Genomic DNA, 57,360 nt, shown 5'->3' on the forward strand with positions numbered 1-57,360 from the left:
GGGGATAACTCGCTGTCTCCGCTGGAGGAGGCCGCGCCCCAGGTGGCGTCCGTTCGCTGAGTAGACACGGGGGAGGGAAGGGCCTTCCGGGGGCTGGCGTGCCGTGGCATGACCTGTCCCCGGAGGTCTTACCCATGAGTGACACGCTGCCCGCGCTGCGGGCCACCCTGACGGAGTTGGTGGCGATGGACACCACGTCCTTCCGCCCCAACGTTCCGCTCATCGACTACGCGCAGGCGCGCCTGGAGGCCGCGGGCTTCAGCGCGGAGCGCCAGAAGTTCCTGGACGACGCGGGCGTGGAGAAGGTGAACCTCGTCGCGGTGAAGGGCGGTTCCGGCTCCGGCCGCGCCGCGCTGGCCCTGGTGGGGCACTCCGACTGCGTGCCGTACGACGCGGCCTGGACGGACGCGCTGCGGCTGACGGAGAAGGACGGGCGGCTCTACGCGCGCGGCGCGTGTGACACGAAGGGCTTCATCGCCTGCGCGCTGCACGCGGCGTTGAACGCCGAGCAGTTGACGGCCCCGCTGATGGTGGTCCTCACCGCGGACGAGGAAGTCGGCCTGACGGGCGCGAAGAAGCTGGTGGAGGCGGGACTGGGCCGCGCGCGGCACGCGATTGTCGGCGAGCCCACGCGCCTCATTCCGGTGCGCGCCAACAAGGGCTACTGCCTGGCGGAGGTGGAGGTGCGGGGGAAGGAAGGGCACAGCGCGTACCCGGACTCGGGCGCGTCGGCCATCTTCCGCGCGGGCCGCTTCCTCCAGCGCCTGGAGCACCTGGCGCTGACGGTGCTGCGCGAGGACCTCGACGAGGGCTTCCAGCCGCCCTTCACCACCGTGAACGTGGGCGTCATCCAGGGCGGCAAGGCGAAGAACGTCATCCCCGGCGCCTGCCGCTTCGTCGTGGAGTGGCGGCCCATTCCCGGGCAGCCGCCGGAGCGCGTGTCTCAGCTGCTGGAGACCATCCGCCAAGAGTTGGTGCGGGATGAGCCCGCCTTCGAGGCGCAGATTCGCGTGGTGCGCACGGACCGGGGTGTGAATACGCGGGCGGACGCGGAGGTGGTGCGCTTCCTCGCGGAGGCCAGCGGCAACGCGCCGGAGACGGTGTCCTTCGGAACGGAGGCGCCGCAGATGACGGAGCTGGGCGCGGAGGCGGTGGTGTTCGGCCCCGGCGACATCCGCGTGGCGCACCAGACGGGCGAATACGTGCCCGTGGAAGACCTGGTGCGCTGCGAGGCCGTCCTGGCTCGCGCCGTGGCCCACTTCTGCGGCGGGCGCTGAGTCTGAGTGACTGCGCTTGGGCGGAAGCACACGCCTCAGCGCACGGCCTCGGCGGCGGAACGGCCGCCGAGGTCCGCGCCTACGCCTGCGGCAGCGCGCAGTGGCTCAAATCCCTCAGCACCTTCTTGGCCTCGGCGATGAGGTCATGGCCACTGGCGCCCTGTGGCGCGCGGGCGATGAGCTTCATGTCCGGGGTGAGGCGGTAGACGCCCTTGGAGCGCTGCACCAGCCCCGCCACCTTGGGGCCATCCAGCAGCGCGTCCGCGCCCAGCGTCACCACCAGCCGGGTGGTGCCCACCTCCAGCCCGCGCAGGCGCAGGTCGCGCATGTCGATTTTCAGCAGCGTCAGCTCGGACAGGTGGTCCACCTCGTCCGGGGCTTCGCCGTACCGGTCCACCAGCTCGGCGCGCAAGTCAGTGACTTCGTCCGGGTGGCTGGCCTGGCTGAAGCGCTTGTAGAAGACGAGCCGCTGGTGGACGTCGCTGACGTAGTCGTCCGGGATGAGCGCCGGCATGGGCAGCGTGACGTCCGGCTCGATTTGCACCTTGGGCGGCTGGCCCTGCATCTCCGCGACGGCTTCCTCCAGGAGCTGCGCGTACATGTCGAAACCAATCTCGGCGATGGCGCCCGACTGCTTGTCGCCCAGCAGGTTGCCCGCGCCACGAATCTCCAGGTCATGACTGGCGATGGAGAAGCCCGCGCCCAGCTCGGTGAAGTTCTGGAGCACCTCCAGGCGCCGCTGCGCGTCCTTCGTCACCGCGCGCCGCGACGGCACCAGCAGGTACGCATACGCGCGCTCCTTGGACCGGCCCACGCGGCCACGGAGCTGGTAGAGCTGCGCCAGGCCGAACTGGTCCGCCCGGTTCACAATCATCGTGTTGGCGCTGGAGATGTCGATGCCACTCTCGATGATGCTGGTGCAAAGCAGCACCTGGTACTTCTTCTCCGTGAAGGCGAGCATCACCTTCTCCAGCTGCCCTTCGCCCATCTGCCCGTGCGCCACGCCGATGCTGACCTGGGGAACCAGCGCGCGCAGCTGCGTCTCGATGGAGGGCAGCGACTCCACGCGGTTGTGGACGAAGAACACCTGTCCGCCGCGCGCCACCTCGCGCTCAATCGCCTCCTTCACCAACGTGTCCTCGTACTTCATCACGAAGGTGCGGATGGCCCGGCGGTCCTGCGGCGGCGTGGCGATGATGCTCATGTCGCGCACGCCCGACATGCTCATGTGCAGCGTGCGGGGAATGGGCGTGGCCGTCAGCGTGAGCACGTCAATCTGGGAGCGCCACTTCTTCAGCGACTCCTTCTGCTTCACGCCGAAGCGCTGCTCCTCGTCGACAATCATCAGGCCCAGTTCCTTGAAGGCCACCTCGCCGCCCAGCAGCTTGTGCGTGCCGATGAGGATGTCGACCTTGCCCTCCTTGGCGCGCTTGAGGATTTCCCGCACCTCCGGCGCCTTCTTCATCCCGGAGATGACCTCCACCGTGACGGGGTAGTCCGCGAAGCGCTTCTTGAAGGACAGGAAGTGCTGCTGCGCCAGCACCGTGGTGGGCACCAGCACCGCCACCTGCTTGCGGTCCAGCGCGGCCTTGAAGGCGGCCCGCATGGCCACCTCCGTCTTGCCGTAGCCGACGTCGCCGCAGACGAGCCGGTCCATGGGCTCCGGCTTCTGCATGTCCGCCAGCACGTCCTCAATCGCCTTGGCCTGGTCCGGCGTCTCCTCGAACTCGAAGTCCGCTTCGAACTGGGCGAAGTACCGGTCCGGCGCGCTGAAGGCATGGCCGGGGTGCGCCTTGCGCGCGGCGGCAATCTGGAGGAGCTCCGCCGCCATCTTGAGCAGCTGCTCCTTGACGCGCTTCTTCGTCTTCTCCCAACTCGTGGTGCCCAGCTTGTCCAGCTGCACCTGCGTGGGGTCGCCGCCGGAGAACTTCTGGATGAGCCGCATGCGGCCCACCGGCAGGTAGATTTTGTCCCGGCCCGCGTACTCCAGGACGAGGAAGTCTCCGGGCACGCCGTTGACCTCCATCTTCGTCAGGCCCGAATAACGGCCGATACCGAAGTCGGTATGGACGATGAGGTCGCCTTCCTTCAGGTCTCCGAAGCCGGAGCCGAACGCGTCCAGCTTCTTGCTGCGCTTGGGACGCCGGCGCGCGCGCGCGCCGAAAATCTCCTCGTCCGCCAGCACCGCGAGCCCGCCCGGCCCATCCACGAAGCCGTGGCTCACCTCGCCCGTGAAGAGGTGCGCGCGGATGGACGGCTCGTACAGCGCCACAGCGTCTTCCAGTGGCTCCGTGTGGACCTTCACCATCACGTTGCGGTCCATCAGCAGCCGCTTCAGCCGGTCCGCCTGGCTCAGCGTGCCGCACGCCACCACGCAGGCCACGCGCAGCTCGCGCCAGCGCTCCAGCCGCTCCACCAGCGGGGACAGCGCGCCCTCTTCACCGTGGTGCGCCAGGATGGCCTCGCGCAGGTCCTGGGTGCCGCCGAAGCTGAAGTGCACCGGCGGGCGCTCTGTCTGCACCAGCGACAGACCACCGCCCTCCAGCACGCGGAAGGACTGCATCCGCTGGTTCACGTCCTCACGGGAGAGGAAGTGCTCCAGCGGCGGACAGATGAGCTCCTGCCGGGCCTCGGCCGCGCTGTGCGAACGCTCCAGTTCCTCCCACAGCGTGTCCGCCGCGCGGTCCTGGCCCACCGGGTCGTCCAGGTAGATGACGGGCGCCTCGGGGCTCCAGTCGCGCAGGAAGTCGAACACCGTGGACAGCCCGCCCTCGAAGAAGCCGGGCAGCAGGCCCTCCATCCCGAAGCCGGGCAGGCCTTCGCGCAGGGCGTCCAACTGCTCGCGCAGCTTGATGGTGGGCAGGTTGATGCGGTCGGCCACCGCGCGGGCGGCGGACTCGGCGCGCGGGCGCGTCTCGTCGGTGAGCAGCACCTCGCGCGCGGGGACCAGGTCCACTTCCTTCATCGCGTCCACCGTGCGCTGGGACTGCGGGTCGAAGGCGCGGATGGACTCGATGGTGTCGCCGAAGAACTCCAGGCGGACGGGCTTGTCGTAGAGGGGGCTGAAGACGTCCAGCAGGTCGCCGCGCACGCTGAACGTGCCCACGTCCTCCACCAAGGGGCTGTTCTGGTAGCCCATGCGCACCAGCCGGCGCGCCAGCGAGTCCCGGTCGAAGTCCTGCCCCACGGCCACCCGCGCGGCCAGCGCGCGCATCACCGACAGCGGCAGCACCTTGCGGTGCAGGGCGCGCACCGACAACACGAGTGCGGGGAAGCGCGTGCCCTGCCCCAGGTGGAAGAGGGCGCCCAGCCGCTCCGTGACGGCCGCCGCGTCGGGAGACACCTCGTCGTAGGGCAGCACCTCGTCCGCGGGCATCCGCAGCACGCGCGGCGCCAGCAGGCTGCCCTGGCCGCCCAGGAAGAAGGACAGGTCGGCGGCGAGCGCGTCGGCGGCTTCTTCGTCGACCGCCACGCAGACCAGCGGCGCGCTCAGCGCGCCATGCAGGCGGGCGAGCACATGCCCGCGCGCGGCCCCCTTGAGTCCTTGCGTCCGGACGCGCTGCCCCGTCCGAAGTCCGTCAACCGCCTGGGCGAAGGGGTCGCCCGCCGTGCCGCCGTCCTGCGTCTGTGTGAAGGAAGTGTCCATGAGTGGACCCTGAGGGCCCCAGGGTAATTAGGAGTCTCACCCTGTCAGGTCAACGACGGAGCGCCTCGGCTGTCGAGCGAAACAGGAGAAATCGGAAGCTCTGGTTAGCTCGGGCACTGTTCAGCCACCCCGGGGACCGGTTGGCCCCACCCCCAGCTGCGGGGTTAGGGTGGCTCACAACGGCAGCATCGGGGGCCACGCCGACATGTCATCTGGCCGTGGAATCAACAGGTGCCTGGGCACCGAAGGGGACGAACCTCTTTCCGAGGCGGTGGTCGTCTTGCGGAGCGTGCGCTCCGCGGTCGGCGGCATCGTCGACTTCGAGTGTGTCTCCGCCAACGTGCAGGCGGAGCGCTGGCTCGGCGGAGAAGAGGGCAGCCTGGTGCACAACGGGCTGCTGGAGGAAGCGCCGTGGGCGTGGGACGGCGGCCTCTTCAGTGCGTGTGTCCGCGCGGTGACACGCCGCGCGCCAGAAATCGCGCGGGTGTCCCGGCAGTCGCCCATGGGCACCGTGTGGCTCCAGGCGCGCGTCTCACCGCATGACGACGGCGTGGTGCTCTTCCTGGAGGACCTCACCGAGCGCATGGCCGCGGAAGAAGCCCTGCGGCGCGACCATGACCTGCTGCACGCCGTCATCGAGAGCGCCACTGACGCCATCTACGTGAAGGACGTGTCGGGCCGGTACATCCTCATCAATCCCGCCACCGCGAGCGCCTTCCACCGGGCTCCGCGCGACATCCTCGGCCGCACGGACGCTGAGTTGCTGGGCGCCGACCGGGCCGCGCCGACGCTGGCGCACGACCGCGAGGTGATGAGCTCCGGACAGACGGCCACGTACGAAGGGGCGGAAGGTGGCCCGGGGACGGACCGAATCTGGCACACGACGAAGGGCGTGCTTCGCCGCGGAGACGGCACCGTGTACGGCCTGTTCGCCATCTGCCGGGACGTCACCGCGCGGCGCCGCCAGGAGCTGGAGCGCGAAGAGGAGGCGCGCTTCCAGGAGCGCTTCATCGGCGTGCTGGGCCACGACCTGGGCAATCCACTGGCCGCGGTGCGGCTGTCCTCCGCGGCCCTCCTGGTCCGGGACACGCTGCCCCCAGATGTCCGGCGCGTGGTGGCCCGCATCGACGGGAGCGCCGAGCGGATGGCGCGGCTGGTGAAACAGTTGCTCGACTTCACGCGCGCCCGCATGGCCGGCGGCATCCCGCTGCGTCCCCACGAGGTGTCCATGGAGGACGTGTGCCGGCGCATCATCTCCGAGCTGGAGCCCGCGCATCCGGAGTGCGGTGTCTGCCTGGAGGTGGACGGCGAATCACGCGGCGTCTGGGACGAGGAGCGCCTGGGGCAGGTGCTGTCGAACCTGCTGGGCAACGCGCTTCAACACAGTCCGGAGGGGAGCTCGGTGCGGGTGCGGCTGGCGGCGAAGGACTCGCTCTTCCAGCGCGTGGAGGTCCACAACGGTGGGCCGCCCATCCCCGAGTCGTTGCGCCCGCGGCTCTTCTCGCCGTTCCACGGGGTGCCCCCCGAGCCGGGTCAGCCGAAGCCGAAGCACCAGGGCCTGGGGTTGGGGCTCTACATCGTGTCGCAAATCGTGACGGCGCACGGAGGCTGGCTGGACGTGGCGTCGTCGGCGGACACGGGGACCTGCTTCTCGGTGACGCTGCCTCGCGTCACCCGGCCGCTGGGTGGGCCGCCAGGCAAGACTGCCTGAGGCCCGGCCCGTGGCCTGCTGCTAGCGCTGGCCGAACTTCACGGCGGCCTGCAGGCGGATGACGTCCGTCAGCGCGCCCGGGTCCACCAGCTCCATCGCGGCCTGCTGGGACAGGCCGGCGTAGCGGCGCTTGCGGTACTCCTCCTCGTCCTCCTCACCGCCCTTGCCACCCTTGTCGCCCTTGTCGTCACCGCCGCCCTTGCCGTCATCCGGGCGGAGGGACAGCGACTGCGCCGGGGACAACCCCTTCTCGATGTGCACCGACGAGAGCGCGTCTGCGCGCAGGGAGGTGAACAGGCTGGCCATGGAGAGGCAGAAGACGACGGCGACGGCGAGGTTCTTCATGGGGGGGCTCCGTTTCGCTTGAGGGGATGACGCGCGGCTTCGAACGGAAATTCAAGGGGCCGTCGGCGCCTTCATGGTGCGGATGTATCCCACCAGTGCGTCAATCTGCGCTGGGGTGAGCTTTTCCTTGAAGGGCTTCATCTTGCTGTTCCGCGGATCTCCGTCGGCAATCACCTTGCGGATGTCAGCGTCCGTCCGGGACTGCTGCCAAGCGGGCTGGCTCATGTCGCCGATGGACTCCTTCTGGCCCATCTTCGTCTGCGCCTTGCCGTCACCGCCGTGACACACGGTGCACTTCGCCTTCCACACGTCGGCCACGGCGTCCGCGTGGGCGCCGGTGGCTCCACCCAGGCTCAGGACCAGGACCAGTCGCTTCATCATCGTCGGGGGGCTCCTCGCGGACGGCACGCCGGGCCTTGTGCCCGGGCCCCCGAGCATACGCCGAAGCGGCCCGTTCGCACGCGCGACGGCGGCGGTGCGGATGCCGCCTACTGGCAGCCTGGCGTGGAGGCGTGCTTGTCACAATCCACGGGGCGTACGGCCGCCGTCAGGCCATCCGCCTGGAAGACCAGCTCCGGTTTCCAGTCCGGCGATTCGAGCGTTCCCCCGTTGCGCAGGAGGACGAGCCGCTCCGTCGTGGGCAGCAGGGCGTTCTGTTCGCACACCCTTCCGCCGGGCGCCGGCGGGGCCACGACGGGCGCGCCGGCGCCGGGGTTGCCCAGCCAGCACAGGCCCACCAGCAGGTCCACGTCGAGCTTCGGCGGGATGACCAGTTCCGGCCCCAGCTCCGGGCATTCGCAGCCGCCCACGCCGCAGGCGTTCTCCTGGCACGCGGGCATGGGACACACCGTGCCCCAGGCATCACTGCATGCCAGTGCCTCCCAGCGCATGCGTGTCACCTGGATGCCCTGCTCATCCGTGACGCGCGTGCCCAGCCGCACGGGCTGGTGGGTCGCGCGTGCTTTCTGACGGGCCTCCTGCATCATCAGTACCAACTCGCGCTGCGCGGCGCTGAGGCGCTGGCGCTCCGTCATGCCCTGGAAGCTGGACACGGAGAGGGTGGTGAAGATGCCAACCAGGGCCACCACGACCATCACCTCCAGCAGCGTCATGCCTCGGTTGCGTGGCCGCATGTCAGCCCCCCGTTCCCACGAACGCGAAGTTGCGAGGCGCCAGGCGGATGACGCTGTGCCGGCGCTTGTAGCCATCCCGGAGGTTGCCGTCGTCGTCTCGCGCTCCGGGCGCTTCGTTCCCCGTCAGCTCGGCGCGCTGCGAGCGCGCGGTGATGGACAGCTCCACCACGCGCATGTGGCGCATCAGCTCGTCACCCGCGCTGCCCGGGCCGCGGTCCGGTGGAACGGGCACGCCCGGGTCCCAGGCCCAGGAGATGTGCGCGGCGCAGGTGGCCTGGGTGCAGGTGGCCAGCGAGGGGCGCCCGGTCTCCGCGTCCGGGAAGAAGCGCACGGGGGCGCCGGGGAGCGCGTTGGGTGCATTCACGCCCAGCCGGACCTGCAACTGCTCGATGTCCTGGGACACCGCGGTGTAGCCCGCGGGCCCCGTGGGCCCATCCGCGTCCATCTCCAGCACGGGCGTGCCGCCGGGCCAGTTCACCCGGTAGCTGCGGCTGGTGAGCGGGAGCAGGTACATGCCCCCTTCGCGCGGTTCCCGTGTGCCAAGCCAGGGCGACTCGGGAAGCGTCACGGCATCGGGATGACAGTTGCCGTCGGCGGGCGCGGGCCGGCCTGGGATGGCGGGCGTCCACTCCACGCCTTCCGCCACGAGGTTCGTCACCTGTCCCACGCAGGCCCAGCCCCGCTCGTCTTCCGTGCCCGGGAACACGACGGCAATGACCGCATTGTCCAGGAAGGCGGGCGGCAGGCCTCCCACGCACAGCGTGTCCTCGAACCAGGCCGCGGTCGCCGGCAAGGGACACTGGTCCAGCAGCACCATTCGCGCCGGGTCCGTCTCCCAGACCTCCAGGGCATCCGACAGCAGCGCGGCGTTGGCGGGTGGGACGAAGGTGGCGTCATCCGGGAAGGTGGCCTGGGGCCGGGCCCACACGGCGTAGAACAGGTCCGCTTCGCCGGCGGGAATCCGGCCGCCGGTGAGGGAGACGCTGCCAATGCCCGCGCCCGCCCGTTGCACGCCGAACGCCATCAAGTCACGCGCGGCCCGGCCCTTGTTCTGCGTCTCCATGATGCGCTCTTCCAGCAGGCCCCGGCGCTGGAGATGGACGCTCACGCCAATGGCGGTGGCGATCACCACCATGGACATCGATGCGGCCACCATCAGCTCGATGAGCGTGAAGCCGTGCGGCGTCGTCGAACGAAGTCGCTTCATGGCGCCATCCGGGTCTGCAGGGCCACCGCGCGGCGGGGCGCACCGGGCTCTTCCATCCAGCTCACGGTGACGCGGACGTTGACGACCTGGTGCAGGGCCAGGTTGCTGGCGTGGGGAAGCGGGATGGCGCGGTTCAGCGCGGGCTCGCCTGTCTCAGCGCCCTCGAAGGGTGGGTCCACGTCCAGCGTCAGCGTGTAGGCCATTTGCGGCGTCGCGCCCGGAAGGGGCGGCGTCTCCGTCATGCGGCCATTGGCGGACCACCACACGTCGCGCCCCGTGTTGTCGAGCTGCTTGATGTTGACGCAGGGGTCGTTCAGCGGCTCGCCCACGCAGCGGAGGTTGACCACGCGCTCCAGTTCCTGTTCGGCGATGAGGTTCGCCTGGCTCAGGTTGTTGTTGCGGCGGTTGTGGCGGGACGCGGTGCCCAGCGTGAGCATGATGCCCAGGATGCCGAGCATGAGCACCGCGGCGGTGGCGATGGTCTCCAGGATGCTGAGGCCGCGCGGATGGGCGTGGAACCTGCGCCGGTTCATGGCACCACCTCCTGGACGCGTGAGCCGGACTGCACGTCCCAGATGAGGACCCGGGAGCTGCTTCGCGGCGACTCCGCTGTGGGGTTGTTGTACGTCCCGCTCCCCAGCGCGCGTACCTGTCCGTTCTTCACGATGAGCAGGTGATTGTCATAGAGCACGGGCGCGTGCGTGCCGTGGCCGTCGATGGGGGTGTCGTTGCCCGCGAGCGCATTGCCCGCGGTGCTGTAGGCGTAGACCCTGCCGCTGGTGGTGCTGTCCAGGTCGCACGCGCTGGCGGCGCGGCCCACGGCGCTGGTGGTGAAGACGCCATCCCGGGTGGTGGAGACGCCGCCCCAGACGACCTGGCCCTCGCCCAGCTCGCGTGTCCATTCGAGGTGCGCGGGGCAGTTGGCGCCTGGACGCGTGGCGGGCACCGGGTCGCGGTCCTCGAAGGCCATCAGGTGATAGCGGGGCCGTGGGTCGGCGGTGTCGTCCGGCTCGTTGGCGATGTCCGGGTTGTTGGCGGTGCCGAAGTACAGCCGCACCCGGCGGGAGCCGCTGTCAGGCACCACCGACGCGGAGATGGTGGAGTAGATGCGCTGGCTGGTGGGGTTGCGGATGCCGGGCACGGCCTGCGCGTTCGCGACGACACAGGAGGCCAGCACCTTGCCCAGCGGCGTGTTCGCCCCGGTGTTCGAGTAGGTGGGGTTGATGCGGTAGATCTTCCCCGAGGTGGACGGGACGTAGATGACGTCGACGTTGCCGTCGCCATTCACGTCCAGCGGGATGGGCTCTCCGCCGATGCCTTCATTCGCGTCCGCGGTGGTGCCCAGCGTGACGACGCCCGCCAGCCGCGCCTTCGCGCTGTTGCCCGTCACCTGCGCGGGCTGGCCCGTCTTGAGGTCCATCAGGTAGACGGTGCCCACCGTGCCGGGCTCAGGCGAGTAGTCCGTGCCGAACATGGACACCCACTTCTTGCCGCCAGTCAGGCCGAAGTCCATGCGCACCAGGGAGGGCGCATGGCGCGAACCGCGTGTGTCGGGCTTGGGCGTGGCGCCGGTGAAGAGCGCCGGCAGCGGGTTGCAGCCGTTGCCGTTGCCCGTGCACGGAGCGCCCGCTGACGTGAAGCGGTCCCGCTTCATGTCGAACTCCCACAGGGGCGTGGGGTAGCTCGAGTCCGTGGGGTTGGTGACGTCGAGCGCGAAGAAGACGCTCTGGTTGGGGCCCGTGGCGCTGGCCAGCACCGTTTTCGCGCCCTCGTTCCGGGCGGGGCGGGGACGCCAGGCCTCGTCGGTCTCCCGAGGGTCGTGGCCGGTGTCCGGGCGGTAGTCGTCGCTCCGCAGGTCCACGTCCGCCACGGAGGGCGTGGCGTCCATCGTGGCACGCTCGGTGGAGTACGCGTCGTTGGCGCGGCGGTAGTTCTCCACGTAGTAGGGCAGCATCTTGAAGGGCAGGTAGGCGAACAGCTCGCTGCCCGCGCCGTAGTCCTGGCCACTGGCACAGCTGCCGGCCCGGCCGAAGTAGCCCTGGTACTCCACGCGGCCTGGCGTGCAGGGGTCATCCCCCGTGCGGAAGGAGCCCGTGCCCAGCGCGTGGAGGTAGCCCTGCGTGGTGCCCACGTACGTCACCGTGGGGCGGCCCGTGTTGGCCGCGCTGAAGTTCTCCGTGAACTTCCGGCGCTCCGTGTCCAGGTTGCGGCCTTCGAGCAGCCACGCGGGCACGTTGGGCGGCCCGATGACGGCCGCCGTGGACAGGTTGACGCCGCCCAGCGGCCAGGTCCGCATCCGGTTGCGGACGAGCGAGGACTGGCGGTCCTCCCAGCCGTAGAGCCAGTCGCGCAGCGCCACGCGGTCATCCGCGGTGCAGCCGTTGCGGCCGTCCAAATCATACAGGTACACGCTGCCGTTGCGACGGGTGCAGTAGGTGTCTGGGAAGACGGGGCTGGTGGTGTTGGCGCGCGCCATCAGGTCCTTCACGTCGATGGCCTGCTGGTTCGCCGGATTGAGCGTGACGAGCCTGCGCGTGTCGAGCGGCTCGCCGGGACGGGTCTCCAGCGTGCGCATCAGGTCGCGCATCCACTTGCCGGAGTCCCAGACCTCCTGGGTGGGCTCATAGGGCGCCAGCGTGGCGGGCTCATAGAGCTTCTTCAGGTAGATGTGGCCCCGGTCGATGGTGTCCGGGCGGTTGTCGTAGGTGCGGATGGAGACCTGGTCCACGCCTCCGTCGGCGACCCAGGCGCGCCCGGGCGTTTCATAGACGCCGTGGATGACGGCGTTGGCCATGGGGATGAGCGACGCGCGGCCGTATTCGCCGCTGCGCTGCGCTTTGTAGGAGACGTTGATGTTGTGGATGGTGGGCTGGCAGGACTCACCCGGGCTCTCCATCACCGCGCGCCAGCACAGTTGTGTTCCCACGCGGCCCTGCTCCAGGAAGTCCTGCAGGACGGCCGTCTCATTGCGCACGCCGCCGTCGCTGTCCGGGATGGGGACCCGGAGCCAGTTCGGATTGTCGTTGAGGATGTACGTGGGATTGGAGGTGTTGCAGGGCTCCTGGCAGACCTTGCAGTCCAGCGCCACCTCATAGCGGATGTCCGGCCTGCGCTGGCCCGTGCCGCCGTCCGGCAGCTTGACGGAGAGCGAGCAGGGCGCGACGCCGCCGCCGTCCGCCGCGTAGTAGGGCTGGTCCTCCACGGTGAACGTCACCTCGGTGATGGTGAAGTCCAGGGAGATGTCCGGCGAGATGTCCGACACCACGTCGGAGCGGTAGGAGCCGTTGTTCTGCTTGTTGATGAGGATGACGATGTCGCTGTACGTGCGGTCACCGCCCGCGTTCTGGTCTTCCCAGCCCAGAATCCAGACCAGGGGGTTGTCACGCGGCGCGCCCACAATCGTGTGTGCCGCGCGGCGGTTCACGGAGGGGACGTCCTGCGTCTGGTCGTTCGGGAAGACGACGCCGCCATAAGCCGGGTCGCTCTCCAGCCGGGGGTACACCATGGGATTCAGCCAGTTGGTGCGGAGGTTCTTCTGCCTCACCACGAGCGGGTCACTGCCTTGGTGCAGGTCCATGTTGAGCGGCGTCTTGGTGAAGAAGACGTTGATGTCGCCGTGCATCCACAGGTCGCACTGCACCTCGCGCCCATCCGTCGTTGGACGGGTGATGAAGCACGAGTCCGTGGCCGGGCCGTACACCTGCTCCACATAGGTCACGAGGAAGAAGACGATTTCACGCCGGCCCGCGAGCCGTCCCATGGGGACGACCTGGTCCTCTGCCTTGGTGATGGCGGCGGTCGTGCTCTTGCCGGTGATGAGGCGGCCCGCGCTGTCGAATGCGCTGGCCTTGTAGTCAGGGATGCCGTCCGCCTCATCGGATTTGTCCCAGGCCGTGCCGGTGCGCATGAACTGACCGTTGCCGTCGAGCGTCCAGCCCTGACGTGGCGCGAAGCACTCCGCTGATTCCGATTCGTGGCACGACGTCTCGTCGTCGTCCGTGGAAAGGAAGACGAGGTTGCCGATGCCTCTGTTCCCGTTGAGGGGATGCCGGGGCTCCAGCAGGTTGGGGATGTGTGGGAACAGGCCCTGGTCGCTGAAGTAGGTGTCGATGATGCCGGAGGCGACAGCGCTCTGCCTCAGGTTGTCGCGTCCGTGGTAGGGGTCATACGCGAACAAGGCGTCGGTGAAATCGCGCACCGGGCGGCCCACCACGCCGCCAGTCGAGGGCCGGGCAGGGTAGTCAGCGCGCCCCTGCCACCTTCGGGGCCCCGTATTGGCGGCGTAGTTGCTGCCGGAGTTGCACGGGCCCATCAACAGGTCGGGCTCGCGCAGCGTCACCGTCCCCGCGTCGCCCCAGCGCCGGTGGGTGAACGTCCGGTTGGGACAGCGGGGCGCCACGCCGATGTAGCGCGAGGGGTTGATGTTGTAGAGGTCCTCGTGGAAGTCGGGCACGCCGTTGTTGTTCTTGTCCAGCAGCCGGTCGTCATCGGAGTTCTCGCGTGTGCCGTTGTCGTCGATGTATTCGGCGTCGATGAGCTCGTCGTAATAGAACCAGCCCAGCGTGCTGGAGGCGCCGCTTCCCGCGCGGTCATCGACGATGAGCGCGGTGAGCTCCTGCTCGAAGGGCAGGATGATTTTCTCCGGGTCCAGGACGTTGAGGTTGGTGTTGAGCCGCAGCTTGGGCGGGTTGTCATCCGTGACGATGATGGCGCTGGGGATGCCCGCGTCCCTGCTGAAGTCGGGTTGCTTGTCCTGGTCCGTGGTGTCGATGCACAGCGCGAGGCTGCTGGCGCCGCCATCCGTGCCGCCACTGCCCGTGTCGCCGCCGGGACTTTGGGCGAGCACGGCTCCCGCGGCGGCCACGGCCACCGCGGCCATCCAGGTTCGAGTCCAGCGCATGATGTCCCCCCTGGCGGCCGGTGCTGCAGGGCCGCCCGATTCAGGTGCAACGGATTGCGGTTGAAGGCTTGGAAATCAGAATGTGGGAAGGCCGCTGCTGGAGGTGCCGGTGCCCCGGCAGCCCATCTTCGTGCCGTAGCTGCACGCGAGCCCTCCCTGGGTGCTGCTGTGCTCCAGGAGTGAGCGGACGATGGTGCGGTAGGGGAGGCCCGGGCCCGGGGGTTGGACCTCGCCCACCGACACCAGCCAGATGCGGCCGTTGGCGTCGGCGTTGCGGTCGGCGTCGTCGTCGTCCTCCACGACGAAGACGCGGAAGGAGACGCTGCGCGCCTCCGGATAGGCGCGGATGGGCTCGCCCTCCATGTCGTTGATTTCGACGGAGGCGCCCGTCACGGTGTCGTCGATGGCCGTGCCACGCGCCAGCGTGTACGGCGTCTGGGGAATGAGCTCTCGCCAGGGCACGCCGCCCGCGGCGACGTCGGGCAGGCCCTGCTCGGCCACGACCTGCAGGCGCTGCAGGACGTCCTGGCTGTAGCTGCCAATGCCTCCCGCGACGGGGTTGTTCATCATCGCCAGGACGACGGCGCGCCCTTCGGCCATTCCCGCCTCGGCGGCGAAGAGGGCTTCACGCGAGCGGCGCTCATGGGATTGGAGCGTGCTCTCCGTGGTCACCGCGCGGAGGGACACGAGCACGCCCGCGGTGACGAGCGCGATGAGGCCCAGCGCCAGCAGCAGGGTGAACCCTCTCCGCGCGCCAGAGGCGTGTGCGGGCTTGCGGGTCGGATGACAGCGCACCGGGGACTCCTTGCCCTGAAGGGCAGCAGGGAAGCGCAGGTGTCTGTCTCAGCAATCCTCAGGCCCGCTCACGCGGTGCATCCATGTCAATGCATCCAGCCGCTTGGCCAGGGCCCTGGGTAAAGCCTGACACGCATTCATGCGACACGAATTGCGGACCTCGCAAAACTTGCGAGTCAGCGGAAAAGTGGGACGGACCGTGAGGGTCGTCCTAGAGGGCGAGACGCGTGGTTGACCTGTGACAGTCTCACGGAGCGTCGTGTTTCAGCCGCGCCCGCGAGGCCAGAACGTCACGTCGCGTTCCGGGGCGTTCAACCAGACGGACTTGAGGAAACGCACGGCGTTGCGGTCCGCGGTGTCATGCCGGCTGGTGAAGACATGCGCCGTGCCCAGCAGCAGCAGCACCGCCAGGGATGCCCCCAGCGCGGGCGCCGCGGGCCACGTCTGGCCGGGCTTCCGCGCCAGGCTGACGAAGACCCAGGCGGCGGTGCCCAGCAGCAGCCCCGCCAGCACCCCACCCGCCAGTCCCGCCGGCAGCCCCAGGAAGGTCAGCACGCCGGGCGGGAAGTAGCCCGCACGCAGCAGCGGCAGCGCCAGGGCGCCCACGGCGTTGGAGACGTCATCGGGGATGTAGTTGATGAAGGTGGCCACGCCGGTGGCGACGATGGACACCGCGCACAGGAGCGCGGCCACACCCAGGGCCCACGCGCCCTGGCCGGTTGCGCGCAGGCGCTCCAGGAAGAGGCCGGCGGGCAGCAGGAGGAAGGGCACCAGGCCGGTGAGGTGACGCGGCCCCGTCGTCCAGCCCCACGAGTCGTAGGAGAACGACGAGGTGAAGTATGTGTAGCCCAGGAGCAGGGCCAGGCTCAGCCACGCCAGCGCACGGGCTTCCGGCGACTGGTCCCGGCGGCGCCACACGAGCACCATCCCCGGCAGCGCCAGCAGGAGGAAGGGCGCCAGGGTGAACAGGCCCCGCAGCGGGGAGAAGAAGGACAGGGCGAAGGCGCGCGGGTCCGGCGTGCGGATGCCCAGGAATCCGCCCAGGTGCCAGGGTTGGTAGCCCGCGTCGTTGAGGTACTTGTAGCCGCTCGTCAGCGGGTGGCCGAATGCCACCTGGTGGTAGGCCATCAGCGCCACCAGGAAGGGCAGGGCGCCCAGCGTGGCCAGCCCCGCGGCCCGGCCCAGGCGTGCCCAGCGAACACGCGCGGGCGCGTCCTGGAAGGCGAAGGTGAGCACCGCGTACAGCACCAGGCCGAGCACGCCCAGCGCGCCGGTGTACTCGGCGGCCACGGTGGCGCCCGCGAAGGCACCCGCCAGGACGTAGCCCCGCTCGCGCCATTCGCCACGCGCGCAGCGCCACAGCGCGTAGAAGCTGGCGAAGAGCAGCACCGCCGTCGTCTGGTGGCTCATGAAGAGCAGCGAGTAGCTGAAGGCCAGCGAGCCCAGCCCATACGTCACCGTGAGCGCGTCCGCGACGAGCGGCTCCAGGGACGCGCGCAGGTAGCGGCGCACCAGCCACAGCAGGCCCAGCGTGGGCAGTACGGTGAGCAACAGGCGCGAGAAGAAGACCAGGGGGACTTCCGGCACGGCATGCCGGTGGCCGCCGCCCACCGCGCGCAGCGCGGCGTAGAGGGGCACGGCGGCGAACGACAGCAGCGGCGCCTTGCTGGGGTAGTACTTCCCGTCCTTCACGGACAGGTCTCCGACCTTGCCGTAATCGTGCAGCGCCTGGTTGATGTGCAGGGTGCCGTACTCCACCAGCGCGCGCGTCTGCCACAGCCGGCACAGCTCGTTGGGCGAGCGCAGGCCCGGGTGGTACGGGAACAGCAACACGTACAGTGCCGCCAGGGCGGCCCATACGGCGCGCGGTGCGCCTCGGGATGGCAGGGGCTGGCGCTCGGGAGTGGGGGCCGTGGTGGGCTCCGGGGGCGCGTCGGCGGGCAAGGGCGTGGAGTTCATGGCAGCGGGGCCCTGCTCTCGGGCGAGGCCGCCTCGGAAGGCGGCTGCGATTCAATGGACAGCCGGGGTGTCACGCGTGGCGGCGGCGCCTCACGCGTCGCCCCCGGTGGCGCGGGCCACGGCGAAGAGGCTCATGCCCACCGGCAGCTTCACGTGCGACTCCGCCCGCGCAATCAGGGGCGCCAGCGTGTCGTAGAGCTTGAGCTGGAGCTTGGGCACCGAGCGGCGGCGCAGCAGGCGGCTGTTGACGAACCATCCCGGCAGGCCGGCCAGGTTCATCCACTCCAGGGTCTCCACCTGGAAGCCATTCTCCTCCAGCACCGCGCGCAGCGTGGAAGGCGTGTAGCGGCGGTAGTGGCCCACGGCCTCGTCGATGGCGCCGAAGAGCTGCTGGAGCGCGGGCACCAGGATGACCACCCGGCCTCCGGGCGCCAGAATCTGCTTGAAGCGCCGGACGGCGGACGCGTCATCCGGGATGTGCTCCAGCACGTTGGAGAGGACGATGGTGTCCAGCCGCTCCGTCTTGAGCGACTCCCAGTCCGCCAGGGCCACGTCGGACAGGTACGGCCGGATGTGCGGCTTGCCGCGGAAGAGGTTCTTCAGGCGGTCCACGTAGAAGCGGTCCACCTCCAGCGCGATGAGCAGCTCCAGGCCTGACTCCAGCTCACGCGTAATCGTGCCGATGCCGGCGCCAATTTCCAGCACCCGGCGGCCCAGGTGCTCGCGGAAGCGGCGGCCCAGCCACTGGTTGTAGTGGACGGCGCCGTCCATGCGCTCCAGCGTGGTGTAGCCCTCGTGCTGGTTGTCCGCGTCGTCGCGCACCGTGGCGTAGCGGACCAGCGTCTTGAGCCGGGACAGGTGCGCCGAGGGCGTCCGGCGAGGCACCGCGCCAGGCGGTAGCGTCACCTCGGTGAGGCGGAACAACTGCGCGGCCAGCTTCACCACCAGCTCCGCGTCCACCGCGTCGTCGTCGCTGGTGAGCGTGACGGAGCGCAGCGCCTCAGTGCGGAAGGCGCGCAGACCGGTGAGCGGGTCCGTCAGCGGCACGTCGGTGACGAAGCGGGTGACGTGGCCCAGGGCCCGGTCCGCCAGCAGCTCCGGCGCCAGCCCCTGCGCCGTGCGCAGGCCGAAGACGGCGTCCGCGGTGTCCGCCTGGATGGGGCGCACCAGCGCGTCATAGACGTCCTGCGAATACGAGGTGTCCGGATCCTGCAGCACCGTCACCGCTCCCGACACCTTCTCCAGCGCGGCGCGGATGGCTGCGCCCTTGCCACCCGGCACCGTGAGGACGTGCACGTTGGGCGAGGGGGCGGCGTCGACGGAGCCCTCTCCAGCGAGGACGACCTCCGCGCCAGGAGGCAACGCGTGGGCGAAGCGGGAAGCTGCCGCCGCGGTGTCGGGCGAGAAGGGGAGGACGAAGGAAAGCGGTGGCGTCACGCCGGGCTGACTAGCACAGGCGGCTCGGCCATGCGCGTCAGTGCCCGCGAAGAAGCGTGGAGGGAGGGCATCCAGGCGACCGCGGAACGATGGACAACCCCGCGGGGACACGGCACGCTCGTCGCGGTCCCCAAGCGTGTGGGTGAAGGTCGGCGGAGTGCCGCCAGGCCGTGGAATCGCTCTGGAGACGGCAGGGAGACGTGACGTGGATGGAACCGGTTTCGACCCGGCCGGCGGCGCCGGTGGCCTGACGCCCGCGGGCCTCATGCAGCATGTGCGCGCGGTGTGGCGCCGCAAGTGGGTCGTCCTTGGCGTGGCGGTGGTGGTGGCGGCGCTCACGGCCGCCCACACGTTGCGCGAGCCCAAGGTGTACTCGGCCAGTGCCTCGCTCATCATCGACGTGATGGCGCCTCGCTTCCTGGATGGGGAAGTGAAGGAGGTGATGGGCGAGGAGCGCAGCAACTACTGGTTCAACAAGGAGTACTACGCCACCCAGAGTCAAATCATCACCTCGCGCGCGGTGGCGGGCCGGGTGGTGGACAAGCTGGGCCTGTCCACGGACGCGGACTTCCTGGGCATGGCGCACGTCACCGACGAGAAGACGCGCCTGCAGGCGATGCAGGGCGCGGACGCGGTGGCGCTGGTCCAGTCGCGCATCCGGGTGATTCCCGCGAGGGACTCGCGGGTGATCAACATCGCGGTGGATGACTTCGACGCCAGGCGCGCGGCGCTGCTGGCCAACGAGGTGGCCGCCGCGTACATGGCGGAGAACCTGGCCCTCAAGCTCCGGACGACGGAGGACGCGCGCGACTGGTTGGAGATTCGTCTGGCCGAGCTGGAGTCGCAGTCCAAGACGAGCGAGCTGGCCGTCTACGACTTCAAGAAGGACGCGGACATGCTGTCCACGTCGCTCGAGTCGAGGATGAGCATCGTCAGTGAGCGCATCAACAGCTTCAACCTGAAGCTGACCGAGGTGCGCATCCAGATTGCCGCTCAGCAGGCGCGGGTGGAGGCCATCCACCGGCTGCGCAAGGCATCTCCGGAGGATGAGACGTGGGCGGAGGCGCTGTCGGGCGCCACGGACGGACCCATCCAGGACCTGCGGCGCAGCTACACCGAGCTGCGCATGACGTGCGCGGAGCTGGGTGAGCGCTACCTGGCCGAGCACCCGAAACTCCTGGAGTGCAACCGCAAGCTGTCGGTGGTGCGCGAGGACTTCCTCAAGAGCCTGAGCAACGTGGTGCGCGGCGCGGAGACGTCGCTGGCGGAGTCGGTGGCGCAGGAGAAGAACCTGGTGCGCCTGCTGGACGCGGAGAAGTCAGAGGCCTTCTTGGTGAACAAGAAGGCCATCGAGTTCGACCGGCTCAAGCGCGACTCGGACAACAACCAGCGCCTCTACGAACTGGTGGCCAGGCGCCTGAAGGACATCGAGCTGTCAGGCATGCTGCGCACCAGCAACGTGCGCGTGCTGGACCCTGCGCGGCCCATCCTGGCGCCGGTGAAGCCCCACGTGCGCCGCAACCTGGCGGTGGGGTTGGTGATGGGACTGCTGGCGGGCCTGGGCGTGGTGCTGCTGCTGGAACTCCTGGAGAACAGCGTGGCCACGCAGGCGGACGTGGAGGAGCGGCTGGGGCTGGCCTTCCTGGGCGTGATGCCTCGGCTGGATGGCAGCAAGGCGCCGCGCGAGCGGGACCTGCACGTCCACCGCGAACCCAAGTCGACAGCGGCGGAGTGCTGCCGCGCCATCCGCACCAACCTGCTGTTCATGTCGCCGGACAACCCGTTCAAGACGCTGGTGGTGACGTCCAGCGGGCCGCAGGAAGGCAAGTCCACCACCTGCGTCAGCCTGGGCGTGGCCATGGCCCAGAGCGGCAACCGGGTGCTGTTGCTGGACACCGACATGCGCCGGCCGCGCCTGCACCGCGCCTTCGGAGTGCCCAACGAGCTGGGCATCTCCTCGCTGGTGGTGGGTGAGGGCACGCTGGACGCGGCGGTGAAGAGCACCGAGGTGCCCGGCCTCTTCGTGCTGCCGTGCGGACCGCTGCCGCCCAATCCGGCGGAGCTGCTGCACACCCAGGCCTTCACGGACCTGCTGAAGGCCGCCTCCGAGCGCTTCGACCGCGTCATCCTGGACAGCCCGCCCGTCAACGCGGTGGCGGACGCGGCGGTGCTGGCCACGAAGTGCGACGGTGTGGTGCTGGTGCTGAAGGCGGCCAAGACGAACCGCGAGTCGGCGCGGCGTGCGCTGCGCTCACTGGCGGACGTGCAGGCGCGCATGTACGGCGCCATCCTCAACGACGTGGACCTGTCGGCGCCGCGCTACGGTGACTCGTATCTGGGCTACCAGGGCTACGGGCAGTACGCGGAAGACTCCAAGGATGGGGTGGCGCAGTCGTGAACGCGCCATCAGCGGGCGGGGGCCTGCGGGTGCTGCACCTGGGCAAGTTCTATCCTCCCGCGTCGGGCGGCATGGAGGCACACGTGCAGACGCTGGCGCGCGCCCAGGCGGCGCTCGGCGCGCAGGTGGAGGTGCTGTGCGCCAACCATGCCGCGGACGGCGCGGGCACCAGCCACGAGTTCCAGGGCCGCAGCCCCACGTGTGAGACGTGGGACGGACCGGTGCGAGTGACGCGCCTGGGCCGGCTGGCCTCCGTCGCGCGCATGGACGCGATGCCGGACCTGCCGCGCATGCTGGGACGCGCGTTGTCGCGGGGCGTGGACATCGTGCACCTGCACACGCCCAACCCGACCTGGGTGCTGGCCCTGGACGTGGTGCGCCGGCTGCCTCCTGTCTTCATCACCCACCACAGTGACGTCATCCGGCAGAAGGTGGCGGGCGCGCTCTTCAAGCCCTTCGAGGTGCTGCTCTACGCGCGGGCCCGGCGGGTGCTGGCCACCAGCGCGGCCTATGTTCCGGGCTCGCCGCTGCTGCGCGCCTTTCGCGGCAAGGTGCGGGCGCTGCCGCTGGGGCTCGACCTGGCGCCGTACCTCCAACCCTCCGCCGCCGCGCGTGAGGCGGAGGCCCACTGGCGGGCACAGGCCGCGGGCGCGCCGCTCTGGCTCATGGTGGGGCGGCTCGTCTACTACAAGGGCCTGTTCACCGCGCTGGAGGCGCTGCGCCGGGTGCCCGGGCGGCTGGTGGTGGTGGGGCAGGGGCCGCTGGAGGCGGAGGCTCGACGCCGGGCGCGCGCGCTGGGCGTCGCGGACCGGGTGACGTGGGCGGGCTATCTGCCTCCGGACTCGCTGGTCGGCGCGCTGCACGCGGCCACCGCGCTCTGGTTCTGTGGCAATGCCCGCAGCGAGGCGTATGGGTTGTCGCAGGTGGAGGCCATGGCCAGCGGTCTGCCCGTGCTGAACACGGCGATTCCGCACTCGGGCGTCGCATGGGTGAGCCTGCATGAGCAGACGGGGCTGACGGTGCCGGTCGGCGACGCGGAGGCCCTGGCGGCGGCGGCGCGGCGACTCCTGGAGGAGCCCGGGTTGGCGCAGCGGCTGGGGCGCGAGGCCCGGGAGCGGGCCGTGGCGGAGTTCCGGCATGACGTCATGGCCTGGCGCAGCCTGTCCCTGTACTCGGAGGCGCTGGGCCGGCCCGCGCCGGTGATGGCGCCCGACGTGGCGCTGCTGCGCTTGACGGGGAGCGTATGAGCCATCCCCTGCGCGTGCTGCACATCTCCAGCGGCAACCTCTACGGTGGCATCGAGACGCTGCTGCACACGATGGCGCGCGAGCGGAACCTTCGCCCGTCGCTGTCACATGCCTTCGCGCTCTGCTTCGAGGGCCGGCTGGCGCGGGAGCTGCGCGACGCGGGCGTGGAGGTGCGTGTGCTGGGGCCCGCGAAGACAGGCCGGCCCTGGTCCGTGTGGCGCGCGAGGAGCGTCCTGCGCGAGCTGCTGCGCGGCGGGCGCTACGACGTCGTCATCTGCCACGCCATCTGGCCTCAGGCCCTGTTCGGGCCCGTGGTGCGCACCGTTGGCGTTCCCCTGGCCTTCTTCCAGCATGACGCACTGACTGGCCAGCATTGGCTGGAGCGGTGGGCGCGTGTCACGCCGCCCGACCTGGTGCTGACCAACAGCCGCTTCGCCGCGGGCACGCTGGCGTCCGTCTATCCCCAGGTGCCTTGGCGTGTGACGCACTGTCCGCTGCCCATGCCACCGCCGGCGCTGGGGGTGTCCGAGCGCGAGCGCGTGCGCACGGAGCTGGGGGCCACCGAAGGGGACGCCGTCATCTTCCACGCCGGCCGGATGCAGGAGTCGAAGGGCCAGCGCTTGTTGGTGGAGGCGCTGGGCCGGCTGCGAGCGGTGCCGGGCTGGCGCGTCTGGTTCGCTGGCGGCGCTCAGCGTCCGGACGAGGAAGCCTATCTGGAGGGGCTGCGGGCGCAGGCGAAGCACCTGGGGGTCGAGGGGCGGCTGCGATTCCTGGGGCATCGCTCGGACGTGTCGCGGCTGCTGCGCGCCGCGGACATCCACTGCCATCCCAACTCGAGGCCGGAGGCGTTCGGTCTGGTCTTCGTGGAGGCGCTCCAGGCGGGCCTGCCCGTGGTGACCACGCCGATGGGGGGCGCGCTGGAAATCGTGGATGCCTCCTGCGGGGTGTTCGTCCGCCCGGAGCCGGAGCCACTGGCCCTGGCCCTGGGACGGCTCATCGAGGACCCCCAGACGCGTGCCCGGCTGGGCGCGGCGGGGCCCGCGCGTGCCGCGGCGCTGTGCGATGCGGGAGGCTTCCTTCGTGGCATGGAGGAGGCGCTGCGCGCGCTGTCCGAGCAGGAGGTGCCGGTGTGAGGGCGCCCCAGCTTCAGGGCCCCGGCGTGCTGAAGCGCCGGTACGTGCGCCGCACACCGGGGGCCGCGCTGGAGTCGGTTCCGGAGGGGACCTCGCCCACCGCGCCCGTCGCTCGAGGCGCGCGCATGGGCGGCGGCCTGCTGGCGTCGAGCCGATTGGTACCGCTCTTCGTCGGTCTGCTCATCTGCTGCCAGCTCGCGCTGCTGGTGGAAGCCATCGCGCCGCTTCGCGTGGCGGTGCGCGTGCTGGCCTTCGGCGTCAGTCTGGTGCTGCTGGCGCTGGTGCGGGGACGGAGTCTGAAGCACCCGGCGCTTCCCTTCATCCTGGCCGCGCTGGGCATCACCGCGCTCCAGCTCTTCAATCCTGGCACCGGTGCCCCGCTGGCGGCGCTGGCGCAGTTGGGCATCCAGCTCGCCATCGCCGCGCCACTGCTGTGGGTGACCCGGCTGGCCATCGACCCGAAGACGTTCCGTCGCACGCTCGCGCTGCTCTTCTTCTTCAACGCGGCCAGCGCGGGCGTGGGCGTGCTGCAGGTCTACTTCCCCGGACGCTTCCAGCCCGCGCTGTCAGCCGCGGTGCAGGGCCAGGGCGAAGGTTATGTGAGCAGCCTCAAGTTCGAGACCTCGGACGGCGTGCGCGTGTTCCGTCCCATGGGCCTGACGGACATTCCGGGCGGCGCGTCCACTGGCGGCTTCTACGCGGTGCTGCTGGGCGGCGGCTTCCTGCTGTCATCCCGTCGTGGGCTGACGCGCGTGTTGAGCGTGGGCGGCATCCTGGTGGGGCTCTTCGGCATCTACCTGTCGCAGGTGCGCGCCACCGCCGTCATGCTGGTGGTGTGTCTGGTGGCCCTGGCGGCGGTGCTCTTGGTGAGTGGCCGCGTGGGACGGTTCCTGGCCCTGCTGGCGGTGATGGGCACCGCGGGCGTGGCCACCTTCGGTTGGGCCGTGGCGGTGGGCGGCGACGCGGTGGTGAGTCGCTGGTCCTCGCTCTTCGCGGCCAGCCCCGACGAGGTGTACCACCGCAACCGCGGCTACTTCCTGACGGGTACCTTCGCGGACGTGCTGCCTGAGTATCCGCTGGGCGCGGGCCTGGGCCGCTACGGCATGACGAATGCCTACTTCGGCGACAACAGCGACCGCGAGCGCCCGCCATTGTGGGCGGAAATCCAGTGGACCGCCTGGGTCTACGACGGCGGCATCCTGGGCGTACTGTTCTACCCGCTGGGCGTGCTGATGTCGTTGCTGTGGGCCTTCCAGGTCGCTCGCAGCCGTGACGGTCCGCAGGACGAGTTCTGGCTGTGGGGCAGCGTCCTCTTCGCGTACAACCTGGGCGCCTTCGCGCTCACCTTCAGCTATCCGTTCTTCATGAGCCAGACGGGCATGGAGTTCTGGTTGCTCAACGCGGCGCTCTTCGGCGCCCTGGCCCATGCGAAGACCGTACACGCTCATCGCCGGTGACTTCGTGGATACCGGCGGCATGGACCGGGCCAACCTGGCGCTGGCGCTCTGGCTGGCGAAGCAGGGGCACCCTGTCCGGTTGGTGGCACACCGCGTGGCGGAGGTCCTCCTGCGCCATCCCAATGTGCGCTTCGTGCGAGTGCCCAAGCCCGCCAATGCGTATCTGCTCGGCGAACCGCTGCTGAGCGCGGTGGGCCGGGCCTGGGCGCTGCGTACCCGCGCCGAGGGTGGCCGCGTGGTGGCCAATGGTGGCAACTGCCCGGTGGCGTCCGCCAACTGGGTCCACTACGTCCACGGCGCCTATACCTCCGAGCCCAGCGGCGGCGCGCTGCGCCAGCTCAAGGGCCACGTGAGCCACCGGTACTACGTGCGTTCGGAGCGGCAGGCCCTGCGGCGCGCGCGCGTCATCATCGCCAACTCGGAGCGCACGCGGGACGATGTGGTGGCGGCCACGGGCGTTCCTGCGTCCCGGGTGCGCGTCATCTATCTCGGTGGGGATGCGGAGCGCTTTCGCCCGGTAACAGCCGAGGCGCGACGTGAGGTCCGCGCGTCCCTGGGGTGGCTGGAGTCCCGGCCCGTGGCGCTCTTCGTGGGCGCGTTGGGCGACCGCCGCAAGGGCTTCGACACCCTCTTCCAGGCGTGGGTGCGGCTGTGCGCACGGGCAGATTGGGGCGTGGACCTCAAGGTCGTGGGCTCAGGCTCGCAGCGTGATGCGTGGGAGCGCGAAGCCGCGGACAGAGGGCTGGGTGAGCGCATCCAGTTCCTCGGCTTCCGTGACGACGTGGCGCGCTTGCTGTCGGCGGCGGACGTGCTGGTGTCGCCCACGCGGTATGACGCGTATGGGCTGAACGTCCACGAGGCGCTGTGTGCCGGGCTGCCTGCGTTGGTGAGCCGCTCGGCGGGTGTGGCGGAGCGCTACCCGGAGGCGCTGTCGGGCTTGCTGCTGGACGCGCCGGATGACGTGGACGCGTTGGTGCGGCGCCTGGTGGATTGGCGCGAGCACGCGGCGGCCTGGGCGCCACAGGTGGCCGCGTTGTCGGAGACGCTCCGGGCGCAGACATGGGACACCATGGCCGAGGCCATCGTGGACACGGTGGAGCGCGAGGGCTGAGGCGCCTGCTTCGTCAGCTGCGCCGCTCCAGGACCTCGGTGAAGAAGTCGAGGTGTGCCTTCGCCACCACCGGCCACGAGAAATGGGTGACGGCGCGCTCTCGGCCCCGTGTGGCCAGTTCTTCTCTGCGCTGAGGACTCTCCAACAGGTTGGCGATCGCCTGCGTCCAGGCGGACACAGACGCCTCCGGCAGCACGATGCCCGCGTCGCCCATGGTGCGCGGGACTTCGCCCGAGTCACTGCCGAGCACGGGCACGCCACACGCGAAGCCCTCCGCCAACATGCGGCCGAACTGCTCCCGCCATTGGCGCGTCGTCTGACTGGGGGCGCACAGCATGTCCATGGCGTTGAGCGCGCGTGGCACGCCTGCGTGGGGCACGCCGGTGAGGACTCGCACCGAGTGGGCGTGCCGGGCCGCCCAGTCACGCAACGCACCTTCCATCGGGCCCCCGCCCACGAAGAGTGCGCGCCACGGGGTGTCGAGCGCGTCGAGCGCATCCATCAGCAGGGATACGCCCTTCTCCGGGACGAAGCGGCCGAGAAACCCCACCACGGGTGGACCTGATGTCTCCCACCCGAGCTCACGCCGCAAGGACTCGCCCGCGGCGCGATCCGGTTGGAACAGGTCCGCGTCCACGCCCATGGGAATGGCGCGCGCGGGACGCTCCGCATAGCCGGGACGGGTGAGGAGGTTGTCCCTCACGGTTTCACCCCAGGCCACCCAGCCGGAGGCGCGCTGGACGACGAAGCGCTCCGCCTGGGCGAAGGGCGGCGGGTAGCGCTTGGACAGGTTCTGCGCGGTGCTGAAGACGAGCGGGACGCGACGCGGTGTGAGCAATGCCAGCTCCAGGCCGGCCAGCACATAGGGCTCTTCCCACACGTGCACCAGGTCCGCGCCGCGCGCGAGGTGAGCATGCACCTCCGGACCGTAGAGGAAGGTGTGGAGCGAGCGGCTGAAGAAGGCGCGCACGCCTTCCGTCCTGGCGGGCTCGTCCGCTTCGAGTTGCAGGGCGAGCGGGCTCAGGTCGCCGTGGAAGAAGCGTGGCGCCACCGTGGTGACATCCCATGCGCCCGCGCCCACGCGCATCATCTCGTTGGCGAGGCGCCGGTTGAGGCCGACGACATAGGAGTGGGAGAGGGTGATGAGCCGGCGTGACTGCTTCAAGGGATGAGGGCTCCACGGCTTTCAAATGGGGGGACTGCTCCGCACGAGCGTGCGGTAAAGGGTGAGCACCTCGCTCGCGTAGCGTTCGCGCGAGAAGCTCGCCGCCGCGGTGAGTCGCGCGGCCGTGCCCAGCTGGGCTCGCAGGGCTGCATCCTCCAACAGCGTTCGCATCGCCTGGACCAACGCGTGCACATTGCCCGGAGGTATCAGCAGCGCGTCCGTGCCATTCGTGAGTGCCTCCGCCGCGCCGCTCGCGTTGGAGACGATGGCGGGCCGCCCGCAGGCGAGCGCCTCCGCGATGGTGAGGCCGAAGGGCTCCCGGCGGGTACTGGCGTGAACGAAGACGTCCAGGGCCCGGTACACGGAGGCCGGATGGGGCTGGAAGGGCACCAGGCCCACGCGCTCCGCCAGGCCTCGCGAGGCGATGAGCCTGCGCAGTTCGTCCTCGGAGAACTGCGAGCCGGGCGTCTGATACAGCGGCGCCCCCACCAGGTAGAAACGCACGGGCAGGGCGGGGTACAGGCGCGTCAGCGTCGCCGCGGCTTCGAGGAAGGCGTCCTGGCCCTTCCATCGGGCATAGGTGGCCACCAGCCCCACGCGGAGCGTGCCCTCGGGGGCTTCGGGTAGACCGGCCAGCCGGTCCAGTTGCGCGCCGTCCGCGTGGCCGGGGGAGAAGTGCGTGGTGTCCACGCCGTTGTAGACGACGTGCACGGGCACTCGGAACAGTACCTCGCGCGTGTCGTCGCCCACCGCTCGCGAGTTGGCGATGGCCGCCGATGCGAGGGGCGACAGCAGCCTCAGCGCGCGGCGGACCAGGGGCCGTTCGCCCAGGAAGTCGTGGATGTGCCACACCCGCTTCAAGGGCAGGCCCGCGGTGGCGGCGCTGAGCAGGTGCGTCTTGATGCCGTTGGAATGCACCAGGTCGGGGCTGATGTCGGCGACGTCCCGGCGGAGCGCGCGTCCATGGTCCACGAGCAGTCCGGATGTGGGCGCCAGCCGACGGGCGAAGCGCAGCGCTTCCAGCGGACCGTGGCCTCTCAATGCGGTGTCGCCCAGCGTGGACAGGTGCTCTGGCAACGGCAGCAGCCGCGCATCCACGCCCAGTGCGCGCGCTTCGTCGAGCAGCGGCCCCGCCGTTCCTGCCAGCAGGTGGAGCGACAGCGTTGAGTCCTGCTGCTTCAGGCACGCCATCAAATCGAGGAGCGCGCGCTCGGCTCCACCAAGGATGCCCACGGGATTGAGGAAGAGGAGGCGCACGGCGGATGGACCGAAGCAAACACCTCTCCTCGGGTCAAGGCACGTTGCTGGGGCTCGAGGCACGGGCAACGCCGCCGCGCACTGTGTTCGCGCGATGACCCTGGGCCTGTCCGTATCGCCAAGGGCGAGCGGAACGCTCCGGGTTGGGTGGAACCTGCCGACCTCACGACGTGGAGGCACCCAGCAGCCGCAGGTAGGCGTCCAGCACCGTACGCGCATGCGCGGCCCAGGTGAAGCGCGAGGCGCGGGTCAGCCGTGTCTCGCGCGAGGGCTGTGCGTCATGGCCGGCGAGCAGCGCGGCCACGGACTCCACCCACGCCGGCACGTCCCCCACGGGGCAGTAGGTGCAGGCTTCTGCTCCGACCTCCCGAAGCACGGGCAGGTCGCTGGCCACCACGGGAGCTCCACAGGCCAGCGCCTCGATGACGGGGAGTCCAAAGCCCTCCGCCTCGCTCGTCACCAGCACGGCCGCCGCGCGCCGGTAGAGGCCCGCCAGCGTGGCCCGTTCCTGCCGAGGAGGCTGAAGCAACGCATCGCCAATACCCAACGCCTCCACCTGCGCGCGCTGTGAGTCGTTCAGTGCGCCGCCCTGCTGCACCACCCGAAGCTCCGGGGAGCGCGCGCGAAGCGCGGCGAACACGGCGAAGAGCACGTCCAGGCGTTTGCGAGGAATCGCGCTGCCGACGTGGAGCAGGTAGGGCCGCCCCCCTAGCGGTGTGAGCACGGCTTCGCTGGCATCGGGCGTTCCGGGCGTGGGCTCCGGGCGGTATTCGGGGGACACGCCATACGGCGCCCAGACGAGCCGCGACTCCGGCACCACGCCGTGCGCGAGCAACTCCGTGCGCACCGCCTGGGTGCTGTGGAACACGATGGCCGCCCGCTCCAGTCCCGCGAGCTGTGCACGGGCCATGGCGCGGAACCACGCCGGACGCGGCTCGCGCTGAGGCTCCAGCACGGAGCGGAACGCATCCAGGTCATGGCAATAGACACCGGTGCGCGACGCGGGCAACGCGTGGACGAGCTGCGCGTAGGTGTGGTCCACCACGTGGAATGCGTCGTACCGACCCCGGGCGAGCAGCGCGCGGCCCGGGTAGAGGCCGAAGCGGGTGAGGAGCCGGTCCGCGTTGAACGCCGCGTTGCGCGCGCCTGCTCGGGGAAGCCGTCGCAGCACCGCGGGCATGTCTGGCCGCACGGCCGTCACGTGGACCTCGGAGGGATGCGCGGCAAGTCCCTCCAGGAGGGCCTCGCCCACCAGGTCCATGCTGGGCCAGCCCTCCTCGCGCGGGTCCATCAGCAGCGCCAGCCGGGCCGCGGTCTGGGTTGTCGCGTGGCGGGGCGTCATGTCGGGCCGGCGCGCAGCAGCGCTTCCACCGTGCGCTCCAGCGCGAAGTGCTCGCGGTAGATTCGAGCCGCGTGCAGGCCCAGCTCCCGGCGCGTGTCCGCGCGCGACAGCAGGGCCTCGGTGCGCTCCTCCAACGCAGCGGGCGCCGTGCCTTCGGCCAATGCGACGGCGCCGTGTTCGCGCCACAGCGGTTCCGTGAGGTGCCCGGTGTTCGTGACGATAGGACGCCCCAGGGCCAGGCCCGCCATGACCGTGGTGCGTCTTGTACTCACGCCGTCCGGATAGGGCTGCAGCAGCACGTCACACGTCGCCAGATGCACCGCGATGTCGTCCAGCGCGAGCGAGTCCCTGGCCACGAGCCGGCCTCGCAGCTCGGGGTGGCGCGTCTCCACGCCTTCGACGAAGGCGCGGCTGCCTCTGCCCAGCATCAACGCCCGGCGCGTTCCCTCACCGCGCAGCAACGGCACCAGCGCGGCCTCCAGGGGCTCAGCGGTGAGACGTCCGAAGGTGCCGAAGTGTCCCAGCCAGGGCCCCTCACCCAACTCCGCGCGGAGCGCGTCCACGGCGTCACTGGAGACATTGACGGGCAGATTGCTGGGAACCGGCAGCCAGGCCGCATGGGGCCGGACGCGAGCGGGCAGGTGCTCCGCCCACTGGGGAATGGAGACGAACACGCGGTTGGCGGCGCTCGCCACCAGGCGCACCATCAGCCGCGTGGTGCCCGCCAGGATGTGGTGGCGCCAGGGGCCGCGCGGGCTCCACGGATGCACCGCCTCGTGGATGTAGACCCAGCGCGCGTCTTGCCACCGCGCGGCGAACCACGCGCAGAAGGGGACGTTCATCGCCCTCAACCCCAGGGCATGGGGGACGTACTGGAGCAGCAGGCGCCGGGGCCCCGGGCACGCATCCAGCCCGCGTGACAGGCCGGGCAGTCCCCTGGGCGTCAGGAGGTCGGGGGCACGGTGCACGGTGACGCCGTCCTCGTCGCGTACACCGACTTCACCGGGGGCCCAGACGTGGACCTCCTGCCCGGCACTGGCGAGCGCGCGGCTCAGTTGCCGGGTGTAGTCACCGACGCCGCCGGGCCTCGGCGGGTATTCGCCGGTGAGGACATGCCAGGCGGGAGCGGTGCGCGAAGGAGGCATGGCGCGGCGTCAGGACACTTCCATGTCGCGGATGGCGAGGAGCTGGAAGGCGTGACGGGGCCAGCGCGTGGCGAAGGGCTCGGTGAGGATGGACAGGCGGCTGCCCAGCCGGAAGGGCCGGATGCGCGGCAGGGCGTAGTCACCGCGCAGGGGCTTCCAGCCGCTCATGCCGGTGACGCGGTAGCCGCGCAGCTCGAAGTCGTAGACCTCCCAGCCGGAGCGGTGCACCTGGTGGACGTTGTTGTCCCACTCGTCCTGGGGGAGGAAGCCATTGGGCGTGAAGATGATGACGCGCTTGCGCGCCAGCGACTCCATCATCTCCAGCAGCCGGAATCCGTCTGGCTTGTCGAAGTGCTCGATGACGTCCAGCGCGACGACGGCGTCGAAGCTCTTCGGACCGAAGCGCTGGCCCGCTTCCAGCAGGTTCATGCAGTGGTACTCGCGGTGGATGCCCGCGGCCCGGCTGCGCTCGATGCTGGTGGGGTGGCCATCCACGCCCACCGTGTGCGGGAGCAGATGCGAGAAGCTGTGGAGCGGCGAGCGCGAGCCACAGCCGATGTCCAGCACGCTGTCACAGGTGCCGACCAGCGCCTCCTTCAGCGTGCGGTGGAGCACCTGGTGCTCGCCCACGAGGACTTCGCGCTTCAGGAACTGGAGGATGTTTCCACCGGGACGCATGTGGGCAGACCGTAGCCCCGGCGCTTCGGAAAGGGCAACCCTGGCGCGGTGTCCAGGCAGGCGAGCGGGACATCCCGCCGTGCGGGGAGCGCGCGTTGCTTGTAGGCTCTGCGCGCTGTCGCTAGCATTTCCGCTCCCGCGCGTTCCCGCGCGCTGGCCCTCCCCAGGACACCCGGAGCGGGCCGCTCCGCACCATGAACGCCACCACAGCGTCCGAAGCCACCGCCGTCGAAGTCAAGGCGCGTGCCCTGAAGGGCATGTTCGTCCTGGCGGCGCGGACCGTGGCGTCCCAGGGGCTGCGCGTGGTGAGCGCGCTGTTCCTGTCCCGGCTGCTCTTCCCGTCGGACTACGGTCTGTTCGGAATCGTGTCCTACGCGGCCTCCCTGGGCGTGTTCCTGGGCGACCTGGGCCTGAGCGCGGCGCTGGTCCGCCAGCCGCACGAGCCCACGCGAGATGAGACGTTCACCATCTTCTGGTGCCACCAGGCGCTCACCGCCGTCGTGGTGGCCTCCGTCTGTCTGCTGGCCCCCCAGTTGACGCGCGGCTATGCGCTGGGCGACGGCGCGGTGCCCATGGTGTGGGCGCTGGCGCTGGGCCTGTTCCTGTCCTCGCTGCGCGTGATTCCGTTGATGGCGCTGGAGCGCCAGCTGGCCTTCCCCGTCATCGCCCGCGCCGAGTTGATTGAAAACGTGGTGCAGGTCATCACCACCATCTCCCTGGCGGCGCTGGGCTTCGGAGCCTGGGCGCTGGCGCTGGGCGGCCTGGTGCGCGGCGCGGTGGGGCTGGTGTGCATCTGGTGGGCGTCCCCCTGGCGTCCCCAGGGGCGCTTCCGCGTGGACGTGTTGCGGCGGCTCTTGGGCTTCGGGCTGGCGTTCCAGCTTCCGCCCCTGGTGGCGGCGATGGTGGCGGGCTGGGTGCCGCTGGTGGTGGGGCACGTGTTGGGCAAGGAGGCGGTGGGACTGGTCAACTGGGCCTGGGCGCTGGCCTCCACGCCGATGATGCTGAGCGTGGTGCTCAACCGCGTGGCCTTCCCCGCCTACTGCCGGTTGCAGGATGACCCGGAGGGCTTCGCCGAGTACCTGCGCACGTCGCTGCGCCGGCTGTCCTCGGTGCTGCTGCTCGCCATTCCCCTGGCGGTGCTGGCCGTCCCCGTGGCGGTGCCCCTCTTCTTCGGCACGCGGTGGCTGCCCGCGGTGGTGCTGGTGCAGTGGTTCAGCATGGAGTGCATCCTCACCACCCTGGTGGGGCTGCTGGCCACGGCGCAGAACGCGGGCGGCAGGCCCTGGGAGCGGCTGGCTGTCGTCGTGGGCGTGGGTGCGGCGAAGTGGGGGCTGGGGACGTGGGCCATCCAACGCTTCGGCCTGGAGGGCATGGGCCCCGCGGGCGTGCTGGTGGGACTGGCCGAGGTGTGGGTGACGGCGTGGCTGGTGGAGCGGCTCAACCCGTCGATGCGAGGGCTGACGCGGCAGGTGGTGGAGCCCTTCGTCACCCTGGGGCTGGTGCTGCTGGGGGCGTGTCTGGCGGCGCTGCGGCTGGTGGAGGAGGGTGTGGTGGCGCAGGCGTTGGTGGGCGCGGTGCTGTTCGCCCTCCTGGTGTGGGCCCGTGAACGGCTGCCGGGAACGCTGCCACTCCTGGGCGAGCTGAGGCAGATTCTCGAATTCATCCGGGCACGGAGGGCCGCGAGGCCAGCTCCGGTGAGTCCGGCGTCGACGTGAGCAGACACGCGGAGGTCCCGATGAAGAAGCCCGACCTGGTCATCTCCATCGTCAATCACAGCAATCCGGAGTTGCTGCACGACTGTCTGCGCACGCTGTACGCGACGACGCGCGACAGCTCCTTCGAGGTCTGGATTGTCGACAACGCCACGGGTGGGCGTGGCGTGGACGCCATGCGGCGCGACTTTCCCCAGGTGCGCTGGCTCTTCAACACGGAGCGCAAGGGTTTCTCCGCCAACCACAACCAGGTGCTGCGCCAGGCCCAGGGCCGTCACTTCTGTATCTTCAATGACGACACCATCGTCCACGAGGGCGCCTTCGACGCGCTGGTGCGCTTCATGGATGACAACCCGCATGTGGGCATGGCGGGCGCGCGGCTGTTGAACGCGGACGGCACCATCCAGAACTGCACCTTCCGGCCCATGTCGCTGGCCGGGCAGCTCTTCGACATCGTCTTCCTGCCGCGTCCCCTCCACTTCCTCAAGGCGATGGCCATCGACCCGGCGCAGTACGGCCACGACGAGGCCCGCGTGAGCTGGGTGCTGGGCGCCTGCATCGTGGTGCGCGAGGAGGCGCTCGCGGAGGTGGGCCTGCTCGACGAGGAGATGTCCCCGCTGGGCAACACCGAGGACACCGACTGGTGCGTGCGGGCCTGGAAGGCGGGCTGGGAGGTGGCCTTCTGCCCGGAGGCGGTGATTACGCACCTGACCAGCCGCTCGTTCCGTCCGTCCGACACCGGGGCGGACAAGGTGCGCATCGAGCTGTGGCGCACGCGGCTGGCGTACTTCCGCAAGCACCACGGCCGGCTGCACGAGGCAGCCATGCGGGCCATCCTGGTGGGGACGTTGCCGTACAACTCGGCGGTGTTGACGCAGACGCTGCTGCGCGGGCGCATGAGCCTGTCGGAGTACCGCAAGCAACTGGCCACCTTCCTGGGCATCTCCCAGATGGGCCTGCGCGCCCGCGTGTGACATGCCGTTCTTCTCCGTCATCATCCCCACGTACAACCGGGCGCGGCTGCTGGAGGCGGCGCTCGCGTCTGTGTTCGCGCAGGAGGAGCGTGACTTCGAGGTGCTCGTCGTGGATGACGGCTCCACCGACGACACGCTGGAGACGCTGGCTCGCTACGGCGAACAGGTGCGCGTGCTCAGCCAGCGCAACGCGGGCCCTGGCGCCGCTCGCAACCTGGGCATCCAGGAGGCCCGGGGCGCCTACGTGGCCTTCCTGGACAGTGACGACGTGTGGTTCCCCTGGACGCTGGCCACGTACCGGCGGGTGCTCGAAGCGGAAGGGACGTCGCTGGTGCTGGGCACGGCGGCGCTGTTCTCCCGGGCCGAAACCCTGGCGACCGTGAACCGCGAGCCGCTCCAGGTGCTGCGCTTCGCGGACTATCTGGCCAGCGCGGAGGACCGGACGCCGCGCACCGCGTGTGTGCTGGCGGTGCGCACGGAGGCGCTGCGGCGCGTGGGGGGCTTCACCCCGCTGCGCATCAGCGGCGAGGACTACGACTTGCTGTACCGGTTGGGCACGGAGCCGGGCTTCGCCTGGGTGCGGGCGCCCGTGGTGGTGGGCTACCGGCAGCACGTGGGCTCCACGTCCACGTCACTGGAGTCCGGCTACCGGGGCACGCGGTATCTCCTGGAGCAGGAGCGCCTGGGACGCTATCCGGGAGGCACGGCCCGCAGGCGTGAGCGGCTGGAGATGCTGCTCTACAGCCTGCGCCATGTGACGCACTGGTTGCTGTCCCAGCGCCGCTTGGACCTGGCGCTGGACTTGTACCGGCGCGGCCTGCCGCTCCACCTGGCGGTGCCGCGCTGGCGCTACATGCTGGGCTTCCCGCCGTGGGCGCTGGCCACCACCGTGCGCCAGCGCGTGTCGGGCCGCTGACGGCTCGGGTTTTAGCGTCCGCCGCCCATCAACCCGCCCAGCATCCCCCCAAGGCCGCCACCGCCGGGCGTGTTGCCACCACCGCCCGCGCCGGCCAGCAGCGGCACCACGGAGAGGATGCGGCCCACGAGCGCGGGGTCCAGGCGCGACTTGAGGAAGTTCAGCAGCAGAGGCGCCACCAGGGACGCCTTGCTCGCGTCGATGTTGAAGCGGCCCAGCAGGGACACCACGGCGGCAACGTCACCGGCCTGCCCCGCTGCGCCACCCAGCGCGCTCAGCATGCCGCCCGCGCCGCCCTCCTGGCCGGACATGAGGCCGCCCAGCGCGCCCAGCAGCCCGCCCCCCGCGTCCGGCGCCGTCTGGGGCGCGGACGTGGTGCTGGGGGCCTGCTGCCACGTCTCCATCTCCGGAATCGCCTGGCCCATCTGGTTCGCGGCGTCGGGGCCCAGCTTCTCCTGCACCGTGCCCTGCACCCGCTTCAGCAGCAAGCCCGCCAGCCCCTGGGCCTGCGTTCCATCCACTCCAAGCTGCTGAGAGAGCTGTCCGATGAGGTCCATCCCTTGCCCCTTTCCTGTCGCGCGTCCGTGTGGAGCGCCTTTCTAACGGGCCCCGCGAGGCGCCGTGGAAGCGTTGGTGGGGAATCGTTGCTCACGGACAGGCCGGGCGGCACGGAGGCCGGTCGCTCCCTTGCCTTCCCGCCGCCTTCATCCGGTCCGCGTCGGACTGCGCATCTTCGCTGGGGAGGCGTGTCATGCGGGAGGCGAACGCGGTGGGCTCGCGAGGGAAGGCGGCGGAGTGCGACACCCTGGAGTGCTGGGGCGGCGTCGACCTGGGCGGGACGAAAATCGAGGCCGTGGTGGTGGACCGCGCCGGTACCGTCCTGGGGAAGATGCGCCAGCCCACGCCCGCCGACGGCGAGCCCGGCGACGTGGTGCGCGCCATCCACGACGCCTTGGAGGGCGCGGCGCACGCGGCGGGCCTGACGTCCCGTCAGCTCCTGGGGGTGGGCGTGGGCGCGCCCGGCGCGGTGAACGCCAACGAGGGCACGCTGGGACATGTCAGCAACGTGGGCCGGGGCTGGAGCACGCCCTACCCGGTGGCGGGGGACCTGGGCGCGCGGGTGGGCCGGCCCGTGGTGCTGGGCAACGACGTCCAGGTGGCGGTGGCGGCGGAGTACCGGCTGGGCGCGGGCCGCGCCTATCGCTCCCTGTTGGGCGTCTGGTGGGGAACGGGCGTGGGTGGTGGGCTGGTGCTGGATGGAGTGCCTTGGCGAGGCCGGGGCGCGGCGGGCGAGGTGGGCCACATGGTGGTGAAGCCGGGCGGGGCCCGTTGTGGTTGTGGCCGGCGCGGCTGCCTGGAGGCCTACGCGGGCCGCGCGTCCATGGAGCGCCGAGCGCACAAGGCCGTGCGCCAGGGCGAGACGACGATTCTCTTCGACTTGATGCGGAAGAAGGGCCGCACCCGGTTGACCAGCAGCATCTGGGCTCGGGCGCTGGCGCAGGAGGACGCGCTGGCCACGTGGCTCATCGGCCGCGCGGTGCGGATGCTGGGCGCGGGGCTCGCCTCCGCCATCAACCTGCTGGACGTGGAGGCAGTCGTCCTGGGCGGAGGCCTGGGCACGCGGCTGGGGCCCGAGTTCGCCGGCCGCATCCACGAGGCCATGCGCCCGCACATCTTCGTCCCCGAGCGCCAGCCGCCCGTGCGCGTCGCGGAACTGGGAGAACTTTCCGGTGCCATTGGCGCCGCGCTGCTGGCCCAGCCACCCATGAAGTGAGCCTGGGTACACGGGGCATGGGGCGCTCCGCCGGACGCCCGCCCGCACGCAGTGTGGCAGGCGACAGAGACCCGACCCCAGGCGCATGGAACGCCCAGGGGCCTGTCAGGTAGTCTCCGCGCCCTCCCGCTCCTTGGTCGGCTCCTGGAGGCACCTGTCGTTGGCACGTCGCGCACGGATTCCCAAGACCTTGTTCTTCCAGCGGCCCCCCTCCAACCTGTGGCCGTTGGTGGGCGTCATCCTGGCCTCGGCGGTGCTCGTCGGGGCCATGGAGCTGACCATTGCCGTCTTCTCGTCCGCGGGCCTGGAGGGCATCACCCAGCGCAACGTCTACTCCATGCTCCTCAGCGTGGGCGTCATCTCCGCGGTGACGGGCCTGCTGTGGGCGGTGACGAACCGGGTGGGAATCTCGGGGGCCCTGGTGGCGGCGGCGATGCTCTTCACCGTCACCCTGCACATCCGGAAGGTGCAGCTCATCGACCGGCCGCTGATGCCCTGGGACTTCCTGGAGTGGCGGCAGGTGACATCGCTGGCGCCCACGCTGCTGCCCGGCGGCGGCGCGGTGGCGGCCATCGGCTCGTGTCTGCTGCTGGTGGTCATGCTCGCCGTCATGTGGCGCGCGGTGGCGCGCGGCACGCCCCGGTACCCGTTGCCCAAGGCCGGACGCCGCAACCTGGCGCTGGCGGCGGTGGCGTACCTGCTGGTCATCATCTTCCAGCAGCACCTGCCCGTGCGGCGCGTCTTCAACCGCTTTGGCATCTACGACCAGGTGTGGGACCAGCGCTCCAACTTCCAGATGAACGGGCTCACGCTGATGATGCTCTGGAACTGGGAGGGCCTGCGGCTGCAGCCGGGCAGTGAGTATTCCCAGGCGCAGGTGCACGCGGCGCTGGGCGTCCCTCCGGGCGTCGTGCCGGCCGCGCCCAAGGAGCCGGTCGACGTCGTCGTCTTCATGGCCGAATCGCTCTGGGACCCGACGCGGCTGGGCATCCCCTTCAGCGAGGACCCGCTGCCCTTCGTGCGGTCGCTCATGGGGAACCACAGCTCGGGCAACCTCATCAGCCCGGCCTTCGGCGGGGGCACGGCCAACGCCGAGTTCGAGCTGCTGACGGGCATGTCCTCGTCGTTCGCTCCGGACGGCGCGTTTCCCTACCAGCACTACGTGATGCGGCCCGTGGACGCGCTGCCGTCGCTGTTCCGCCGCGCGGGCTACCAGACGCTGGCCATCCACCCGTTCCACTCGTTCTACTGGAGCCGCGACGTGGTGTACCCGTTGCTGGGCTTCGACACGTTCCAGTCGCTCACGGACTTTACTTCCCCCCGGCTCGAAGGGCCCTGGGTGTCGGACGAGGAGGTCGTCGACCACATCCTCCACGAGCTCTCCGACGAGCGTCAGCCGCGGTTCATCATGGCTGTGACGATGTCCACCCACGGGCCCTACAACCTGCCGCTCACCGGCGAGGAGCGGATCGAGGTGCAGGGCGAGAAGCTCTCGCCGGACAACCGGCTGCTCTTGAAGAACTACGTGCACAAGCTGCGGCAGATGGACTCGGCCGTGGAGCGGCTGGTGCGCAGGTTGGAGGCGCGCAAACGCAAGACGCTGCTGGTGCTCTTCGGGGACCACCTGCCGATGCTGGGCTCGGACTACGCGACCTATCGCGAGGCCGGCTACTTCCAGGAGCCATGGACGGACGCGCAGCGCGAGCGCATGGCGGAAGTCCCCGTCGTCCTCTGGACGAACTTCCCCGTGCCCCGGCAGGACATCCACCTGAGCATCAGCATGCTCACCCCGCGCATCCTCGAGACGGCGGGGCTGCGGCCTCCGGGCTTCTTCGCCTTCGTCTCCGAATTGTCCAAGGTGCTGCCCGTGGTCCGGGGAGACCTGCTGCGCAACGCCTCCGGCGAATACCTGCCCGCGGGCGACAAGGTCCCCAAGGCCCAGGAGCCGGGCTCGTGGGAGGACTGGATGCGGCGCTACCGCCTGCTCACGTATGACCGGCTGGCGGGCGACAACTTCAGTGCGGCCCAGCCGGCCGGGACGGCGTCTTCGGAAGCGCTGTGACGGAGGCCGCCGGACGCCTCACCCACGCGGGGAGCCTGTCCTTGCGCCGCAAGGCGGGCTGCTCCACCCACCGCCACGACAGCGTCGCCAGCAGCAGCACACAAGGGAATGCCACCGCCGCGTTCACCCACCACGCCGTGGGCCCGCCCAGCAGGGTGGTGACGGCCTGCTGCACGGGGAATGCGTAGAGGTAGACGCCATAGGACAGGTCGCCCCGGCGCCCGAAGTCCGCCAGCGCCCCCATGGGCCGGAAGGCGAGGTACAGCACGACGTATCCGCCCAGCAGGCCGGTTGCGATGCGGCAGCCGTATCCGAGCCGGGCCGTGATGAGCCACCCCACCACGCACGCCGCCGCCACCCAGGGGCTCATGCGCACGTGTTCGCGCCACTGGTACAGCGCCACGCCGCCGCCGAAGTACAGGTACAGCTCCGGCCAGAAGCCCAGCCGTCCGGTGACGAAGGTGGCCACCGCCGCGCCGACGAGGCCGAAGATGACCATGCCCTTGCGCAAGAGCCCCGTCAGGCCCAGGCCCAGCGTCAGCAGATAGAAGCCGACCTCGTACTTCAGCGTCCACAGCGAGCCGTTGACGGCGTGGGGGTAGGCGTTCACCTCGAAGACGCCCGGCAGGTGCCACTGGGGCCAGTTCAGGGCGAAGTTGCCCAGCAGGTACAGGGCCGTGTCCGGGGCCGTGAAGTAGTCACCCAGGGACAGCCGGGTGAAGGCTGGCCCCAGCACCCCCACCGTCAGCAGCAGCATGGCCCCCAGCCCGGGGAAGATGCGCAGCACCCGGGCCCAGATGAAGCGCGCCGCGTCGGGCGTCCGCTCCCAGCTCCGGGTGATGAGCACGCCGCTGATGATGAGGAACACCGCGACGCCCAGCCGCCCCAGGGAGAACTGTCCCCGGGTGAAGGACTCCAGCGGCTCCACCGTCCCCTTGCCCTCGCCCAGGGGGAAGGCATGGCTGAGCAATACGCACGCCGCCGCGGCGAAGCGCAGGAAGTCCAGGTTGTTGCGACGCGAGTCGAGGCTCGCCTGCAACGTGGGAGCGGAAGGCCGGGGCATGGGTATGGGGAACGGTGCCATTCTCGCCCACGCCGCTCATCCATGAAAAGCAGGCAGGCCACCTCCGGGTGTTCTAGAAGTCCGCCACCTTCCCATGCGCATCCTGCTTGGCATCCACCATCCCCTGAACCCGGACATGGGGGCGCCGGGGGTGACACTCGCGCTGGGCCATGCCCTGGCAGCGCGGGGCTGCCAGGTGGACTACTTCAGCTACGACGACGCCTATCCCGGTCTGCGGCACCATACGACGGTGCACGAGCTGCGGTTCCCCTGGAAGCTGACCGCGCACCTGCTGCGGGCCGCGAGCCGGTACGACGTGCTGGACATCACCACCGGGGATGCGTGGCCCTGGATGCGCTTGGGCCGTCCGGGGGCGCGGGCCCGCCATGCCCTGGTGACGCGCAGCCACGGCCTGGAGCACACCTTCTCCGAACAGCTGCGCGCCGACGCACGTGCGGGGCACCTGGCACTGAGCTGGAAGTACCCGCTGTACCATGGCGGCTATCGCCTCTGGGAGGTGCGCCAGACCCTGCTGCGCGCGGACCATGCGGTGCTGCTCAACACGCAGGATGCCGCCTACGCGACGGAGCGGTTGGGCGTGCCCGCGCGTCAGGTGAGCGTCATTCCCCATGGGTTGGATGTGGCCTTCCAGGGGCTGCCTCCGCCCACGCCTTCCGCGCCCGGTGCGCCGCTGCGGGTGGCGTGTGTTGGGAGCTGGCTGGCGCTCAAGGGGCGCGCGGAGATGGTGGCCGCCGCCACCCACCTGCATGCCGAAGGCGTGTCCTTCACGCTGACGTTGTATGGCACGGGCAACCCGGAGGCGGAGGTGCTGGCGGCGTTTCCCGCTGGGGCGCGCGAGCACGTGCGCGTGGTGCCTCGTTATCCACGCGCCGAGCTGCCGCGCCTGCTGCGGGACGAAGAGGTGCTGTTCTTCCCCAGCCATTCGGAGGGCTTTGGGATGGCGCTGGTGGAGTCGATGGCCAGCGGGCTCACGCCGGTGTCGACGCCGGTGGGCGTGGCGCCCCAGGTCGTGCGTGACGGCGAGACGGGGTGGTTGGTACCTATGGGAGACGTCGCTGCGCAGGTGGCGGCGCTGCGCTCGCTGGCGGAGGATCGCGCTCGCCTGCTCCGGTTGCGTGAGGCCGCGCAGGTCGCGGTGCGGGACATGGCGTGGCGGGACATCGCCGCGCGCACGTCAATCCTTTACGAGTCGCTTCTCCGCTCGCCGCGGACCGTCTAGAAAGGACGCTTGCCTGGTCGGACGGCAGGCGGACGCAAGGGCCCAGTGCTTCACAAACCCATCGTACTCCCGCGTGCATTGACGCGTGGAGCCACCGGCCGCCACGATGCGCGGACGGTGCACGCCCCATGATTACGCTTTTGGTCGCCTTCTTCGTCTCGCTGCTGGTGGCACTGGCGCTGACGCGGCTGGTGCGTGATAGGGCCCTGGCGTGGGGATGGCTGGACCAGGCGAATTCCAGCCGGAAGGTCCATGTCCGGCCGATTCCCCGGCTGGGCGGGGTGGGCATCGTCGGTGGGTTCTTCGCGCCGCTGTGCGCGTTGTTCCTGGTGGACTCTGGCGTGGGGTACCACTTCCGCTCCCACACGGAGCTGGTGGCGGGCCTGTTCCTGGGCGGCGCGGCGATTGTGGCGCTGGGCCTCTACGATGACCTGCGGGGCGCGGGCGCCCGTCTGAAGTTCGCTGTCCAGTTCGCGGTGGCGTTCGGCTTGTATGCCATGGGGTTCCGCATCGACGTCATCGCCAACCCGTTCGGCCCGGAGTTGGTGTTGGGCGCGTTGAGTCTGCCTTTCACCGTGTTGTGGGTGGTGGGCGTGGTCAACGCGCTCAACCTCATCGACGGCCTGGATGGGCTCGCGGGCGGCGTGGCCTTCTTCGGCGTCGGCACCAACTTCATCCTCGCGCTGTCGCGAGGCGACGTGCTGCTGTCATTGCTGATGGCGGCACTGGCGGGCGCCATCCTTGGGTTCCTGGTGTTCAACTTCAACCCGGCCTCCATCTTCATGGGGGACACCGGGAGCATGTTCCTGGGCTTCGTGCTGGCCGCGGTGTCCATCAAGACGAGCACCAAGAGTGGCACGGCAGTGGCCATGCTGGTGCCGGTGATGGCGCTGGGGCTGCCCATCATTGACACACTGCTGGCCATGGTGCGGCGCTCGCTGCTGGGGCGGCCGATGTTCAGCGCTGACCGGGAGCACATCCATCACCGGCTGATGAGCCACCTGGTGCTCAGCCACCGCGCCACCGTGCTGGTGCTGTATGGCTTGTGTGGCCTCTTCATGCTGGTGGCGCTGGCGCTGAGCTTCGCCAGCAGCGCGCAGAGCGCCGTGCTGCTGTGTGGCATGGGCGTGCTCATCGTGTTGCTGATGCGGCGGCTGGGCTACCTGGACCTGGGCCGCGCCAGGGACATGCACCAGGTACGTCAGCGCAACCTCTGGTTGCGGACCATGGTGAAGGACGTCACCCGCGCGGTGCGAGCGTCGCCTTCGCTGGAGGCGGTGTGGGACGCGGTGCGCCCGCTGGCGGATGCCCTGGGCCTGTCGCGCCAGGAGCTGCACTTCCAGCGCGTCCGTCCCACGGGGCTCGCGGACAACGTCGTCTTCGAAGCCCAGCGGCCCGCGGGATCGGGGATGCCATTCGAGGTCCGCATCACCCTTGAGGTCGACGGCGAGGTGCTGGGCGCGATGCTGCTGGTGTGGCGGGATGGCCGTGCCGCCATCAACCGCGATGAGGAGCTGGCGCTGGAGCAGGTGGCGGACGCGGTGGCGGAGAGCGCCGGGCGGCTCCGGCCCCGGGCCGACGCCGAGCCTGGACGCCTGGTCGCGATGAGGAAGTGATGCCAGACGGGCACGCCGTGCCGCGCACCCGTGAGCAGACTTTGACGCCCGGGGGCGCGAGCGCGCTCCTGGCCTTGCTGCGTGCATGGCCAGACGCCCCCTTGGGCGCGCCGCCGGATGGCGTGGACGCGGAGGCGCTGGTGCGCGCGGCGGTGCGCCACGGGCTGGTGGGCTTCGTGGCGCACGCGGTGGGACGGGCGGGCTGGGTGCTGCCCGAGTCCACGAGCGCGTCCCTGCGCCGGGAGGCCCTGGGGAACGCGGCGCGGGCGCTGCGCGTGAAGGCACTGCTGCTGCGAAGCCTGGACGCACTTGCGACGGTGGGGCAGGTGCCGGTGCTACTCAAGGGGTACGGGCTGGCGCTGCGGCTGTATCAGGACCCGTTGCAGCGAGCCACCACGGACGTGGACCTGCTGGTGGCGCGCGACGCCGTGGAGGCCTCGGTTCAGGCCCTGGGCGCAGTGGGGCTGAAGCCCAGACATGCGGACGCGGCCCGGCATGAAGAGGAGGACTCGCACCACCTGGAGTTGGCGGGGCCCATGGGGTTGGTGGAGCTGCATTTCCGCGCGCTCGCGGGGTGGGGCGAGGCGTTGGAGGGAGACGCGCTGCTGGCGCGAGCGGAGGCGGGGACGGTAGAGGGGCGGGCCGTGCGCTGGCTGCGGCCCGAGGACGAGGCCGTGTACCTGGCGCTGCATGCGAGCAACCACGCGTTGCAGCGGCTGGCGTGGCTGTTCGACTTGAAGCTGCTGGCGCTGTCTGGCGGGGGGCTGGACTGGCGAACCGTGGCAGAGCGCGCGCGGGATACGGCCTTTCCACATGCGGTCTGGTACGCGTGGGACGCGGCGCGGCGGCTCCTAGCCGCGCCGGTGCCGGACAGCCTGTTGAAGGCCCTGGCGCCTCCCCGTTGGCAACGGCTCCTGGCGCGGCGCTTCTTCTCCGCCGAGCGGCTCCTGGCCGCGACGCTGCTGGACAGCCGGGCCGTATGGATGGCTGCGAAGGTGCTGCTGGCGCCACGGGCCAGCTCCGTGGCGCGGTATGGCGTGCGCCGCGTGCGCAATGCAGTGCGTGCCAGGCTTCGCGGCCCGGGCTGAGCAGCGTCTCGGAGCCGCGCGAGTGCGAATCATCCGGGGTTGGGATTTGGCGATGTACCGCCGGACCCGGTTGCCGCACGGACACAGGAACTGCACGCGCTTCGAGCGCAGGGGGAGGCCAGCGGCCCGGTCGGGCTCATGATGGCGGGGCTGGCCATTGAGAGCGGCATGGTGTTTCAGGCCACCTCCTGGTCCGTGGCCATGCTGAGCGTGCGGAGTGGCGGCCCCAAGCCCTGGACGGCAACCACTGCGAGGCCGCAACGCGCGCCATGCTTTCAGGTGAGGGAGGACTGATACCGGCACCTGCGCGCTGGTCGCCTTCGTCAGTGGAACGCCGCCGAGTCGCCCCACTCCGTCACGGGGATGAACCGCAGTCCTTCGGGCGGAGGCGTCAGGGAGAGCACCCGCTCCACCACCGTGCGGTGAAAGAGATGAACCACGGACTCGGCGAGCCGAAAGGCCAGCCGCTCTTCGAGCGGGACCTCCCCAAGGACCTCTTCATCGAGCACCAAACGCTGGATATCCAGCACGTCGCCGTCATCCGGGTCCACCGTCAGCTCCGAGCGCTCACGGTCAACACACGCGATGCGGCGCCACATGTGGACGAGCCAGTAGGTCAAGGTTGCGTCGCCCACCTGAACTCCAGCCGCGACGAGCTGCACACCATGGAGCCGCGCCTCGTCGAGCACCACCTTGACCCTGGGGGACACGACGGGGTCGGGCAGACTGTGGTGGTCCACCATGACGGGCCTGGGGGGAACCGGCTCACCCAACATCAACTGCACGGGCTCCGTCACCTCCACGGGGCGGCCCTTGAGGAACGGGCGGTAGCTCTGCGCCCACGCCAAGAGAGGGTGCTGCTGGGAACGCGCCCGCATCAATACGAAGTAATCGTCCTGCATGGCCTACGCTCCGACTTGAAGTTCCCGTCGCTGGAGAGGCTTCCCCGTCTCCGCGTGCCTATGCCCATGTTGGCGCTTGCGCGGGCATGCCCTTCTCGGCTTGTCCTGAATGCTTGCGACTCCTGCGCAGCCCCTCCCCTCCGGAAGGTAGTCCAGCCCGTCAGTGGTGAGCGTCCACTGGCCGCTCATCAGCTTCCCCAGAATCTGCTGGCTGATTCTGTCCAGCTTGCGAGTGAGCGCCTCCTGCTGGGCACAGCACGAGCCACTCTCCACCGCCTCCGCGACTCGTCTCAGTTGGCGTTTCACGGCCTCGGGGTACGCCAGGTCCATGTCAAAGGCCCATCCCCCAGAGTGAGGGCCTTTGTGGACTGGCACGTAGAGCTCGCACGCCACCGCCATCACCATGGGAAGCATGACGCCATTCTCACGCCTGTTGATGTCGTAGCCGAAGTCCCGGCAGATACGCGCCCAGGCCTCGTCATCGGCCATGGCTTCCGAGCAGATGAGGTGATGGGCGGCAATGGACCAGCCACCGGTGTACCAGGGGTGCTCGCTGGCCTCTCTCCCCGCCAGGATGTTCTCACGCAATTCGAGGGAGTTGCCCAGGTGCGAGCCCCACTGGGCGGCGAATTCGTGCCACGCCTTTCCGCAGTACTCGCAGGGCGGCCGCGGTGGCGGCTTCGGGCCGTCCCCGGGCTTCGATTTTAGGAATCGGACACGGGCTCCGCGGATGATGACGGGCATGCCTGGGAGCAGACACCCGCTCCGCCGTCTAATGAATGGCACGCGAGCGCAAGCGAACGCGCATTTTTCTACAGGACGCCCTGCGCCCACGTAGCCGCGTGAGGCTTCCTCACGAAATTGAAAACTCCACGGGCGGCGATAGCGACAGCGGGTGACCGAACCTGCCGGTTCAGCCCGCCGTCGCCCCTTCACCTCACGGGCACAGCGGGCTGCCGCCCAGTCCCGGTCCGCAGCCCTGGCCCACGCAGTACTTCGGCCCGCTGTCGTGCACCTGCTGGCCGGCCGAATCGCGCGGTACCTCCATGGTGCAGCGTCCGTCGGCCCGGTTCCCGGACGGGTCCTCCACCACGTAGTGCACCGTGTAGACGCGGCCATCCCCGGTGTCGTCGCGCTCTGCGCGCAACTGGATGGAGGTGGCATTCACCCGCACGTCGATGTCGTCGCAAGTGGCGCCGTCGCAGATGCCCGCGACGTCCTCGGACTCATCCGACGTCACCCGGACGATGCGGCCGTACCGCTCCAGCGACAGGTCTCCCATGCACGCGTCCTTCGCGGGCGCCGCGCACTCGGCGAGCGTCACCGTGCGGTACTGGTGGTCCGCCGGCCACAGCCGCTTGCCCAGGGACGCGCCGGGCACGGGCGCCCGCGTGTCCCGCACCGTCACGGAGAAGGCGCAGCCGCACGCGTTGCCGGAGCCATCCACCGCGTTGCAGTCCACCACCGAGCGCCCCAGCGGGAACCGGGAGCCATCCGGCGGCGTGCACGTCACCGACACCGGCCCGCAGTTGTCCTCCGCCCGAGCGGTGTAGGTAGCCCGCGCGCCGCCCGCCACGCACTCCAGCACCTGCGGCGCCGGGCAGAGGATGGACGGCAGCGTCGTGTCCACCACCTTCACCGTCGCCTGGCACACCGCGCTGTCCTCGCCGTCGTGGGCCGTCAGCGTCACGGCATGCCGCCCCAGGCCGAAGGGCCCGGGCGCCGTCTGCGTCAGTGTGAAGGGGCCCGGCTGTCCGTCCGGGTCATGGCTGCCGTGGTCCACGTTGGCCGACGCGCGGCACTGCGCGTCCGCCTCCACGACGACGTCCCGGCACAGCGCCACCGGAGGCTCGTTGGGCGCGCACGCCAGCTTCAGCTGCGCCGACGCGACGTTGTTGTCCTCGCGGCACTCCTGCTCACGTCCCGTGCCGGTGCCGTCGTCATCCACCACCGCGTAGACCAGCACCCAGCCACTCTCCGGGGTGTTGAGCGCCAGCTCCACGGTCGCCTGCGCGCCCGCCTCCAGCGTGTGCGCCACGGTGGCCACGCCCAGGAGCGTGCCGCTTTCGCCCACCGCGTCCTGGTAGAAGGCCACCTGGACCCCCGCCGAGGCCGCCGAGTCCCCCTGGTTGCGCACCCGCGCGCCGAGCGTCACCGCGCCCTCGCCCGTGCAGGTGGCCGTCACCTGACCGATGGCGAGGTCCGGCGCCGCGAAGGGCCGCACGGTGCCCGTGCCCTGGCTGTTGGTGCGGAAGGTGTTGAGCCCCGGCGCCAGCCAGTTGCTCACCGGACGCGCGGGCAGGGTGCCGTCGTCATTCACATTGGTGACGGAGTAGGCGTGCTGGTTCCAGATGCGCCGCGTGTTCACCCAGCCGTCCTTGCGGTCCCGGTACACGCGGATGCCCTGGAAGTCGCCGTAGCCGCAGGCCGTGTTCTGCGCGACGATGATTTCGGCGTTGCCATCACCGTCCACGTCCGCGACCACCGGATTCTCATACGCGGTGCACGAGCTGTGCGGCGCCTCGAAGCGGACCTGACCCGTCACGCCGTCGTAGATGCGCAGCGCCGTCTCGTCCGCGTAGACGACCTCGGCGCGGCCATCGCCCTCGAAGTCGAAGGTGGAGGAACCCGTGCGGTTGGAGCTGTGGTCCTGCGTGGGGCTCAGCCACTTCACCGTGCCGTTCGACTCGAACACGGCGTAGTGGGACGCGCCTGCCACGCCAATCTCCGGCTGCCCGTCCCCGTCGAAGTCCGCGATGTTCGGCGGTCCGCCCACGCCGCCGCCCAGGTGCTGCACGGTCCACTTCACCTTGCAATTCGCGTCCATCAAGGACACGTGGCCGTCCCACACCACGACGATTTCGCCCTCGGGGCCCGCGTCGAAGTTGCCCACGCCCGCGAGCCCGTGGCCCAGCTCCGCCGCCTTGCACTTGAGCGTGCCGTCATGCCGGTAGATGGCGCGGCCATTCACCACCTCCTGGAGCCCGTCCCCGTCCAGGTCCACCGCGAACGCCAGCGGTCCGGTGTCGTTGGCCGGGCTGCCCGCGCCATCGCTCCCCACCCACCGGAGCGTCCCGCTGCTGTCGTAGACGTGGTTGCCGGCGATGATTTCCACCGAGCCATCCCCGTCCAGGTCGGCCAGGGACACGCCGCCCCAGTCGAGCGGGGGCCCGTCCGCGCGGAACTTGAAGGCGCCGGTGTGCTCGAAACAGATGATGCCCTGGGCGCTCTCCGGCACGGTGCACAGCTCCACCTTCCCGTCGCCGTCGATGTCGCCCGCGGCGACGCTGGCCGAGCCCCGGGTGCGGTACGCCGGGGCCGTCACCGCCCACAGGTCCGTGCCGTCCGCGCCGCTGATGGCGCGCAGCACGCCGTTCGTCTTGAAGTTCCAGCCCTCGAAGCTGTTGAACACCACGTCGGGGACGCCATCCGCGTTGACGTCCACCACCACGGGCGTGGCCTGCGCGTTGGTATGCGTGGGCATGAGGGGGCTGGCCGTCCACGCCCACTCCACCTCGGGCTCGAAGTGGGGCTCGAAGGGTGGCCGCACCTCGCACCGGGCCTCCGACTCTACCGCCGTGGTGTTGTCGAATGCCGGAGGTTCCTCGGGTGTCGTGCCTGTGCACGCCACCCATCCGAGCGCTCCGAGCGTGAGCCAACGGCCCGGACGCCCGTCCGACCATCCCTGCTGCGACATGCCGCCTCCAAGAAAGCCTGCCCGGCCCGCGACGTACCGGGCGGCCCAGGTATTCACTCGGACCGGTTTGGGGACCCACCCTGGAAGGCCGCCCAGTGCCGGCTGTTCACCCCTGCCGCCCGGGCGTGACGTCATCCGGACGTTGCAGGCCATGCGTCCGGACCGTTAAAGGGGGCCCATGTCTGCCGGTCTTCTCAATACCTTCCGAGTGCTCTCTTCGTTCGACCCGCCGCGTGGCGCGCTTCGGGGGGCGCCCTGGGATGAGTATGTGGACTGGGCCATCATGCAGGGCCTGGCGCCCCTGGCGGCCTACAACCTGGAGTACCGGCTGGGCGCGGGCAACGCGCCGGAGTGGGCGCGGGACAAGCTGCTCAGCATCTACCAGGGCTCCGTCAACGACAACGTGATGAAGCTCGTGAACTTCAAGCGCATCGTGGGCGCGCTGGAGGGACGCAAGCTGGTGCTGATGGGGGCCGCGTCCTTCGCGGACTCGCTCTATCCGCACGTGGGCTTCCGCCCCGTGCCGGAGCTGCAAATCCTGATGAAGCGCCTGGACGTGGACGGCTTCTCGGGCTTCCTGTCCCACCACGAGTTCGCCCCAGAGCCCGACACGGAGAACAGCGGCGCCGCGAAGGTGGTGTCCGACGGGCGCACGGTCATCCTGCTCTATTCGGACGTGCTGGGCCCCCAGCGCCGCGAACAGACGGCGGGCATCCTCGAGCGGGCGAAGCCCATGCGCGTGTATGGCTCCTCGCTCTATCGCCCGGAGCTGGAGGACGCGGTGCTGCTGGTGGCGCTGGAGCATGCGCGCCATGGGTACGCGGTGCCGTGGTTGTCCTTCATCGACCTGCGCGAGCTCGTCACCGGCGCGAAGTGGATGGGCGGCGTGTACTCGCGTCCGTTGGATGTGCCGGTGCTGCTGGCCCGGGCCGCGGAGTGGCGCCTGGAGCGGGCCCTCTACACGTCCCTGTCGATTGTGGCGCGCTTGTTCCCGGACGCCGCCGCGGACGCCACCGCCGCGCTGCCGCCACTGCGCCGGGCGACGCGGGAGCTGCTGGAGCGGACGGTGGTGGGTCCTGTATGCACCCCCGGCCGGACCTCGGCCCTCAAGGGGATGGAACGGGTTCGCCGCCTGCTCACGGGCCAGTAAGCCCGGCTGCACGCAGAGGAGCCCCGGTGACGGGGATGGGCTTTCTTTCGGACTCCCTCCCGGCGTATGAGTCCATCAAGAGACATTCACTGGGGCTCCCTCAATGCGTATTGCCATCATCGGAACCGGCTACGTCGGCCTGGTCGCGGGCACCTGTTTCGCGGACTCGGGTAACGACGTCACGTGCGTGGACATCGACGAGCGGAAGATCCGCATGCTCCAGGCGGGCGAGGTGCCCATCTACGAGCCCGGCCTGGAGGAGCTCATCAAGAAGAACGTGCGCGAGAAGCGCCTGTTCTTCACCCGGGACCTGACGGAGGCCGTCACCAACGCCCAGGTCGTCTTCATCGCCGTGGGCACGCCGGAAGGTGAGAGCGGCGACGCCGACCTCCAGTACGTGCTGGCCGCCGCCGAGCAGATTGGCAAGGCGATGAAGCAGTACACGGTGGTGGTGGACAAGAGCACCGTGCCGGTGGGCACCGCGGACAAGGTGCGCGAGGCCATCCGCAAGGTGACGGACATCGAGTTCGACGTCGTCTCCAACCCGGAGTTCCTCAAGGAAGGCGCCGCGCTGGACGACTTCCTCAAGCCCGACCGCGTCGTCATTGGCGTGGACTCCGAGCGCGCCCGCAAGGTGATGGCGGACCTGTACTCGCCCTTCGTGCGCACCGAGAACCCGGTGCTGTTCATGGACACGCGCTCGGCGGAGCTGACGAAGTACGCGGCCAACGCGATGCTGGCCACGCGCATCTCCTTCATGAACGACATCGCCGCGCTCTGCGAGAAGGTGGGCGCGGACGTGGATTTCGTGCGCAAGGGCCTGGGGTCGGACAAGCGCATCGGCTATCCGTTCCTCTTCCCGGGCGTGGGCTACGGCGGCTCCTGCTTCCCCAAGGACGTGAAGGCGCTGGTGGCCACCGCGCGTGACTACGGCCTGGAGCTGGACCTGCTGCGCGCGGTGGAGCGCACCAACGAGCGCCAGAAGAAGCTGCTGGTGAACAAGGCGGCCAAGCACTACGGCTCGCTGGAGGGCCGCAAGTTCGGCGTGTGGGGTCTGGCCTTCAAGCCGAAGACGGACGACATGCGCGAGGCGCCGTCCATCGAGGTCATCGAGGGCCTCATCGGCAAGGGCGCCCAGGTGATTGCGCACGACCCGGTGTCTCCGCACACGGCCAGACGCGTCTTCGGTGATCGCATCCGCTACGCCTCCGTGCCCTATGAGGCGCTGGAGGGCGTGGACGGCCTCTTCGTGGTGACGGAGTGGAACGAGTTCCGCCACCCGGACTTCGAGCGCATGAAGACGCTGATGAAGTCGCCCGTCGTGTTCGACGGCCGCAACGTGTACGACCCCACGCGCATGCGTGAGCTGGGCTTCACGTACTACGGCATCGGCCGGCGGTAGCGGTGAGTGGGAGCAGGGCCCTCGACGCGCTGACGGGGCTGCGCTTCGTCGCGGCCCTGCACGTCGTGTCGTTCCACTTCGCGGCGCCGTGCCTGGGCACGGCGCCGGAAGCGCTGCGCGACTGGGTGGGCGCGGGCTACGCCGCGGTGGGCGTCTTCTTCGTCCTGTCCGGCTTCGTGCTCGCCTGGAACTACCTGGACGCGGACGGGCGCATGGAGACGTCGCCCAGGGCCTTCTGGGCCGCGCGCGTCGCCCGCGTGTACCCCGTCTACGTGCTGACGTTCCTCCTGTCCGCGCCCACCACCATCGCCGCGTCCGTGGCGGACAACGGCTGGAAGGTGGCCGCCGCGAAGCTCGCGGTGGGCGGGGGGGTGACGCTGGCGCTGCTCCAGGCCTGGGTTCCCCGGCTCGCGCTGTACTGGAATCCGCCGGGCTGGTCCGTGGCGGTGGAGGCCTGCTTCTACGGCCTCTTTCCCCGGCTGGCGAAGGGGCTGCCCCGGCTCAAGCCCGCGTGGCTCCCCGTGGCCCTGGGCGGCGCGTGGGTGCTGGGGTTGCTGCCGCCGCTGCTGTACCTGGCGCTCCTGCCGGACGGCCCGGGCCCCGTGGACGTGCATGCGTCGGGGCCCTGGCTGATGGCGCTCAAGTTCAACCCGCTGGCGCGGCTGCCGGAGTTCCTCTTCGGCGTCCTGCTGGGCTGGTGCTTCGTGCGCGAGCGTGCGACGGGAGGGGTGAAGGGCTCCGGCGCTGTGCTGGCGGCGCTGGGGACGGCGCTGCTGGTGGCGGCGGGCGCGGCGGGCTCGAGGGTGCCGTACCCGCTGATGCACAACGCCTTGCTGGCGCCCGTGTCGGGGCTGCTGGTGTACGGACTGGCGCGGGGTGGAGGCGCCCTGGGCTGGCTGCTGTCACGGCCCACGCTGGTGAAACTGGGGGGCGCTAGCTACGCGCTCTACCTGCTCCAGTACCCGGTGTCGGAGGCGGCCAAGGGCCTGGGGGCTTGGGTGTCGCCCTGGGTGGAGCTGCGCACGCCCGAAGGGCTGCTGGCCACCGTGTTGCTGCTGGGCGTGCCCGCGTCGCTGTGGGTGCACCGCGCCGTGGAGACGCCGCTGCGCTCACGCGTCCGCGCCGCGCTGACGCCCTGGGTGGAGGGTGCGCCGCGCGAGCCCGTGAAGCCGGTGGAGTCGGGGACCTGAGCGGCGGGCTGGCGCCGTCAAGCGAGACGGGCGGCGTCCGGGGCACAGGCGCCCGGAGCCTCCGGTCGGGTGTGCCGCCTCAGCGGGAGAGGCCGCAGGCGCGCTTGCCTTCGTCGGTCTCGATGGCGCGGCAGTCGCAACCAGCCAGGCGCTCCTCGCACACGGCCTCGTCCTCGGCGGTGGGCTCCACTCGGTTCTCCTCCTGGGAGGCGCGGCGGAGACACGCCTCCTTCTCCACCGAGTTGATGGAGCAGTCGCACAGCTTCTCAGACAGCTCGCGGCAGGCGCCCTTGCAGCCGGTGAGGCTGGACAGGGCGGAACAGAGGAGGGCGGCGGTGACGATGAAGCGGCGCATGGCTGCGGCGAACATGCCAGAAGGTCCCCTGGATGCAAGCTGGCTTCGAGTCCTTCGTGCCTGGGCGGATGCTAGGGTCGCCCGGCTGCTCCTCACCTGGGGGAAACGCCACACATGTTGTCAATCGTCGCCGCTGCGCTGCTGGCCACCGCGTCCACTTCGACGTCCCACTCACTTCTGACGTCCGTGTCCGAGCGGCCCGTGTCCGCCCGGCTCCTCGTGGCCCAGGCCCCGGCGGAGGAGGCGCCGGACGTCTCTGGGACGTCCACGCCGCCGCCCCTGCCGGTGGACCTGGACGCCCGCGCTCGTGAGCTGACGCAGCAGATCGCGATGCTCCAGAGCGAGATTCGCTCCGTTGACACGAACTGGCCCGCGGGGTCGTTGGTGATGGCGTACTCGGGTTACGTGCTGTCCCCGCTGCTGCTATTGGGCATTCCCCTCATCATCGTCGGCATGAGCGCGTCGAATGACGACGACGCCGGCACCTTGCTGGCCCTGGGGGTGGGCACGACGCTGGGCGGAGTCGCGGGGGTGGGGCTGCTCATCGCGGGCGTCGTCACGGGTTCCAAGCAAGCGGGTATCAACCGGGCCCACCGGGAAAGCCTGGTTCGCGAGCGCATCCGCCTGGAGGATGAGCTGCGCGACGTGAAGGCCCGCCGGGACGCGCGAGGGGCCATGCAGACGCGGCAGTGGACGCCGCGCGCTGGCATCCCGCTGGTCGCCTTCGCCTTCTGATGTCACCTTTCGCGCACGTCCGGTCTGCTGGCGGCTCGTCCTGGAAGCGGGGGGACGGGCGAGGGGCGCGGGTGCTGTGATACTCACCCGGCCAATCCCCGCATGCCCCGCGCTTCCCGCAGTGCCTCTCGATTCACCCTGTTCGCCGAGGCGGCGCTGGCGGCGCTCGTCGTGGTGTGTCCGCTGGCGTTGGGCGGCGCCGCGGGGTGGCTGCTGGGGCCGCTGGTGCTGTTGTCCGGCGCCGCGGCGGTGCTGGCGGCGATAGGGGCGAAGCGGCAGGGCCAGTCGCTGCGCGTTCCGCTGCTGGCAGTGCCCCTGGCCATGGGGGCGGGCCTGTGCGCGGTGCAACTGGTGCCTTTGCCGGACGGTGTCCTGCGCCTGCTGAGTCCGGAGGCGGCCGCGCTGCGGGAGTTCGCGCTGGTGCCGCTGGGGCTGGAGCGGGCGCGGCCGGTGTCGCTGGACCCATCCGCCACCTGGCGCGAGCTGGCGAAGCACCTGGCCTACCTGCTGGCCTTCCTCGCGACGGTGCAGGTGAGTCGCTCGCGGGGCAGCCGGGAGCGGTTGCTGGCGGCGGTGGTCTTCACTGGCGCGGGCCTCACGGTGGTGGGGCTGGGCCATGCGTTGCTGGGCGTGAAGTCCCTCTTCGGGCTGATGCACTGGATGCACGCGCGGCCCACGCTGGTGACGCCCTTTGGCAACCCGAACCACCTGGCCGGCTTCCTCGCGCTGGCGTCCACGCTGGGCGTGGGGCTGGCGCTGACGCGCGGACATCAGTCGCGGGCGTTGCCATACGCGCTGGCGGCGGGCGTGTCGGGGTTGGGCGTGGTGCTGTCGCTGTCGCGCGGAGGCATTGCCTTCTTCGCCTTCGGACAGGCGCTGCTGGCGCTGTTCCTGCTTCGCAATCGACACGCGTCCAGTGAAGGGGCGCCCCCGGTATGGGCCCGGAGCGCCGCGGCGCTCCTGGGGCTGCTGGGCGTGCTGATGGTGGGTGCGTACACGGCGGCGGACGGCCTGTGGGCGGAGGCGCGCACCGCGGACAGCGTGGAGAAGCTGCGCCAGTCCAAGGTGGCGCTATGGCCGATGCTGGCGGACGCCGCGCGGGCGTTTCCCATGCTGGGCATGGGGCGCGGCGCCTTCGAGGCGGCGTTTCCGCGCTACCAGTCGGAGCCCAATCCCAACACCTTCACGCACCCGGAGAACGCGGTGTTGCAGGTCGCGGCGGAGCTGGGCGCGCTGGGGCTGGTGCTGCTGGCGGTGGCAGTCTGGGGTTTCTTGCGGCTGCTGCGCCGTGAGGGGCTGGAGACGGTGGACCTGGCGGCGCTCGCGGGCGTGGCGGCGCTGGCGCTGCACGACCTCTTCGATTTCAGCTTGGAATTGCCCGCGTCCGCGGTGGCGGCGTTGGTTGCGCTGGGCGCGGTGGCGCGTCCCCGGGAGCGGGCCGTCGAGGAGAAGGCGTGGTGCGCGCGGCCCTCGGGCGCGGTGCTGGGGACGGGGCTGGCGCTCACTGCGGTGGCGCTGGTGGCGCTGGTGCCCGGCCGTCATCGCCTGGGCGACGCGGAGGCGGAGCTGGCGCGGCTCATCACGTCGGGGGCATCCGCGCGGGAGGTCCACGTGCGGGGACTGGCCCTGGTGGACCGGCACCCCTCGGACTACCTGTTGTACCGGCTGGTGGCATCGGCGCACGCGGCGCGAGGGCGTGAGGGGGCAGGGGAGGCGCTGGCCCTGGTCAACCGGGCACTGTACCTGGCGCCGTTGGATGCCAGCTCCCACCGGGTGGCGGCGCGGGCGCTGCTGGCGTTGGGCCGGAGCGCCCAGGGCTTCCTGGAGTACCGGCTGGCGCACGAGGCCGGGGATGCCACCGTGCTGCTGGGCGAGGCCCTGCCGCAGGCGGAGACCCTGGCCTCGCTCACGGTGCTGACGCCGCGCTCACCGGCGACCGCGGTGCGGCTGCTGGATGCGCTGGCCAACACGCCGGGGCGGTTGGCGCTGGCGCTGGAGTACTCGGGCTGGGCGCGGGAGCACTTCGCGGGGCAGCCGGAAGCCGCGGCGCTGTGGGCGCGCGAGGCCCGGTTGCGAATCCTGCGAGGGGACCTGGAGACGGCGGAGGCCGCGCGGGCGCAGGTGGAGCGCCTGGCGCCGGACGCGCTGGACACGCACCTGCTGCGCGCGGAAGTGCTGCGGGCGCAGGGGAAGCGGGAGGAGGCCCTGCATGCGTTGGAGCGGCTGTTGGCGCGCTTCCCGGGCAACGTGGCGCTGTCGTTCCAACTGGCCGCGCAGCAACTGGACGCGGGGCTGACGCGGCGGGCGAAGGACACGCTTCAGGCGCTGGCGCCCTTCATCACGGACTACGCCCAGCGCGCGCGGTTGCTGGCCATGGAAGCGGCGTGCCTGGAGCGCGAGGGGTTGCTCTCCCACGCACTGGAGCGGCGGCAGACTGCGGCCCGGCTCGCGCCTGGCGCGGATGCGTTCTTCGCGGTGGCTCGGACCCAGGAGGCGCTGCGTCGCTATGACGCGGCGGCGCGTTCGGTCCACGAGGGCATGCGGCATCTTCCCGTGGGCGCGCGGGCCGAGGCACGGGCCTGGGTGTCACGGCTGGAAGGCGCGGAGCGCGAGCGCGTGGATTCGCGGCGCAAGACGCTGTCGGAGGACCCGCGCGCGGCGGAACTGGAGCACCTGCTGCGCGGCCCGGACGTGGATGGCGAGGCTCGGGACGCGCACTAGGCGCCCGGGCCTCGCTCCGGTTCAGACGTGGGCGTGTACCTCCTCGCGGGGATGGCTGTGCGCGCCGGTGTTGCTGGCGGCCTGGAGTTGCTGGTCCTTCTCGATGAAGGAGGCCACCAGAGGCCACTCCAGGGTGGCGAAGTCCTGGAAGCGCAGCTCGAGTGACTCTTCGTGGGAGCCCGCGCGGAAGAGCAGCCGTTCCGCCAGGCTGAGGGATTCATCAACGGCGACGGGCACGCCGTAGAGCTCACCAAAGGGGGGCTCTGCGCCCACCTCGCAGTCGGGAAAGTGGCCGGAGAATTCCGGCTCGGTCGCGAGGCGGACGTGCCGGGCACCCAGCATGTCTCGGACCTGGTTCAGGTCGACGGTGCCCGCCGCGGGGACGACGACAATCCATGGCTGCCGGTCCGCCATCACGATGACGGACTTGGCCACGCGCCAGCCGGAGACGTGCAGCGACTCGGCCACTTCTTGAGCGCTGACGGCACGCGGGTGCCAGTACCGCTCGAAACGCACCCCGTTGCGGCGCAGATAGTGCTGTATCGCTTCGGGAATCATGGGGAAGCTCACCTCCTCTAGAAAGAAGGTGATGCCCGCCAGCGCGTCCGACCACGGGCTCCTGCCACACTCGGGCTTACAGCCGACCACGGAGCGCCTGGCCGCCCGTGCGTAGGGCAGCCGGGCGTTCGGATAGACTGAGCCGCCATGAACGGGTCGCTACGGCTCCTGACGCTCTGCTGCCTCCTTCTGGGCGTGCTCGCGTGCAGTACAGCGTCCCCCGTGATGCGTGAGTGGGAATCCGCGAAGTGGCAAGCGGATGTCGACGGGTGCAGCGCATCGAGCGAGCCGCGCTGCATCGTCCTGGTTTGTGATGAAGGTGATTGCGGCCTCTTCCGGTGCGAGGACGTGACGGACGACGTCGTAACGCATGCGCCGACGGCAGGGGCGGTCGAGAAGGCGACGGGCAGCCCCGCTTTCCGTGGGACGGGCACCTACCGAAACTGGTGGCAGCGCCGTACAGGGATTCGAGGGGACGCACGGCCTCTCGCGACGGCGCCGCTGGCGCGGCGCTCTCCCGTCTTCATCCCCGCGATACCCCGACCGCACGGAAAGCTCATCAAACATCACCTCTTTCCACAGGAACCCCGGCTCGCGGCGTGGTTTCGGGCGGCAGGCATCGACATCCACCAGTTCACCCTGGTCGTCCCGGAGCACGTTCACCGGCAGATTCACAGCGGGAAGGGCATGGGGCCGGGAGGGGCGTGGAACAACGCGTGGCGGCAGTTCGTGGTGGCCAATCCCCGGCCCCCCTCGCGGGACGTCATCATGCGGCATGCAGTCGAGCTCGCCTTTCGCTTCGAGCTGTCGGGCCCGGTCGTGCCCTACAACATGCCCATCACGCCTGGAATGCGTGGGCCCC

General features: G+C 70.4%; 43 protein-coding genes (1 of these 43 only partly in view). 21 read left to right on the plus strand and 22 right to left on the minus strand.

The features are described 5' to 3' along the window. Nucleotides 1–134 precede the first annotated feature (134 nt). Entirely contained in the window at nucleotides 135–1,277 is a 1,143-nt protein-coding gene (gene argE, locus F8M74_RS21895) for an acetylornithine deacetylase (protein WP_141256757.1), read from the plus strand. 79 nt (nucleotides 1,278–1,356) lie between these two features. On the opposite strand, the gene mfd is transcribed toward argE, so the two are convergent. After that, nucleotides 1,357–4,923, minus strand: a complete 3,567-nt coding sequence (gene mfd, locus F8M74_RS21900) for a transcription-repair coupling factor (protein WP_141256758.1) — start codon at nucleotides 4,921–4,923, stop codon at nucleotides 1,357–1,359. 271 nt (nucleotides 4,924–5,194) lie between these two features. On the opposite strand from mfd, the gene F8M74_RS21905 reads away from it, so the two are divergent. Next, nucleotides 5,195–6,634 carry an ATP-binding protein gene (locus F8M74_RS21905; RefSeq protein WP_141256783.1) on the plus strand — a complete coding sequence of 480 codons (1,440 nt, stop codon included), beginning with the start codon at nucleotides 5,195–5,197 and terminating at the stop codon, nucleotides 6,632–6,634. 21 nt (nucleotides 6,635–6,655) lie between these two features. Here F8M74_RS21905 and F8M74_RS21910 read toward each other — a convergent pair whose 3' ends face one another. The 9 genes from F8M74_RS21910 to F8M74_RS21950 form a co-directional block, all read right to left on the minus strand. Further along, nucleotides 6,656–6,979 (minus strand): hypothetical protein, encoded by a 324-nt coding sequence (locus F8M74_RS21910; protein ID WP_141256759.1) that lies wholly within the window; start codon nucleotides 6,977–6,979, stop codon nucleotides 6,656–6,658. 51 nt (nucleotides 6,980–7,030) lie between these two features. Beyond that, complete coding sequence (locus tag F8M74_RS21915; RefSeq protein ID WP_141256760.1) at nucleotides 7,031–7,360, minus strand: c-type cytochrome; 330 nt, start codon at nucleotides 7,358–7,360, stop codon at nucleotides 7,031–7,033. A gap of 107 nt (nucleotides 7,361–7,467) precedes the next feature. Next, nucleotides 7,468–8,112, minus strand: coding sequence for a Tfp pilus assembly protein FimT/FimU (locus tag F8M74_RS21920; RefSeq protein ID WP_141256761.1), 645 nt, complete (start codon nucleotides 8,110–8,112; stop codon nucleotides 7,468–7,470). A gap of 1 nt (nucleotide 8,113) precedes the next feature. Further along, entirely contained in the window at nucleotides 8,114–9,319 is a 1,206-nt protein-coding gene (locus F8M74_RS21925; protein ID WP_141256762.1) for a PilW family protein, read from the minus strand. Beyond that, nucleotides 9,316–9,852 carry a hypothetical protein gene (locus F8M74_RS21930; protein ID WP_141256763.1) on the minus strand — a complete coding sequence of 179 codons (537 nt, stop codon included), beginning with the start codon at nucleotides 9,850–9,852 and terminating at the stop codon, nucleotides 9,316–9,318. The genes F8M74_RS21925 and F8M74_RS21930 overlap by 4 nt, the downstream gene beginning before the upstream one ends. Then, nucleotides 9,849–14,219, minus strand: a complete 4,371-nt coding sequence (locus tag F8M74_RS21935) for a pilus assembly protein PilY (RefSeq protein WP_141256764.1) — start codon at nucleotides 14,217–14,219, stop codon at nucleotides 9,849–9,851. Before F8M74_RS21935 ends, F8M74_RS21930 begins: the two co-directional genes overlap by 4 nt. Before the next feature lie 75 nt (nucleotides 14,220–14,294). Next, nucleotides 14,295–15,014 carry a hypothetical protein gene (locus F8M74_RS21940; RefSeq protein WP_141256765.1) on the minus strand — a complete coding sequence of 240 codons (720 nt, stop codon included), beginning with the start codon at nucleotides 15,012–15,014 and terminating at the stop codon, nucleotides 14,295–14,297. 264 nt (nucleotides 15,015–15,278) lie between these two features. Next, the gene (locus F8M74_RS21945) at nucleotides 15,279–16,973 is read right to left on the minus strand and encodes a hypothetical protein (protein ID WP_141256766.1); all 1,695 of its coding nucleotides are present in this window, start codon (nucleotides 16,971–16,973) and stop codon (nucleotides 15,279–15,281) included. Between the two features lie 90 nt (nucleotides 16,974–17,063). Further along, nucleotides 17,064–18,410 (minus strand): bifunctional glycosyltransferase/class I SAM-dependent methyltransferase, encoded by a 1,347-nt coding sequence (locus tag F8M74_RS21950; RefSeq protein WP_141256767.1) that lies wholly within the window; start codon nucleotides 18,408–18,410, stop codon nucleotides 17,064–17,066. Nucleotides 18,411–18,615: 205 nt separating this feature from the next. On the opposite strand from F8M74_RS21950, the gene F8M74_RS21955 reads away from it, so the two are divergent. The 5 genes from F8M74_RS21955 to F8M74_RS21975 are packed head-to-tail and all read left to right on the plus strand — an operon-like array spanning nucleotide 18,616 to nucleotide 25,756. Beyond that, nucleotides 18,616–20,808 (plus strand): polysaccharide biosynthesis tyrosine autokinase, encoded by a 2,193-nt coding sequence (locus tag F8M74_RS21955; RefSeq protein WP_141256768.1) that lies wholly within the window; start codon nucleotides 18,616–18,618, stop codon nucleotides 20,806–20,808. Then, entirely contained in the window at nucleotides 20,805–22,055 is a 1,251-nt protein-coding gene (locus F8M74_RS21960) for a glycosyltransferase (RefSeq protein ID WP_141256769.1), read from the plus strand. Before F8M74_RS21955 ends, F8M74_RS21960 begins: the two co-directional genes overlap by 4 nt. Continuing rightward, a complete protein-coding gene (locus tag F8M74_RS21965) occupies nucleotides 22,052–23,188 on the plus strand; it encodes a glycosyltransferase family 4 protein (RefSeq protein WP_141256770.1) in 1,137 nt (378 codons plus the stop codon). The genes F8M74_RS21960 and F8M74_RS21965 overlap by 4 nt, the downstream gene beginning before the upstream one ends. After that, nucleotides 23,185–24,645, plus strand: a complete 1,461-nt coding sequence (locus F8M74_RS21970) for a hypothetical protein (RefSeq protein WP_141256771.1) — start codon at nucleotides 23,185–23,187, stop codon at nucleotides 24,643–24,645. The genes F8M74_RS21965 and F8M74_RS21970 overlap by 4 nt, the downstream gene beginning before the upstream one ends. Further along, nucleotides 24,614–25,756, plus strand: a complete 1,143-nt coding sequence (locus F8M74_RS21975) for a glycosyltransferase family 4 protein (RefSeq protein ID WP_141256772.1) — start codon at nucleotides 24,614–24,616, stop codon at nucleotides 25,754–25,756. The genes F8M74_RS21970 and F8M74_RS21975 overlap by 32 nt, the downstream gene beginning before the upstream one ends. 13 nt (nucleotides 25,757–25,769) lie before the next feature. Here the strand turns inward: F8M74_RS21975 and F8M74_RS21980 are convergent, their stop codons facing one another. The 5 genes from F8M74_RS21980 to F8M74_RS22000 form a co-directional block, all read right to left on the minus strand. Beyond that, nucleotides 25,770–26,921: a glycosyltransferase family 4 protein gene (locus F8M74_RS21980; RefSeq protein ID WP_141256773.1), complete on the minus strand. Its 1,152-nt coding sequence runs from the start codon at nucleotides 26,919–26,921 to the stop codon at nucleotides 25,770–25,772. Nucleotides 26,922–26,942: 21 nt separating this feature from the next. After that, the gene (locus tag F8M74_RS21985) at nucleotides 26,943–28,178 is read right to left on the minus strand and encodes a glycosyltransferase family 4 protein (RefSeq protein WP_141256774.1); all 1,236 of its coding nucleotides are present in this window, start codon (nucleotides 28,176–28,178) and stop codon (nucleotides 26,943–26,945) included. A gap of 163 nt (nucleotides 28,179–28,341) precedes the next feature. After that, entirely contained in the window at nucleotides 28,342–29,520 is a 1,179-nt protein-coding gene (locus tag F8M74_RS21990; protein ID WP_141256775.1) for a glycosyltransferase family 1 protein, read from the minus strand. Further along, nucleotides 29,517–30,665 carry a glycosyltransferase gene (locus F8M74_RS21995; RefSeq protein WP_141256776.1) on the minus strand — a complete coding sequence of 383 codons (1,149 nt, stop codon included), beginning with the start codon at nucleotides 30,663–30,665 and terminating at the stop codon, nucleotides 29,517–29,519. The genes F8M74_RS21990 and F8M74_RS21995 overlap by 4 nt, the downstream gene beginning before the upstream one ends. Before the next feature lie 9 nt (nucleotides 30,666–30,674). Continuing rightward, nucleotides 30,675–31,343: a bifunctional 2-polyprenyl-6-hydroxyphenol methylase/3-demethylubiquinol 3-O-methyltransferase UbiG gene (locus tag F8M74_RS22000; RefSeq protein ID WP_141256777.1), complete on the minus strand. Its 669-nt coding sequence runs from the start codon at nucleotides 31,341–31,343 to the stop codon at nucleotides 30,675–30,677. A 194-nt stretch (nucleotides 31,344–31,537) separates the two neighbouring features. Here F8M74_RS22000 and F8M74_RS38555 point away from each other — a divergent pair, with 194 nt between their 5' ends. The 3 genes from F8M74_RS38555 to F8M74_RS22015 are packed head-to-tail and all read left to right on the plus strand — an operon-like array spanning nucleotide 31,538 to nucleotide 34,945. After that, the gene (locus tag F8M74_RS38555) at nucleotides 31,538–33,058 is read left to right on the plus strand and encodes an oligosaccharide flippase family protein (RefSeq protein ID WP_141256778.1); all 1,521 of its coding nucleotides are present in this window, start codon (nucleotides 31,538–31,540) and stop codon (nucleotides 33,056–33,058) included. A gap of 20 nt (nucleotides 33,059–33,078) precedes the next feature. Further along, nucleotides 33,079–34,029 (plus strand): glycosyltransferase family 2 protein, encoded by a 951-nt coding sequence (locus tag F8M74_RS22010; protein WP_141256779.1) that lies wholly within the window; start codon nucleotides 33,079–33,081, stop codon nucleotides 34,027–34,029. 1 nt (nucleotide 34,030) lies between these two features. Beyond that, nucleotides 34,031–34,945 carry a glycosyltransferase family A protein gene (locus F8M74_RS22015; RefSeq protein WP_141256780.1) on the plus strand — a complete coding sequence of 305 codons (915 nt, stop codon included), beginning with the start codon at nucleotides 34,031–34,033 and terminating at the stop codon, nucleotides 34,943–34,945. An 11-nt stretch (nucleotides 34,946–34,956) separates the two neighbouring features. Here F8M74_RS22015 and F8M74_RS22020 read toward each other — a convergent pair whose 3' ends face one another. Continuing rightward, on the minus strand, nucleotides 34,957–35,502 hold the full coding sequence (locus F8M74_RS22020; RefSeq protein ID WP_141256781.1) for a DUF2780 domain-containing protein: 546 nt from the start codon (nucleotides 35,500–35,502) through the stop codon (nucleotides 34,957–34,959). 194 nt (nucleotides 35,503–35,696) lie between these two features. Here F8M74_RS22020 and F8M74_RS22025 point away from each other — a divergent pair, with 194 nt between their 5' ends. Then, nucleotides 35,697–36,719 carry an ROK family protein gene (locus F8M74_RS22025; protein WP_141607792.1) on the plus strand — a complete coding sequence of 341 codons (1,023 nt, stop codon included), beginning with the start codon at nucleotides 35,697–35,699 and terminating at the stop codon, nucleotides 36,717–36,719. Between the two features lie 160 nt (nucleotides 36,720–36,879). Further along, nucleotides 36,880–38,781 (plus strand): LTA synthase family protein, encoded by a 1,902-nt coding sequence (locus F8M74_RS22030; RefSeq protein ID WP_171410414.1) that lies wholly within the window; start codon nucleotides 36,880–36,882, stop codon nucleotides 38,779–38,781. On the opposite strand, the gene F8M74_RS22035 is transcribed toward F8M74_RS22030, so the two are convergent. After that, nucleotides 38,735–39,865, minus strand: coding sequence for an acyltransferase (locus tag F8M74_RS22035; RefSeq protein ID WP_141256857.1), 1,131 nt, complete (start codon nucleotides 39,863–39,865; stop codon nucleotides 38,735–38,737). The genes F8M74_RS22030 and F8M74_RS22035 overlap by 47 nt on opposite strands. Before the next feature lie 73 nt (nucleotides 39,866–39,938). On the opposite strand from F8M74_RS22035, the gene F8M74_RS22040 reads away from it, so the two are divergent. From F8M74_RS22040 to F8M74_RS22050, 3 genes are all read left to right on the plus strand, one after another. Continuing rightward, the gene (locus F8M74_RS22040; RefSeq protein WP_141256856.1) at nucleotides 39,939–41,084 is read left to right on the plus strand and encodes a glycosyltransferase family 4 protein; all 1,146 of its coding nucleotides are present in this window, start codon (nucleotides 39,939–39,941) and stop codon (nucleotides 41,082–41,084) included. A 128-nt stretch (nucleotides 41,085–41,212) separates the two neighbouring features. After that, a complete protein-coding gene (locus tag F8M74_RS22045) occupies nucleotides 41,213–42,700 on the plus strand; it encodes an MraY family glycosyltransferase (protein ID WP_141256855.1) in 1,488 nt (495 codons plus the stop codon). Continuing rightward, nucleotides 42,700–43,788, plus strand: a complete 1,089-nt coding sequence (locus F8M74_RS22050) for a nucleotidyltransferase family protein (protein ID WP_141256854.1) — start codon at nucleotides 42,700–42,702, stop codon at nucleotides 43,786–43,788. Before F8M74_RS22045 ends, F8M74_RS22050 begins: the two co-directional genes overlap by 1 nt. A gap of 323 nt (nucleotides 43,789–44,111) precedes the next feature. On the opposite strand, the gene F8M74_RS22055 is transcribed toward F8M74_RS22050, so the two are convergent. From F8M74_RS22055 to F8M74_RS22065, 3 genes are all read right to left on the minus strand, one after another. Further along, nucleotides 44,112–44,690 carry a DUF1629 domain-containing protein gene (locus F8M74_RS22055; RefSeq protein WP_141256853.1) on the minus strand — a complete coding sequence of 193 codons (579 nt, stop codon included), beginning with the start codon at nucleotides 44,688–44,690 and terminating at the stop codon, nucleotides 44,112–44,114. A 3-nt stretch (nucleotides 44,691–44,693) separates the two neighbouring features. Next, nucleotides 44,694–45,434, minus strand: a complete 741-nt coding sequence (locus F8M74_RS22060) for an AHH domain-containing protein (RefSeq protein WP_171410415.1) — start codon at nucleotides 45,432–45,434, stop codon at nucleotides 44,694–44,696. A gap of 193 nt (nucleotides 45,435–45,627) precedes the next feature. Then, on the minus strand, nucleotides 45,628–48,387 hold the full coding sequence (locus F8M74_RS22065) for an FG-GAP-like repeat-containing protein (protein WP_141256851.1): 2,760 nt from the start codon (nucleotides 48,385–48,387) through the stop codon (nucleotides 45,628–45,630). Nucleotides 48,388–48,565: 178 nt separating this feature from the next. Here F8M74_RS22065 and F8M74_RS22070 point away from each other — a divergent pair, with 178 nt between their 5' ends. The 3 genes from F8M74_RS22070 (at nucleotide 48,566) to F8M74_RS22080 (ending at nucleotide 52,129) form a co-directional block, all read left to right on the plus strand. After that, nucleotides 48,566–49,537, plus strand: coding sequence for a nucleotidyltransferase family protein (locus tag F8M74_RS22070; protein ID WP_141256850.1), 972 nt, complete (start codon nucleotides 48,566–48,568; stop codon nucleotides 49,535–49,537). A 103-nt stretch (nucleotides 49,538–49,640) separates the two neighbouring features. Beyond that, nucleotides 49,641–50,939 (plus strand): UDP-glucose/GDP-mannose dehydrogenase family protein, encoded by a 1,299-nt coding sequence (locus F8M74_RS22075; protein WP_141256849.1) that lies wholly within the window; start codon nucleotides 49,641–49,643, stop codon nucleotides 50,937–50,939. A gap of 2 nt (nucleotides 50,940–50,941) precedes the next feature. Further along, complete coding sequence (locus tag F8M74_RS22080; RefSeq protein ID WP_141256848.1) at nucleotides 50,942–52,129, plus strand: acyltransferase; 1,188 nt, start codon at nucleotides 50,942–50,944, stop codon at nucleotides 52,127–52,129. A gap of 79 nt (nucleotides 52,130–52,208) precedes the next feature. Here the strand turns inward: F8M74_RS22080 and F8M74_RS22085 are convergent, their stop codons facing one another. Continuing rightward, a complete protein-coding gene (locus tag F8M74_RS22085) occupies nucleotides 52,209–52,499 on the minus strand; it encodes a hypothetical protein (protein WP_141256847.1) in 291 nt (96 codons plus the stop codon). 99 nt (nucleotides 52,500–52,598) lie between these two features. On the opposite strand from F8M74_RS22085, the gene F8M74_RS22090 reads away from it, so the two are divergent. After that, a complete protein-coding gene (locus F8M74_RS22090; protein ID WP_141256846.1) occupies nucleotides 52,599–53,219 on the plus strand; it encodes a hypothetical protein in 621 nt (206 codons plus the stop codon). 102 nt (nucleotides 53,220–53,321) lie between these two features. Beyond that, nucleotides 53,322–55,940 carry an O-antigen ligase family protein gene (locus F8M74_RS22095; protein WP_141256845.1) on the plus strand — a complete coding sequence of 873 codons (2,619 nt, stop codon included), beginning with the start codon at nucleotides 53,322–53,324 and terminating at the stop codon, nucleotides 55,938–55,940. A 21-nt stretch (nucleotides 55,941–55,961) separates the two neighbouring features. Here F8M74_RS22095 and F8M74_RS22100 read toward each other — a convergent pair whose 3' ends face one another. Beyond that, on the minus strand, nucleotides 55,962–56,498 hold the full coding sequence (locus F8M74_RS22100) for an aminoacyl-tRNA deacylase (RefSeq protein ID WP_171410515.1): 537 nt from the start codon (nucleotides 56,496–56,498) through the stop codon (nucleotides 55,962–55,964). A 147-nt stretch (nucleotides 56,499–56,645) separates the two neighbouring features. On the opposite strand from F8M74_RS22100, the gene F8M74_RS22105 reads away from it, so the two are divergent. Further along, nucleotides 56,646–57,360 carry the 5' portion of a TIGR02269 family lipoprotein gene (locus F8M74_RS22105; protein WP_141256843.1) on the plus strand. The gene runs 17 nt beyond the window's last position, so 715 of the gene's 732 nt are visible here — the first part of the coding sequence; its start codon is at nucleotides 56,646–56,648; the stop codon falls past the right edge of the window.

Source organism: Myxococcus sp. CA023, from assembly GCF_010998615.1.
GTDB lineage: Bacteria > Myxococcota > Myxococcia > Myxococcales > Myxococcaceae > Myxococcus.

Excerpts from the sequence above, each read along its gene's own strand:
- F8M74_RS22010 (WP_141256779.1), top strand. The coding sequence starts at position 33,079 with ATGAAGAAGCCCGACCTGGTCATCTCCATCGTCAATCACAGCAATCCG.
- F8M74_RS22075 (WP_141256849.1), top strand. The coding sequence starts at position 49,641 with ATGCGTATTGCCATCATCGGAACCGGCTACGTCGGCCTGGTCGCGGGC.
- F8M74_RS22025 (WP_141607792.1), top strand. The coding sequence starts at position 35,697 with ATGCGGGAGGCGAACGCGGTGGGCTCGCGAGGGAAGGCGGCGGAGTGC.
- F8M74_RS22070 (WP_141256850.1), top strand. The coding sequence starts at position 48,566 with ATGTCTGCCGGTCTTCTCAATACCTTCCGAGTGCTCTCTTCGTTCGAC.
- F8M74_RS22035 (WP_141256857.1), bottom strand. The coding sequence starts at position 39,865 with ATGGCACCGTTCCCCATACCCATGCCCCGGCCTTCCGCTCCCACGTTG.
- F8M74_RS22085 (WP_141256847.1), bottom strand. The coding sequence starts at position 52,499 with ATGTTCGCCGCAGCCATGCGCCGCTTCATCGTCACCGCCGCCCTCCTC.
- F8M74_RS21925 (WP_141256762.1), bottom strand. The coding sequence starts at position 9,319 with ATGAAGCGACTTCGTTCGACGACGCCGCACGGCTTCACGCTCATCGAG.
- F8M74_RS21930 (WP_141256763.1), bottom strand. The coding sequence starts at position 9,852 with ATGAACCGGCGCAGGTTCCACGCCCATCCGCGCGGCCTCAGCATCCTG.
- F8M74_RS21920 (WP_141256761.1), bottom strand. The coding sequence starts at position 8,112 with ATGCGGCCACGCAACCGAGGCATGACGCTGCTGGAGGTGATGGTCGTG.
- F8M74_RS38555 (WP_141256778.1), top strand. The coding sequence starts at position 31,538 with ATGAACGCCACCACAGCGTCCGAAGCCACCGCCGTCGAAGTCAAGGCG.
- F8M74_RS22015 (WP_141256780.1), top strand. The coding sequence starts at position 34,031 with ATGCCGTTCTTCTCCGTCATCATCCCCACGTACAACCGGGCGCGGCTG.
- F8M74_RS22100 (WP_171410515.1), bottom strand. The coding sequence starts at position 56,498 with ATGATTCCCGAAGCGATACAGCACTATCTGCGCCGCAACGGGGTGCGT.
- F8M74_RS22040 (WP_141256856.1), top strand. The coding sequence starts at position 39,939 with ATGCGCATCCTGCTTGGCATCCACCATCCCCTGAACCCGGACATGGGG.
- F8M74_RS22020 (WP_141256781.1), bottom strand. The coding sequence starts at position 35,502 with ATGGACCTCATCGGACAGCTCTCTCAGCAGCTTGGAGTGGATGGAACG.
- F8M74_RS22060 (WP_171410415.1), bottom strand. The coding sequence starts at position 45,434 with ATGCCCGTCATCATCCGCGGAGCCCGTGTCCGATTCCTAAAATCGAAG.
- argE (WP_141256757.1), top strand. The coding sequence starts at position 135 with ATGAGTGACACGCTGCCCGCGCTGCGGGCCACCCTGACGGAGTTGGTG.
- F8M74_RS21910 (WP_141256759.1), bottom strand. The coding sequence starts at position 6,979 with ATGAAGAACCTCGCCGTCGCCGTCGTCTTCTGCCTCTCCATGGCCAGC.
- F8M74_RS22055 (WP_141256853.1), bottom strand. The coding sequence starts at position 44,690 with ATGCAGGACGATTACTTCGTATTGATGCGGGCGCGTTCCCAGCAGCAC.
- F8M74_RS21975 (WP_141256772.1), top strand. The coding sequence starts at position 24,614 with ATGCGAAGACCGTACACGCTCATCGCCGGTGACTTCGTGGATACCGGC.
- F8M74_RS21965 (WP_141256770.1), top strand. The coding sequence starts at position 22,052 with ATGAGCCATCCCCTGCGCGTGCTGCACATCTCCAGCGGCAACCTCTAC.
- F8M74_RS22050 (WP_141256854.1), top strand. The coding sequence starts at position 42,700 with ATGCCAGACGGGCACGCCGTGCCGCGCACCCGTGAGCAGACTTTGACG.
- F8M74_RS21945 (WP_141256766.1), bottom strand. The coding sequence starts at position 16,973 with ATGAACTCCACGCCCTTGCCCGCCGACGCGCCCCCGGAGCCCACCACG.
- F8M74_RS21995 (WP_141256776.1), bottom strand. The coding sequence starts at position 30,665 with ATGCCTCCTTCGCGCACCGCTCCCGCCTGGCATGTCCTCACCGGCGAA.
- F8M74_RS22095 (WP_141256845.1), top strand. The coding sequence starts at position 53,322 with ATGCCCCGCGCTTCCCGCAGTGCCTCTCGATTCACCCTGTTCGCCGAG.
- F8M74_RS21990 (WP_141256775.1), bottom strand. The coding sequence starts at position 29,520 with ATGACGCCCCGCCACGCGACAACCCAGACCGCGGCCCGGCTGGCGCTG.
- mfd (WP_141256758.1), bottom strand. The coding sequence starts at position 4,923 with ATGGACACTTCCTTCACACAGACGCAGGACGGCGGCACGGCGGGCGAC.
- F8M74_RS21915 (WP_141256760.1), bottom strand. The coding sequence starts at position 7,360 with ATGATGAAGCGACTGGTCCTGGTCCTGAGCCTGGGTGGAGCCACCGGC.
- F8M74_RS22090 (WP_141256846.1), top strand. The coding sequence starts at position 52,599 with ATGTTGTCAATCGTCGCCGCTGCGCTGCTGGCCACCGCGTCCACTTCG.
- F8M74_RS21935 (WP_141256764.1), bottom strand. The coding sequence starts at position 14,219 with ATGCGCTGGACTCGAACCTGGATGGCCGCGGTGGCCGTGGCCGCCGCG.
- F8M74_RS22045 (WP_141256855.1), top strand. The coding sequence starts at position 41,213 with ATGATTACGCTTTTGGTCGCCTTCTTCGTCTCGCTGCTGGTGGCACTG.
- F8M74_RS22065 (WP_141256851.1), bottom strand. The coding sequence starts at position 48,387 with ATGTCGCAGCAGGGATGGTCGGACGGGCGTCCGGGCCGTTGGCTCACG.
- F8M74_RS22000 (WP_141256777.1), bottom strand. The coding sequence starts at position 31,343 with ATGCGTCCCGGTGGAAACATCCTCCAGTTCCTGAAGCGCGAAGTCCTC.